At 63.9% G+C, this 55,791-nt stretch carries 51 protein-coding genes and 6 pseudogenes (1 of these 57 only partly in view); 22 read left to right on the forward strand and 35 right to left on the reverse strand.

Annotation, left to right across the window (positions count from 1 at the left end; all coding sequences use genetic code 11):
• Window positions 1–189 precede the first annotated feature (189 nt).
• Entirely contained in the window at window positions 190–1,230 is a 1,041-nt protein-coding gene (gtdA, locus tag IVB12_RS23870) for a gentisate 1,2-dioxygenase (RefSeq protein WP_247302645.1), read from the reverse strand.
• 193 nt (window positions 1,231–1,423) lie between these two features.
• On the opposite strand from gtdA, the gene maiA reads away from it, so the two are divergent.
• Both maiA and IVB12_RS23880 read left to right on the forward strand, forming a co-directional pair.
• Entirely contained in the window at window positions 1,424–2,056 is a 633-nt protein-coding gene (maiA, locus tag IVB12_RS23875) for a maleylacetoacetate isomerase (protein WP_247302647.1), read from the forward strand.
• Window positions 2,046–2,558 carry a MarR family transcriptional regulator gene (locus IVB12_RS23880; protein WP_247302649.1) on the forward strand — a complete coding sequence of 171 codons (513 nt, stop codon included), beginning with the start codon at window positions 2,046–2,048 and terminating at the stop codon, window positions 2,556–2,558. The genes maiA and IVB12_RS23880 overlap by 11 nt, the downstream gene beginning before the upstream one ends.
• A 63-nt stretch (window positions 2,559–2,621) precedes the next feature.
• On the opposite strand, the gene IVB12_RS23885 is transcribed toward IVB12_RS23880, so the two are convergent.
• From IVB12_RS23885 to IVB12_RS23905, 5 genes are all read right to left on the reverse strand, one after another.
• Window positions 2,622–4,235, reverse strand: coding sequence for a benzoate-CoA ligase family protein (locus IVB12_RS23885; protein ID WP_247302651.1), 1,614 nt, complete (start codon window positions 4,233–4,235; stop codon window positions 2,622–2,624).
• Window positions 4,232–5,371 (reverse strand): FAD-dependent monooxygenase, encoded by a 1,140-nt coding sequence (locus tag IVB12_RS23890; RefSeq protein ID WP_247302653.1) that lies wholly within the window; start codon window positions 5,369–5,371, stop codon window positions 4,232–4,234. The genes IVB12_RS23885 and IVB12_RS23890 overlap by 4 nt, the downstream gene beginning before the upstream one ends.
• A 190-nt stretch (window positions 5,372–5,561) precedes the next feature.
• On the reverse strand, window positions 5,562–5,777 hold the full coding sequence (locus IVB12_RS23895; RefSeq protein ID WP_247302655.1) for a hypothetical protein: 216 nt from the start codon (window positions 5,775–5,777) through the stop codon (window positions 5,562–5,564).
• Between the two features lie 132 nt (window positions 5,778–5,909).
• The gene (locus tag IVB12_RS23900; RefSeq protein WP_247302657.1) at window positions 5,910–6,725 is read right to left on the reverse strand and encodes a hypothetical protein; all 816 of its coding nucleotides are present in this window, start codon (window positions 6,723–6,725) and stop codon (window positions 5,910–5,912) included.
• A gap of 155 nt (window positions 6,726–6,880) precedes the next feature.
• Window positions 6,881–7,882 (reverse strand): NADP-dependent oxidoreductase, encoded by a 1,002-nt coding sequence (locus IVB12_RS23905; RefSeq protein WP_247302658.1) that lies wholly within the window; start codon window positions 7,880–7,882, stop codon window positions 6,881–6,883.
• A gap of 211 nt (window positions 7,883–8,093) precedes the next feature.
• On the opposite strand from IVB12_RS23905, the gene IVB12_RS23910 reads away from it, so the two are divergent.
• Both IVB12_RS23910 and IVB12_RS23915 read left to right on the forward strand, forming a co-directional pair.
• Window positions 8,094–9,392, forward strand: a complete 1,299-nt coding sequence (locus IVB12_RS23910; protein ID WP_247276360.1) for a dicarboxylate/amino acid:cation symporter — start codon at window positions 8,094–8,096, stop codon at window positions 9,390–9,392.
• A gap of 9 nt (window positions 9,393–9,401) precedes the next feature.
• Complete coding sequence (locus tag IVB12_RS23915; RefSeq protein WP_247302660.1) at window positions 9,402–10,343, forward strand: amino acid ABC transporter substrate-binding protein; 942 nt, start codon at window positions 9,402–9,404, stop codon at window positions 10,341–10,343.
• A gap of 156 nt (window positions 10,344–10,499) precedes the next feature.
• Here the strand turns inward: IVB12_RS23915 and IVB12_RS23920 are convergent, their stop codons facing one another.
• Window positions 10,500–11,306: a RimK-like protein gene (locus IVB12_RS23920; protein ID WP_247302662.1), complete on the reverse strand. Its 807-nt coding sequence runs from the start codon at window positions 11,304–11,306 to the stop codon at window positions 10,500–10,502.
• A 374-nt stretch (window positions 11,307–11,680) separates the two neighbouring features.
• On the opposite strand from IVB12_RS23920, the gene IVB12_RS23925 reads away from it, so the two are divergent.
• The 3 genes from IVB12_RS23925 (at window position 11,681) to IVB12_RS23935 (ending at window position 14,814) form a co-directional block, all read left to right on the forward strand.
• On the forward strand, window positions 11,681–12,454 hold the full coding sequence (locus tag IVB12_RS23925; RefSeq protein WP_247302664.1) for a ferredoxin--NADP reductase: 774 nt from the start codon (window positions 11,681–11,683) through the stop codon (window positions 12,452–12,454).
• Window positions 12,455–12,847: 393 nt separating this feature from the next.
• Window positions 12,848–14,473 carry an FMN-binding glutamate synthase family protein gene (locus IVB12_RS23930; RefSeq protein WP_247302870.1) on the forward strand — a complete coding sequence of 542 codons (1,626 nt, stop codon included), beginning with the start codon at window positions 12,848–12,850 and terminating at the stop codon, window positions 14,471–14,473.
• 101 nt (window positions 14,474–14,574) lie between these two features.
• Entirely contained in the window at window positions 14,575–14,814 is a 240-nt protein-coding gene (locus tag IVB12_RS23935; protein WP_247302871.1) for a PilZ domain-containing protein, read from the forward strand.
• A gap of 73 nt (window positions 14,815–14,887) precedes the next feature.
• Here IVB12_RS23935 and IVB12_RS23940 read toward each other — a convergent pair whose 3' ends face one another.
• The 3 genes from IVB12_RS23940 to IVB12_RS23950 form a co-directional block, all read right to left on the reverse strand.
• A complete protein-coding gene (locus IVB12_RS23940) occupies window positions 14,888–16,183 on the reverse strand; it encodes a hemolysin family protein (protein WP_247302666.1) in 1,296 nt (431 codons plus the stop codon).
• 247 nt (window positions 16,184–16,430) lie between these two features.
• Window positions 16,431–18,401 carry a carbohydrate porin gene (locus IVB12_RS23945; RefSeq protein ID WP_247302668.1) on the reverse strand — a complete coding sequence of 657 codons (1,971 nt, stop codon included), beginning with the start codon at window positions 18,399–18,401 and terminating at the stop codon, window positions 16,431–16,433.
• A 350-nt stretch (window positions 18,402–18,751) separates the two neighbouring features.
• Window positions 18,752–19,558, reverse strand: a complete 807-nt coding sequence (locus IVB12_RS23950) for a creatininase family protein (RefSeq protein ID WP_247302670.1) — start codon at window positions 19,556–19,558, stop codon at window positions 18,752–18,754.
• Between the two features lie 165 nt (window positions 19,559–19,723).
• Here IVB12_RS23950 and IVB12_RS23955 point away from each other — a divergent pair, with 165 nt between their 5' ends.
• The 6 genes from IVB12_RS23955 to IVB12_RS23980 all read left to right on the forward strand — a co-directional run bounded on the left by IVB12_RS23955 (window position 19,724) and on the right by IVB12_RS23980 (window position 24,631).
• The gene (locus tag IVB12_RS23955) at window positions 19,724–20,746 is read left to right on the forward strand and encodes an ABC transporter substrate-binding protein (RefSeq protein WP_247302672.1); all 1,023 of its coding nucleotides are present in this window, start codon (window positions 19,724–19,726) and stop codon (window positions 20,744–20,746) included.
• Between the two features lie 104 nt (window positions 20,747–20,850).
• Entirely contained in the window at window positions 20,851–21,666 is an 816-nt protein-coding gene (locus IVB12_RS23960; protein ID WP_247302674.1) for an ABC transporter ATP-binding protein, read from the forward strand.
• Window positions 21,663–22,481 carry an ABC transporter permease gene (locus tag IVB12_RS23965; RefSeq protein WP_247302676.1) on the forward strand — a complete coding sequence of 273 codons (819 nt, stop codon included), beginning with the start codon at window positions 21,663–21,665 and terminating at the stop codon, window positions 22,479–22,481. Before IVB12_RS23960 ends, IVB12_RS23965 begins: the two co-directional genes overlap by 4 nt.
• Window positions 22,481–23,470: a 2-hydroxyacid dehydrogenase gene (locus IVB12_RS23970; RefSeq protein WP_247302678.1), complete on the forward strand. Its 990-nt coding sequence runs from the start codon at window positions 22,481–22,483 to the stop codon at window positions 23,468–23,470. Before IVB12_RS23965 ends, IVB12_RS23970 begins: the two co-directional genes overlap by 1 nt.
• Entirely contained in the window at window positions 23,470–24,162 is a 693-nt protein-coding gene (locus IVB12_RS23975; protein WP_247302680.1) for an AprI/Inh family metalloprotease inhibitor, read from the forward strand. The genes IVB12_RS23970 and IVB12_RS23975 overlap by 1 nt, the downstream gene beginning before the upstream one ends.
• 94 nt (window positions 24,163–24,256) lie before the next feature.
• Entirely contained in the window at window positions 24,257–24,631 is a 375-nt protein-coding gene (locus tag IVB12_RS23980; protein WP_247276373.1) for a hypothetical protein, read from the forward strand.
• A 17-nt stretch (window positions 24,632–24,648) separates the two neighbouring features.
• Here the strand turns inward: IVB12_RS23980 and radC are convergent, their stop codons facing one another.
• The 3 genes from radC to IVB12_RS23995 form a co-directional block, all read right to left on the reverse strand.
• On the reverse strand, window positions 24,649–25,362 hold the full coding sequence (gene radC, locus IVB12_RS23985) for a DNA repair protein RadC (RefSeq protein ID WP_247302681.1): 714 nt from the start codon (window positions 25,360–25,362) through the stop codon (window positions 24,649–24,651).
• An 89-nt stretch (window positions 25,363–25,451) separates the two neighbouring features.
• Window positions 25,452–26,270, reverse strand: a complete 819-nt coding sequence (map, locus tag IVB12_RS23990) for a type I methionyl aminopeptidase (protein WP_247302683.1) — start codon at window positions 26,268–26,270, stop codon at window positions 25,452–25,454.
• A gap of 118 nt (window positions 26,271–26,388) precedes the next feature.
• Window positions 26,389–27,702, reverse strand: coding sequence for a mechanosensitive ion channel domain-containing protein (locus IVB12_RS23995; RefSeq protein WP_247302685.1), 1,314 nt, complete (start codon window positions 27,700–27,702; stop codon window positions 26,389–26,391).
• A 217-nt stretch (window positions 27,703–27,919) separates the two neighbouring features.
• Between IVB12_RS23995 and IVB12_RS24000 the strand changes: the two genes are divergently transcribed.
• Both IVB12_RS24000 and IVB12_RS24005 read left to right on the forward strand, forming a co-directional pair.
• Window positions 27,920–29,713 carry a potassium/proton antiporter gene (locus IVB12_RS24000; protein ID WP_247302687.1) on the forward strand — a complete coding sequence of 598 codons (1,794 nt, stop codon included), beginning with the start codon at window positions 27,920–27,922 and terminating at the stop codon, window positions 29,711–29,713.
• 166 nt (window positions 29,714–29,879) lie between these two features.
• Entirely contained in the window at window positions 29,880–30,140 is a 261-nt protein-coding gene (locus IVB12_RS24005) for a PepSY domain-containing protein (protein WP_247302689.1), read from the forward strand.
• A gap of 26 nt (window positions 30,141–30,166) precedes the next feature.
• Here the strand turns inward: IVB12_RS24005 and modC are convergent, their stop codons facing one another.
• The 7 genes and pseudogenes from modC to IVB12_RS24040 form a co-directional block, all read right to left on the reverse strand.
• Window positions 30,167–30,829 (reverse strand): molybdenum ABC transporter ATP-binding protein, encoded by a 663-nt coding sequence (modC, locus tag IVB12_RS24010; RefSeq protein WP_247302691.1) that lies wholly within the window; start codon window positions 30,827–30,829, stop codon window positions 30,167–30,169.
• Between the two features lie 2 nt (window positions 30,830–30,831).
• Window positions 30,832–31,527, reverse strand: coding sequence for a molybdate ABC transporter permease subunit (gene modB, locus IVB12_RS24015; protein ID WP_247302693.1), 696 nt, complete (start codon window positions 31,525–31,527; stop codon window positions 30,832–30,834).
• A gap of 13 nt (window positions 31,528–31,540) precedes the next feature.
• On the reverse strand, window positions 31,541–32,326 hold the full coding sequence (gene modA, locus IVB12_RS24020) for a molybdate ABC transporter substrate-binding protein (RefSeq protein ID WP_247302694.1): 786 nt from the start codon (window positions 32,324–32,326) through the stop codon (window positions 31,541–31,543).
• A gap of 191 nt (window positions 32,327–32,517) precedes the next feature.
• A pseudogene (locus IVB12_RS24025) lies at window positions 32,518–32,714 on the reverse strand (hypothetical protein); the annotation flags it as partial.
• A complete protein-coding gene (locus tag IVB12_RS24030) occupies window positions 32,711–32,920 on the reverse strand; it encodes a TOBE domain-containing protein (protein ID WP_247302696.1) in 210 nt (69 codons plus the stop codon). The pseudogene IVB12_RS24025 and the gene IVB12_RS24030, both read right to left, overlap by 4 nt.
• Before the next feature lie 174 nt (window positions 32,921–33,094).
• Entirely contained in the window at window positions 33,095–34,039 is a 945-nt protein-coding gene (gene mepA / locus IVB12_RS24035; protein ID WP_247302698.1) for a penicillin-insensitive murein endopeptidase, read from the reverse strand.
• A gap of 107 nt (window positions 34,040–34,146) precedes the next feature.
• Entirely contained in the window at window positions 34,147–34,851 is a 705-nt protein-coding gene (locus IVB12_RS24040) for a glutathione S-transferase family protein (protein WP_247302700.1), read from the reverse strand.
• A gap of 108 nt (window positions 34,852–34,959) precedes the next feature.
• Between IVB12_RS24040 and IVB12_RS24045 the strand changes: the two genes are divergently transcribed.
• Both IVB12_RS24045 and IVB12_RS24050 read left to right on the forward strand, forming a co-directional pair.
• Window positions 34,960–35,319, forward strand: coding sequence for a helix-turn-helix domain-containing protein (locus tag IVB12_RS24045; protein WP_247276386.1), 360 nt, complete (start codon window positions 34,960–34,962; stop codon window positions 35,317–35,319).
• Between the two features lie 52 nt (window positions 35,320–35,371).
• Window positions 35,372–35,637 (forward strand): annotated as a pseudogene (locus tag IVB12_RS24050) (hypothetical protein); the annotation flags it as partial.
• Here IVB12_RS24050 and IVB12_RS24055 read toward each other — a convergent pair.
• The gene (locus tag IVB12_RS24055; RefSeq protein WP_247302702.1) at window positions 35,564–36,715 is read right to left on the reverse strand and encodes an acyl-CoA dehydrogenase family protein; all 1,152 of its coding nucleotides are present in this window, start codon (window positions 36,713–36,715) and stop codon (window positions 35,564–35,566) included. The pseudogene IVB12_RS24050 and the gene IVB12_RS24055 overlap by 74 nt on opposite strands.
• Before the next feature lie 11 nt (window positions 36,716–36,726).
• Window positions 36,727–37,947 (reverse strand): MFS transporter, encoded by a 1,221-nt coding sequence (locus IVB12_RS24060; protein WP_247302703.1) that lies wholly within the window; start codon window positions 37,945–37,947, stop codon window positions 36,727–36,729.
• A gap of 436 nt (window positions 37,948–38,383) precedes the next feature.
• Between IVB12_RS24060 and IVB12_RS24065 the strand changes: the two are divergent.
• Window positions 38,384–38,628: pseudogene (locus IVB12_RS24065) on the forward strand (SRPBCC domain-containing protein); the annotation flags it as partial.
• Here the strand turns inward: IVB12_RS24065 and IVB12_RS24070 are convergent.
• The 6 genes and pseudogenes from IVB12_RS24070 to lepA all read right to left on the reverse strand — a co-directional run.
• Window positions 38,577–38,775: pseudogene (locus tag IVB12_RS24070) on the reverse strand (acyl-CoA dehydrogenase); the annotation flags it as partial. The pseudogenes IVB12_RS24065 and IVB12_RS24070 overlap by 52 nt on opposite strands.
• Before the next feature lie 15 nt (window positions 38,776–38,790).
• Entirely contained in the window at window positions 38,791–39,948 is a 1,158-nt protein-coding gene (locus IVB12_RS24075; protein ID WP_247302705.1) for an acyl-CoA dehydrogenase family protein, read from the reverse strand.
• 460 nt (window positions 39,949–40,408) lie between these two features.
• Window positions 40,409–41,350, reverse strand: coding sequence for a complex I NDUFA9 subunit family protein (locus tag IVB12_RS24080; protein WP_247302706.1), 942 nt, complete (start codon window positions 41,348–41,350; stop codon window positions 40,409–40,411).
• A gap of 71 nt (window positions 41,351–41,421) precedes the next feature.
• Window positions 41,422–41,655 carry a hypothetical protein gene (locus IVB12_RS24085; protein ID WP_247276393.1) on the reverse strand — a complete coding sequence of 78 codons (234 nt, stop codon included), beginning with the start codon at window positions 41,653–41,655 and terminating at the stop codon, window positions 41,422–41,424.
• 10 nt (window positions 41,656–41,665) lie between these two features.
• Window positions 41,666–41,910, reverse strand: a pseudogene (locus tag IVB12_RS24090) (plasmid stabilization protein).
• 640 nt (window positions 41,911–42,550) lie between these two features.
• A complete protein-coding gene (gene lepA, locus IVB12_RS24095; RefSeq protein WP_247276394.1) occupies window positions 42,551–44,362 on the reverse strand; it encodes a translation elongation factor 4 in 1,812 nt (603 codons plus the stop codon).
• 114 nt (window positions 44,363–44,476) lie between these two features.
• Here lepA and IVB12_RS24100 point away from each other — a divergent pair, with 114 nt between their 5' ends.
• Entirely contained in the window at window positions 44,477–46,102 is a 1,626-nt protein-coding gene (locus IVB12_RS24100; RefSeq protein WP_247302709.1) for a glycosyltransferase family 39 protein, read from the forward strand.
• A 114-nt stretch (window positions 46,103–46,216) separates the two neighbouring features.
• Here IVB12_RS24100 and IVB12_RS24105 read toward each other — a convergent pair whose 3' ends face one another.
• The 5 genes from IVB12_RS24105 to IVB12_RS24125 form a co-directional block, all read right to left on the reverse strand.
• The gene (locus IVB12_RS24105; RefSeq protein ID WP_247276396.1) at window positions 46,217–46,534 is read right to left on the reverse strand and encodes an HPr family phosphocarrier protein; all 318 of its coding nucleotides are present in this window, start codon (window positions 46,532–46,534) and stop codon (window positions 46,217–46,219) included.
• Window positions 46,531–46,932 (reverse strand): PTS sugar transporter subunit IIA, encoded by a 402-nt coding sequence (locus IVB12_RS24110; protein ID WP_007597752.1) that lies wholly within the window; start codon window positions 46,930–46,932, stop codon window positions 46,531–46,533. Before IVB12_RS24110 ends, IVB12_RS24105 begins: the two co-directional genes overlap by 4 nt.
• Window positions 46,933–47,065: 133 nt before the next feature.
• Entirely contained in the window at window positions 47,066–47,590 is a 525-nt protein-coding gene (locus tag IVB12_RS24115) for an HPr kinase/phosphatase C-terminal domain-containing protein (protein ID WP_247302711.1), read from the reverse strand.
• A complete protein-coding gene (locus tag IVB12_RS24120) occupies window positions 47,587–49,383 on the reverse strand; it encodes a sensor histidine kinase (RefSeq protein ID WP_247302713.1) in 1,797 nt (598 codons plus the stop codon). The genes IVB12_RS24115 and IVB12_RS24120 overlap by 4 nt, the downstream gene beginning before the upstream one ends.
• A 116-nt stretch (window positions 49,384–49,499) precedes the next feature.
• Complete coding sequence (locus IVB12_RS24125; protein ID WP_008542552.1) at window positions 49,500–50,201, reverse strand: response regulator transcription factor; 702 nt, start codon at window positions 50,199–50,201, stop codon at window positions 49,500–49,502.
• A gap of 242 nt (window positions 50,202–50,443) precedes the next feature.
• Here IVB12_RS24125 and IVB12_RS24130 point away from each other — a divergent pair, with 242 nt between their 5' ends.
• The 3 genes and pseudogenes from IVB12_RS24130 (at window position 50,444) to IVB12_RS24140 (ending at window position 53,861) form a co-directional block, all read left to right on the forward strand.
• Window positions 50,444–51,193 carry a DUF2470 domain-containing protein gene (locus tag IVB12_RS24130; RefSeq protein ID WP_247302715.1) on the forward strand — a complete coding sequence of 250 codons (750 nt, stop codon included), beginning with the start codon at window positions 50,444–50,446 and terminating at the stop codon, window positions 51,191–51,193.
• Window positions 51,194–51,390: 197 nt separating this feature from the next.
• Window positions 51,391–51,993: pseudogene (locus IVB12_RS24135) on the forward strand (CHAT domain-containing protein); the annotation flags it as partial.
• 251 nt (window positions 51,994–52,244) lie between these two features.
• Window positions 52,245–53,861, forward strand: a complete 1,617-nt coding sequence (locus IVB12_RS24140; protein WP_247302717.1) for a phosphoenolpyruvate carboxykinase — start codon at window positions 52,245–52,247, stop codon at window positions 53,859–53,861.
• Between the two features lie 164 nt (window positions 53,862–54,025).
• Here the strand turns inward: IVB12_RS24140 and IVB12_RS24145 are convergent, their stop codons facing one another.
• Together IVB12_RS24145 and IVB12_RS24150 are read right to left on the reverse strand one after the other, a co-directional pair.
• Entirely contained in the window at window positions 54,026–54,841 is an 816-nt protein-coding gene (locus IVB12_RS24145) for a thioesterase family protein (RefSeq protein WP_247302719.1), read from the reverse strand.
• Window positions 54,842–55,052: 211 nt separating this feature from the next.
• Window positions 55,053–55,791 carry the final stretch of a glycogen/starch/alpha-glucan phosphorylase gene (locus IVB12_RS24150; protein WP_247302720.1) on the reverse strand. The gene runs 1,778 nt beyond the window's last position, so 739 of the gene's 2,517 nt are visible here — the last part of the coding sequence; the start codon falls outside the window, past its right edge; the stop codon is at window positions 55,053–55,055.

Consider the following 55,791-nt stretch of genomic DNA (forward strand, 5'->3'; position numbering starts at 1 on the left):
TCATGACGTCGCGCGCAGCGTCCGTCAAGGATGGCCGTCGCTCGCTCGAACCTCACGTGGTCTGTTGCCAGGCCACGCCTTGACGGACGCGAGCACGGCATCATCATGGCAGGCGCAGACCATCCGGGCGGAGCAAAAAACTGCCGCCACTTAATGGCTGCTACGAAGCCAGCTACGAGACCTGCTCCGTCACGCGTTCCCGCGATCTTCCCGAAACAGATCCAGCTTCTGCTGCACCGGCCGGTCCGAGAAGCTGAACAGCACGGCGTCCTCATCCGCCTCGTGCGTGACCCAGTGCCAGCTCGGCACCACGAACAGATCGCGCGGGCCCCATTCGAAGGTCGCATCCCCAATCCGGCTGCGGCCGCGGCCTTCGATCGGGCAGAACACCGTGGCATCGGTCGAGCGATAGCGCGCGGTCTTGAAACCCTTCGGCAGCAGCTGGATGAAGGTGCCGATGGTCGGCATTGCGAAATCGCCGGTCTCGGGATTGCTGAATTTCAGCTTCAGGCCGTGGCAGGCGTCCCATTCCTGGCTTGCGCGGGCTTTCTCCAGCGCTTCGCGGGTGTAGGCATAGGGATAGCTGAAGATCGGCGAGGTCTTCGAGCTCCGCTTTACGTCGACCGGCAGCAGGTTGTGGCCGTAGCGCGCAAAGCTGTCGCCGGCTGGTCTTGTGATCTTCTGCTGGTCCTCCCTTGAGCCTTCCGCAAAGGAGCAATCGAAGAACTGCACCAGCGGGATATCGAGGCCGTCGAGCCAAAACATCGGCTCGCTGGTCTCGTTGGAATGATCGTGCCAGGTCATCGACGGCGTGATGATGAAGTCGCCGGGCTCCATCGCGGTGCGCTCGCCGTCGACCGCGGTGTGGGCGCCCTTGCCTTCGAGCACGAAGCGCAGCGCGGACTGGCTGTGGCGGTGCGCGGGCGCGACGTCGCCGGGCACCACCATCTGCACCCCGGCATAGAGCGAGGTCGTGATCTTGGACTGGCCGCGCAGGCCCGGATTCTCCAGCACCAGCACGCGCCGCTCGGCTTCCTTGGCGGTGATCAGCTTGCCGGCTTCCGTCATGTAGTCGCGGATGATTTCGAACTTCCATAAGTGAGGCCGGCAGGCGCTCTTCGGCTCCGGCGTGATCAAATCGCTCATCACCGTCCACAGCGCGGTGAGATTTTCGCCGTCGATCTTCCGGTAAAATGCCTCGCGTTCCGGCGTCTTGGTCACGGCTTCCATGGTGCGCCTCCGTTCGTTTTGTCGATTGACAGTATACTGAGGATATAGGAGCGTCAACGTGAGGGGTGTTGGTCGCCATTCCGGGGCGATGCGGCAGCATCGAACTATGGTGCGCACTTGCGCACCTGGAATCTCGAGGTTCCGGGTTCTCGCTCCGCGAGCCCCGGAACGACAAGAAACAAGGGAGGTCTCAATGAAGCTGCACGGCTATTTCCGCTCCAGCGCCGCCTATCGCGTGCGGATCGCGCTGAACCTCAAGGGCCTCGGTGCCGAGCATCTGCCGCATCATCTGCGCAAGGGCGAGCAATGCGCGCCCGCCTATCTCGCCATCAACCCGCAAGGCCTGGTGCCGGCGCTGGAGGACGATGCGGGCGAAGTGCTGACCCAATCGGTCGCGATCATCGAATGGCTCGACGAAACGCATCCCAATCCGCCGCTGCTGCCGAAGGACCCGCTGCGCCGTGCCAAGGTGCGCGCGTTCGCACTCGCGATCGCCTGCGACACACATCCGGTGCAGAACCTGAAGGTGCTGGCGCGGCTGCGCGAGCTCGGCCTTGCCGAGGAGAAGGTCCAGGACTGGGCGGCCTGGGTCAACCGCGAGGGATTGTCGGCCTGCGAGACGCTGATCAGGGGCGAGCCGGGCCCGTTCTGCTTCGGAGACGCGCCGACGCTGGCCGATCTCTGTCTGGTGCCGCAGCTCGCCAATGCGCGCCGTTTCGGCGTCGATGTGTCGGCCTATCCGCGCCTGCTTCAGGCAGAAGCCGCCGCCAAGGCAATGCCGGCCTTCGCCAATGCCGCGCCGGAGAAGCAGCCCGATGCCGAGTAAGCCTCTTCCTCCGATCACGATGGATGCGGTCTATGCCGCGCCAGGCTATCTGTTCCGGCGCATGCAGCAGATCGCGGTCTCGATCTTCATGGAGGAGTGCAAGGCGTTCGACCTGACGCCGGTGCAATATGCGGCGCTGATCGCGGTCCACACCCATCCCGGCATCGACGCGACGCGTCTGTCGGCGGTGATCGCCTTCGATCGCTCCACGCTCGGCAGCGTGATCGAGCGGCTTCAGGCCAAGGCCTATATCGAGCGCAAGCCGGCGCCCGAGGACAAGCGGATCAAGCTGCTCTATCTGACCAGATCAGGCGCCGCGATCCTGCGCGACATCATCCCCGCCGTAGAGCGAGCCCAGGCGCGCATGCTGGAGCCGTTGAAACCCGCCGACCGCAAGGCGCTGCTGGAGCTCTTGGTGCAGCTCGTCGATCTCAACAACGAAGCCTCACGCGTGCCGCTGCGGGCCGAGGATGCGCTGGAACATCTGGGGAAGGGCGGGTGAGGTCTTCGCGGGCGATGACAGCGTGGGTATGGTCACGTGAGCGTATCCCTCATATCCTCGGCCTCACATCCGCAGCAACGCCTGCCGGTCGATCTTCCCCGTGCCGGTCTTCGGCAGCTCGTCGATGAAGATTACCTCGCGCGGATATTTGTACGGCAATAGCTTGCCCTTCACATAATCCTGGAGCTTGCGCGTCGTCTCGCTCTGATCAGTGGCGCGGTTGTTCATCACCACCACGGCCTTCAGCGTCATGCGCCGATCCGGCAGTTCGGCGGCGAACACCGCGCATTCGCGAATATCAGGGTGGTCGGCGAGGCAGAGTTCGACCTCCAGCGGATAGACCCACTGGCCGGAGATCTTGATGAGATCGTCGGCGCGGCCGCGGAAGAAGTGGAAGCCGTCGGCATCGCGCACGAAGCGATCGCCGGTGTAGATCCAGCCGCCCTCGCGAATGGTCTCGGCGGATTTGTCCGGCCGGTTCCAGTACAGCGGCGTGTTGGAATCGCCGCGCACCCACAAGATGCCTTCCTCGTTATCGGCGACGTCGCGGCCGTCCTTGTCGCGTAGCGCAACCTCGTAGCCGGGCACGCGCAGGCCGGCGGCGCCGAGCTTCCTCTTGTCAGGACGGTTGGAGAGATAGATGTGCAGCACCTCGGTCGAGCCGAGACCCTCGACGATCTCGAGGCCTGTGAGCGCCTTCCAGCCGTTGAAGACTTCGGCCGAGAGCACCTCGGCCGCAGAGAGCGCCATGCGCAGCGACGAAAAGTCGGTCTTGTCGGCGCCCTCGGCCTTGGTCAGTGCCGTGTAGAGCGTCGGCAGGCCGAAGAACACCGTCGGCTTGTATTGCTCGATCGCCGAAAAGATCGATGCGGGCTTCGGCTGGCCCGGCAACAGCAACGTTGCCGCGCCCGCCGAGAATGGGAAGGTGACGGAATTGCCAAAGCCGTAAGCGAAGAAGATCTTTGGTACCGAGAAGCAGATGTCGCCAGACGTCAGCTTCAACACGCTCCGGGCAAAGGCGGCTTCGCTATAGGCCATATCGTGCTGAAGATGCACGATGCCCTTGGGCCGGCCGGTTGAGCCGGAGGAGTACATCCAGAACGCCATCTCGTCGCGATCGGTGTTGGCTTCCGCGAGTTCGGCCGGGGACTGCATGAGCCAGCTTGCCGCTGCGATCGCAACAGGCGCGGCGTGGTCGCGCACCTCGCCATTGACGACGATCAGCGTGTGCAGACCCGTGTCCCTGCAAGCTTCCGCATTGAAGCGCGCGCAGAATTCGGCATCCGCCACCGCAACGGCAGCGCCGGAATCGGCAAGATAAAACTGCAAGAGGTCCGGCGGCGTCAGCGTGTTGATCAGGAGCGGCACGAAGCCGGCGCGCACCGCGCCGAAGAAGGCGGCGGGATAGGCCGGCGTGTCGTCGAGAAACAAGAGCACGCGGTCGCCGCGCTTGAGGCCGAGCGAGGCAAGCCCGTTGCCCCAGCGGCAAGCCTCGGCGCAGAGCTCGGCATAGGTCCGCGTGCCCGCCGGGCCGATGAGCGCGAGCTTGTCGCCGCGCCCTTGATCGAGATTGTCGAATAGCACGCGGCCGGCATTATAGATTTGCGGAACGGCAAAGCCGATCTCGCGTGCGCCGGGGCTGTCCGCGGGCACCTGGTCGCGAATCTCGTTGCTCATGCCGCACCCCCGCCGTTCTTGGCCGCCTCGTAGCGCGCCATGAAGGCCGGGGACATCGCCCGCAGCCGGGAATCGTCGATGCGGCCGGACCGGGTGATGTAGCTATAGGCGAAATCCATCACGGGCAGCTTCATGTGGTCGGCGAAGTGCTCGTACCAGAACGCGCTGGTGCGCGCGGCATCGACGAGCTTCTGCACGATCGGCTTGCGCGTGGCCTGGTAGCGATGCAGAGCGGTCGACAGATGCGCATCCGATTCCAGCGCCTTGACCAGCGCGATGGCGTCTTCGATCGCGAGCCGCGTGCCTGATCCGATCGAGAAATGCGCCGAGTGCAGGGCATCTCCGAGCAGCACGATGTTCTTGAACGACCAGTGCTCGTTCCAGACCCAGGGAAAGTTGCGCCAGACCGATTTGTTGGAGACGAGGCAATGGCCACCAAGCGTGTCGGCAAACACCTCCTCGCAAACGCCCTTGGACTGCTCGACGTCCTTGTAGGCGAAGCCATAGGCCTGCCATGTCGCGTGATCGCATTCGACCAGAAAGGTGCTCATGTTCGGCGAGTAGCGGTAGTGATGGGCGTTGAAGGCGCCGCGGTCGGTCTTCACGAAAGTCTGCGACAGCGTATCGAAGCGTTTCGAGGTGCCGTACCAGACGAACTTGTTGGAGGAGTAGGACAGCGAGGTGCCGAAATCGCCCTCATAGGCCCGGCGCACCAGCGAGTTGAGGCCGTCGGCGGCGACGATGAGATCGTGGCCGTTGAGTTGGTCGATCGCATGGATCTGGGTGTCGAAGCACGGGGCGACGCCGGCATCGAGCGCGCGCTGCTGCAGGAACTTGAGCAGCTCGAGCCGTCCGATCGAGGAGAAGCCGACCCCGTCGATGGCGACGCTGTCCCCGTGCAGGTTCAGCGTGATGTTCTCCCAGCTCTCCATATGCGGCGCGATCGCGTCGACCGTTTCGGGGTCGTCGGCGCGCAGGAATTCCAAAGCCTGGTCCGAGAACACGACGCCAAAGCCCCAGGTCGCGTCGGCCGGGTTCTGTTCGAACAGGTCGACTTGATCCTCGGGGTGACGCTTCTTCCAGAGATAGGCGAAGTAGAGCCCACCGGGCCCCCCGCCAATCACGGCGATCCGCAACGTCTGCCTCCCTAATTGACAGTATACTCACTATCTAGGGGTAGACTAATGTGCTCCGGCGTCCGGCGCCAGCGGAATTATGAAAGGCGAGGCGCGCCGAAGCTCACTCCCGAACGCGCGTTTGGCGCGTGTCCGAAGCAGTTTCGCGCGCAAGCATAGCCAAACTACGCGGGCTTGGCCATGCGCACCGTCAGACGCAGCGCTTCACGTAGACCCCGTTCACCAGCACCCTGGTGCAGCGGACGGCCGGAACCGGCTTGCGGACCACGACCGCCGCGCTCGGCCCGGCGCAGCCGGCGCGATACACGCCGCGGGCGCAGACCACCGCATTGGCGTCGGTGGCCTCGAACGTCATGGTCGCTGCGAAGGCAAGGAGTGCAGAAGCGACGAGCAGCAATGAACGCATGTTGTCCTCCTGGTCTGGCCGTGATCGAAATCGGGTCCTTGCAAAAGACTTGTCGTTGCAGGCGTGCGGGAATTCATTCGCGCAGGCCGCCAAGCATTGCCCCTGTGCCTTGGCGCGCGATCGTGCGCTGCCTCATCGCACTGCGAACGGGGCGAGCACGTCCTTGCACGCCGGCGATAGCGAGGCGGCATTGCTGGAGATGCATTGAATGATGCGGCCGCCGCCGGGCGCGACGCCGGCGCAGAGCGTGCGGATGTCGGCGCCGCAGGCCGACCTTGCGATGAACAGCTCTTCGCGCGGCCGCAGCGGGCGCAAAACGATCGCCGCTGGCGCGGCCGCCGGTGCTGCTGCCGCGGGAGCCGCACCCGCGGGCGCTGCCGTTGCAGCCGCGCCACCGCCGGACGCCGCACTCAACGCGCTCTGGCAGGCCGGCGAGACCTTGGCCTTGCTCTTCTCCAGGCATTCGAGCGCGGGGGCGCCGTCCGGCGGCACACTGGCGCACACCTTGGGATAATCGGCGCGGCACGCGCTCTTGACCGCCGCAACCTGCGCGCTGCTCGGCTGCGTGGCGGCAGCAGCCTTCGGCGCCGGCGCGGCGGCCGGCTTTGCAGCGGGAGCGGAGTCAGCCTTCGGCGTGGCAGGCGCCGCTGCCGGCTTGGGCGCAGCCTCGGTCTTCGGCGCAGCTTCGGTCTTCGGCGCCGAAGCAGGCTCGACCGCGCGAACCGCGGTCTGGCATCCCGATGACAGGCTGGACATGTTCTTTGCCAGACATTGATACGCTTCCACCCCGCCGGGCGTCACGCTCGAGCAATGCGCCATGAAGTCCGAGCGGATGGCGCCCTTCTGCGCCTCGGTCGGCGCCTGCGCGAACGCGCCTGTTGCAATTGCGAAGAACGCTGCCGCCAGCAACACCTTGCGCGTTGATGCATGTCTCAACGTGTTGAGCATCTGACTGATTTCCTGCCCTGCCGGTCACGCCGACGACTCTTAAAATATAATGCAATCGCAATCGTCGCGAATGATGCCTCGCGCGTGGCATCATTCGCCGCTTTGATCTCTCCTGCAAGCCAATTATGCAGGTGCAATTGCGCCGTGGCGGCGTCTCAGAGCCTTATCATGCGCTTGCCGCGGTTCTCGCCCGCCAGCAATCCAATCAGCGCGTTCGGTGTGTTCTCGAGGCCATCGATAATGTCCTCCTGCACCTTCAGCTTGCCCGAATTGACCCACGCTTGGAGGTCTGCCAGTGCGCGCTGGCTGTCCTTCATGTAGTCCATCACGATGAAGCCCTGCATGACGAGCCGCTTCACCACGATCAAGCCGGGCACGCCGCGCGGGCCGTGTGCGGCGGGCGCGCCGTCATATTGCGAGATTGCACCGCAGCAGGCGATGCGGCCGTAATTGTTCATCTGCGGCAGGCAGGCTTCCAGAATGTCGCCGCCGACATTGTCGAAATAGACGTCGATCCCCTTGGCTGCAGCTGCGCGTAGCGCCTTGAACACCGCGCCGTCCTTGTAGTCCACGGCCGCATCGAAGCCGAGCTCGGAAGTCAGCCAATTGCATTTGTCGGCGCCGCCGGCGATGCCGATCACGCGGCATCCTTTGATCTTGGCGATCTGTCCGACGAGTGAGCCGACCGAGCCCGCGGCCGCGGAGACCACGACCGTCTCGCCCTCCTTGGGCTTTCCGATCTCCAGCAGGCCGAAATAGGCGGTCAGGCCGGCGATGCCGAACACGCTGAGCAGATGCGTCATCGGCTCGAGCTTCGGCATCTTGGTGAGATGCTTCGCCGGCACCGCGGCATATTCCTGCCAGCCGGTGTCGCCGAACACGATGTCGCCCGCCGCCAGCTCCGGCGCCTTCGAGCTGACAACCTCGGCAATGGCGCCGCCGGCCATCACGCTGTTGGCTTCGACGGCGGAGCGATAGGTCGCGCCATGCATCCAGGCGCGGTTGGCGGCGTCGAGCGAGATGTATCGCACGCGCAGCAGGGCCTCGCCGTCCTTCGGCTCCGGCACTGCGTGCTCCACCATCTTGAAATGCTCGGGCCCGAGCTTGCTGCTGGGTTTTTCCACCAGGAGAATCTGGCGATTGATGTTGCCGCTCATGGCGTTCCCCTCTCCGATCGTTTGGCGATTATTGATGCAGCGGCAGCCAAGAAAACGTGCAAGCCGCATGCGTTGTGCGCTGCATGAAAGCTAGATCGCGGCGTTCCATTTCACAACGAGAACATCCGGCCAACACGAGCACACGCAAAGCGTGTTGCGTCGCTGTGATATCTGCGACATCATGAAGCGCCGGTGTACGTGGGGGTAAGCGATGTCCAACAGGTTCACGCAATACATTCTGGCCGCGATGGTGCTGGGCATTGTCATGGGCTCGGCGATCTACAATTTCCTGCCCGACACGCGCGCCGACTGGGCCTCGTCCATCAACCTGATCGCTATGATGTTCCTGCGCCTGATCAAGATGATCATCGCGCCGCTGGTGTTCGCGACCCTGGTCGGCGGCATCGCCCATATGGGCTCCGGCTCCAAGCTCGGCCGCATCTTCGCCAAGACCATGGGCTGGTTCGTCAGCGCCTCGTTCGTGTCGCTGTTGCTCGGCCTCATCATGGTGAATTTGCTTCAGCCTGGCGCGAACTTCCCGGGCACGCTGCCCGCGGCGGGCCAATCGACAGGCCTGCCGGTTTCCGCCTTCTCGATCGAGAAATTCTTGACCCATCTGATCCCGACCTCGATCGCGGACGCGATGGCGCAGAACGAAATCCTCCAGATCGTGATCTTCGCCGTGTTCTTCTCGGTGGCGATGGGCGCGATGCCCGAGCGCTCCAAGCCGATCCTGGCGCTGATCGACGACATCGGCCACATCATGCTGAAGGTGACGAGCTACGTGATGTTGTTCGCGCCACTCGCGGTATGGGCCGCCATCACCGCGACGGTCGCCAAGAATGGACTCTTGGTGCTCTGGAAGCTCGTCGTCTTCATGGGCGGCTTCTATCTCTCGCTGGCGATCCTGTGGACCATCCTGGTTATCGTCGGGTTCATCGTGATCGGGCCACGCTACGGTCATCTGCTGAAGCTGATCCGCGAGCCCCTGATGATCGCATTCTCGACCGCGAGCTCGGAAGCGGCCTATCCGAAGACGTTGGAGGGCCTCAACCGTTTCGGCGCCTCGTCGCGGATCTCGAGTTTCGTGTTGCCGCTCGGCTATTCCTTCAACCTCGACGGCACGATGATGTACTGCACCTTCGCCAGCGTCTTCATCGCGCAGAGCTACCACATCGACATGCCGCTCGGCACCCAGCTCGCCATGCTGGCGACGCTGATGATCACCTCCAAGGGCGTCGCCGGCGTGCCGCGCGCCTCGCTCGTCGTGATCGCCTCGACGCTGGCGCAGTTCAACATCCCCGAGGCGGGCCTCTTGATGATCATGGGCATCGACACCTTCCTGGACATGGGCCGCAGTGCCACCAACGTGATCGGCAACACGCTGGCGACCTCGGTCGTGGCCAAATGGGAAGGTGAGCTCGGGCCCGAGCACGAGCTTGGACCTAGTGATGCGGTGCCCGAGGATATGGTGCCCGGTGAAGTGCCCGCCATGGCCGGCCATGGGTAGGAGCGAACCATGGGCCAGTTCCTGGCGAGGTCACTGACCTCATTCTGCTTATGGCTCGCGGCATGTTTGCTGATGACTTCGTTGTTCGTGAGCTCGGCGTTCGCCCAGACCGGCAGCGAAGGGCTCAGCCCGACGCTGTCGGCCATCAAGCAGGCGCACACCGTGCGGCTCGGATATCGCGAGAGCTCGCCGCCATTCTCCTTCCTCGACCAGGCGGGGCGCCCGATCGGCTACAGCCTCGAGCTGTGCGAGGCCATCGTCGAGGAGATCGGCATCGAGGTCGACGATCCCAATCTCAGGATAGATTACGTCAAGGTCACCTCGGACGACCGCATCGACGCCGTGCTCCAGAACAAGATCGACTTTGAATGCGGCTCGACTACCGCCAATGCCGAACGTGGCAAGCGCGTCGCCTTCTCGCCGCTGATATTCGTCGCCGGCACCAAGCTGATGGTGCCGAAGGCGTCGAACGTCCGGTCGCTGACCGATCTGAAGGGCAAGACCATCGTGGTGACGAAGGGCACCACGAACGAGCAGGCGATCCAGGCAGCCGACAAGAAGCTCTCGCTCGGTCTTAACATCGTGACCGCGCCGGATCACGAGCAGTCGTTTCAGATGGTGAACGACGGCAAGGCGGATGCGTTCGCGACCGACGACATCCTGCTCTACGGCCTGATTGCGCGTCACAAGGCCCAGGAATATTTTCGCGTGGTCGGGGACTATCTGTCCTACGATCCCTACGGCATCATGTTCAGGAAGGGCGAGCCGCAACTCGCCGCCGTGGTCGAACGCGCCTTCCGCAAGCTCGGCTCGAACCGCGACCTTATCCCGCTCTACAACAAATGGTTCACCGCCAGGTTTCCCACCGGCGAACGGCTGAACGTACCGATCTCGCTGCAGCTGGAAGAAGCCTTCAAGGCGATGGACGATTCGCCGGGCGCGAATAATTGAGCCGCGAGCTCAGTGCACCAGAGGCTGGCTCGCCGCGCAGCGGCGAGACGGTGAGGGGTCTCTATCCGCACGAGCAGCCTCGCGAGTGGAGAGAACCCCTCATCCGGCGCTTCGCGCCACCTTCTCCCGCAAGGGTAGAAGGGTTCCACCCTGCGCTTAGCAGTCAGCTCGCCTCCCAAACACCCGGTCCAGCGCCGCGTCGTACGTCGCCTGCACCAACTCCGGATGCAGCTTCGCCAGCGACTCCATCATCACGCCGGAATTGATCTCGAGCACGCGCCAATCGCCATCGACGCGCACCACGTCGATCGACGCAAAGGCGATGCCGATCGCGCGCGCAGCATCGATCGCGAGCTTGACGCAAGCCGTTCGAACCTCGCCGCTCCCCAGCAATACCGGCTTTGCGCCGGCATCAAGATTGTGTCGCCAATCTGTGCCACGCTGCTTACCGTAGACGACGAGGGGGACATCATCGAGCAGCACCACGCGGACCTCGTCCTCGATCGCGACATAGGGCGAGATCACGAGCCCGGCATTCATCGAGAAAACTTCGCCAACCGCGTGATCCAGCTCCGCCTCCGTCGTCACCTTGAACACCGAGCGCCCCGATGTCCCCTCATTCGGCTTCACCACCACGCCTTGCGGATGGCCGTGAAGCAGCTCAAGCATTGCATCTCGCCAGGTGGGGCCAACGACATTCTTGCCGAGCTTCGGGTTGAGGAACAGATGATGCGGAATGCACGGCACGCCCTCCAGCGCCAGCGCCTCGGCGGTGGCCGATTTATCGCTGGCGAGACGATGCGCGATGGCGCTGTTGAGGCCGATGTCGTAGCCGAAGGCGAAGCGGCGCGTCTTGCCCCGGCGCATCGCAACCAGCCAGCCACTGGCGTGGACATCGACCGCAATGCCATGGTCCGCGCAATAGCGCCTGATCGCCTGGATGAAGATCCGCTCGCTCGTCATGGTTTCGGTCGTTCCTGTCGCCAAAAGCCGCAAAAATGCGGGAAACGGCGCCAAACCGGGGTGAAAATCAGAGCTATTCTTAATGAAATTCTCGTTAGCGCGACGGAAATTAACTGCTGCCATCGAGCCCCGGAGGGAAAAGAAATTGCCCGCCGCGCGCGCGGGGCAGCAAATTCATTAATGATGCGCCCAATTCCGCCCAAATGCCGGTTTGGCGGGCACTAATTGCTTCCGAAACGAGGTTGATTATTGGTCTCAATGGCGTAGATCACACACGCGAAATCCTCCGCCATGGCAAATGGTGCTCGCCCCGCCGTCAGGGGCCTGGCAATCCTTTTGTCCGAAAACCGCAAATATTCGGAATATCGAAAATCATGAGCGCGTTTTACCGAGAGAAGGTTCTTTCCGTCCACCATTGGACCGACACGCTGTTCAGCTTCCGCGCCACGCGCGATACCGGCTTCCGGTTCCAGAACGGCCAGTTCGCCATGATCGGCCTCGAGGTCGACGGCCGCCCGCTGCTGCGCGCCTACAGCATGGCGAGCGCCAATCACGAGGAACAGCTCGAGTTTTTCTCGATCAAGGTTCAGGACGGTCCGCTGACCTCGCGCCTTCAGAAGATCAAGGAAGGCGACACCATTCTGGTCGGTCGCAAGGCGACCGGCACGCTGATCACCGACAATCTGCTTCCCGGCAAGCGGCTGCTGCTGCTGTCGACCGGAACCGGCCTTGCGCCGTTTGCGAGCCTGATCAAGGATCCCGAGGTTTATGATCAGTTCGAGTCGATCGTGCTGGTGCACGGCTGCCGCCAGGTCTCCGAGCTCGCCTATGGCGAGAAGCTGGTCGCGAATTTGCGTGAGGACGAGGTGTTCGGCGAGCTGCTCGCGGACAAGCTCGTCTACTATCCGACTGTGACCCGCGAGCCGTTCCGCAACCGCGGCCGCATCACCGATCTCATCAGCTCCGAGCAGATCTTCAACGACATCGGTCAAGGCCCGCTCGACATCGCAACCGACCGCATCATGATGTGCGGCAGCCCCGCGATGCTCGAAGAGCTGAAGCTGATGTTCGAAGGCCGCGACTTCGTCGAAGGCTCCGGCAACAAGCCCGGCCATTTCGTGATCGAAAAGGCGTTCGTCGAGCGCTAAGCCCCCCTCTTCGTCGTCGGTGTGGTCCTGGCGAAGGCCAGGACCAGTACCGACCGGGTGAAGTTTGGCGAAGGCTTGGTCGTTGCCAGTCTTCGCAACAACGCCCGCTTAGGGGTGGTCCTTGCTTTCGCCAGGAGGACAGCGGCGGGTGAGGCGCCTTTGCCCGCTTAGCCGCGTCCCTTTCCCCTTCTGCTGCACTGCAAAAGCCCGCCCATCGGGCTGATTGATTTGTCTCAGCCGAATTCGCTAGCCTGAAACAAGGGCCGCGTCATATCCGTATGACAGGCACAGGCGTATCGTATCGCCTCATGCTGGCGAGAGGATCGGATCGTGGCCGAGGACAACAAGACGCACGAAGCTCCCAAACGCCTGCCCCTGGCGGAAGAGGGGGTCATGGAAACCCTGCTGCTTCCGTTCTCGCCGCGCTTTATCGTGCTGACGATCTGCGCGGTTGTCACTGCGCTGCTGATCGCCATCGGTATCGTCGACCGCAAGATCTTCGACATCCTGCTGGTCCCGATCCTGATCTTCGGCGCGCTGACGCTGCTCGGCGTCCGCGATCTCCTGCAGAAGAGTCACGCGGTGCTGCGCAACTATCCGATCTCCGCGCACATCCGCTTCCTCCTGGAAGAAATCCGCCCCGAGATGCGGCAATATTTCTTCGAGAGCGAGAAGGACGGTATGCCGTTCTCGCGCGATACCCGCGCGGTGGTCTATCAGCGCGCCAAGATGGAGCTCGACAAGCGTCCGTTCGGCACCCAGGAGGACGTCTATCGCGAGGGTTACGAGTGGATGCATCACTCGGTCTCGCCGAAGGCGCATGCCGAGGAAAAATTCCGCGTCGTCATCGGCGGGCCGGATTGCGCAAAACCCTATTCGGCCTCTGTGTTCAATATCTCGGCGATGAGCTTCGGCGCGCTCAGCCCCAACGCGGTGCGTGCGCTCAATGCCGGCGCGAAGAAGGGCGGTTTCGCGCATGACACCGGCGAGGGCGGCGTCAGCCCCTATCACCGGGAGATGGGCGGCGACATCATCTGGGAGATCGGCTCCGGCTATTTCGGCTGCCGTCATCTCGACGGCAGCTTCGATTCCGAGGCGTTCGCGCGCGTCGCCGGCGAGGACCAGATCAAGATGGTTGAGCTCAAGATCAGCCAGGGCGCCAAGCCCGGCCATGGTGGCGTGCTGCCGGCCGCAAAGGTCTCGGAAGAGATTTCCAAGATCCGCGGTGTCGCGATGGGCGAGGATTGCATTTCGCCGGCCTCGCACCGCGCCTTCTCCACGCCGGTTGGCATGATGCAGTTCATCGCCGAGATGCGCCGCCTGTCCGGCGGCAAACCGGCCGGCTTCAAGCTGTGCATCGGCCATCCCTGGGAGTTCCTGGCGATCTGCAAGGCGATGATAGAGACCGGCATCTATCCTGATTTTATCGTCGTCGACGGCAATGAGGGCGGCACCGGCGCGGCGCCTCTGGAATTCATGGATCATTTGGGCATGCCGATGCGCGAGGGCGTCAATTTCGTCCACAACGCGCTGGTCGGCATCAATGCGCGCGACCGTATCAAGATCGGGGCGTCCGGCAAGATCGCCACCGCCTTCGACATGGCGCGCGCCATGGCGATTGGCGCCGACTGGTGCAATTCGGCGCGCGGCTTCATGTTCTCGCTGGGCTGCATCCAGTCGCTGAGCTGCCACACCGACCGCTGCCCCACGGGCGTCGCGACGCAGGACCCGACGCGGGCGCGCGCGCTCTACGTGCCGCTCAAGATCGACCGCGTGCACAATTACCACCATGCGACGCTGCACTCGCTGACCGAGCTGATCGCCGCTGCCGGCCTCGAACATCCGCAGCAGCTGCGTCCGATCCACTTCAGCCAGCGGACGTCGACCACCCAGGTGCAATCCTTCGCACAGCTCTATCCGGCGCTGCGCCCGGGCGAGCTGCTCGAAGGCACGGAAGATCCGCGGTTTCGCGACGCCTGGCGGATGGCACGCTCCGAGACGTTCCAGCCCGCGCAGTGAGTGTCGCGCCGCCCCGCAAGGACGCCGGTCCCGGCGCGTAAAAACATCGCGAGCTCGGCTGCGGTTAACTCTTGGTTCAACTTTGGGTGTAAATTGTGCCCATGGACGAACGGCGCGACAAGGCGAGACATCGCGTGCTGAAGGCCGGGACGATCGAGTTCGGCGGCGGCGCGATCGACTGCACCATCCGCAATCTGTCCGACACCGGCGCAGCCCTCGACGTCACCAGCCCAGTCGGCATCCCCGAACATTTCACCCTGTTCGTCCAGGCCGACGGGACGCATCGATCGTGCACCGTGGTCTGGCGCAAGGAAAAGCGGATCGGGGTGAGGTTCGGGTGAAGGTTTTGCGTTTGGCCTGCGCCGGGACGAGTGGGTGCGGCGTCCCGCGCTCGGTGCATACAATTGCGCGCCCTCACGCCGCCGCCTGTTCGCCCCGCCGGCTCGCCAAAATCTTGTCGATCCGTCGTCCGTCGAGATCGACCACCTCCATGTGCCAGCCGGCGAAATCGAAGGCGTCGCCGACGTTGGGCAGCATGCTGAACTGTTGCAGCACGAGGCCTGCCACCGTGTTGTAGCGATGTGGCGGCAGCTCGATGCCGAGCAGTTCGCCGAACTCGTCAACCGGCATCCAGCCGGAGATCAGGAGCGAGTCGTCGTCGCGCCTGATAAAGGCCGGCTCGGGCGGTCCTTCCTCGGAATGGAAGGCGCCGACGATCGACTCGAGGATATCGGCGGCCGTCACCATGCCTTCGAAGGCGCCGTATTCGTCGTAGACGAAACCGACGTGAACCGGCGCAGCTTTCAGGATGGCCAGCACGTCGCGGGCATCGGCCGAGGCCGGAATGCCCGGCGCCTCGCGCACCAGCGCGCGCAGATCCGGCGTGCGCTCGTTCATATAAGCGATCAGCAGGTCCTTGGCCTGGAGCACGCCGATCGGCTTGTCGCGATCGCCGTCCGAAACGGGGAAACGCGAATGCGGGCTCTTCGCGATGATCTCGTGAATGGTCTTCACATCGTCGTTCAGGTCGATCTCGTCCACCTCGGTGCGCGGCGTCATGACCGCGCCGACTGGCCGATCGCCGAGCCGCATCACGCCCGCGATCATCTCCTTCTCGCCGGGCTCGAGCACGCCGGCGCTTTCGGCCTCGCTGACGAGGTGATGGATTTCGTCCTCCGAGACCTTTTCCTCGGCTCTGCCGCCGCGACCGAGCAGCGCGAGGATCACCTTGCCCGAGACATCGAGCAGGACGACGAGCGGCAGCGAGATCCGCGCCAGCAGGTGCATCGCGGGCGCGACCCTGACGGCGATGCTCTCGGGGTCGCGCAGTGCCACCTGCTTCGGCACCAGTTCGCCGACGATCAGGGTGGCGTAGGTGATGAGCGTGACGACCATGCCGACGCCGACGATGTCGGCAATGCCTGGGGACATACCGAGCTCGAGCAGCCATTGCGTCAGCCGCTGCCCGAGCGTCGCGCCGGAGAATGCGCCGGAAAGCACGCCGACCAGCGTGATGCCGATCTGCACCGTCGAGAGGAATTTGCCTGGATCGGCCGCCAGCGTCAGCGCCCGCTCGGCGCCGCGCACGCCCTTGGCGGCGAGCAGCGACAGCCGCGCCGGGCGGGACGACACGACGGCGAGTTCGGACATGGACAGCAGGCCGTTGATGACGATCAGGACGACGACGATGACGAGTTCGAGCGAGAGCATTGATGTTCCGCGGTAAGCGACTGTGGCTGGGCGCCCAGGCCTTGATATAGGTATTCAGCGAGACACAATCCCGCCGCATCTGGCGCCTCGGGAACCGCATGATCGATGGTTCCTGCGCGCCGGCGAGGCCGGCCGCGGCTTCGCCGTCGCCTCCGAACAACTCTTCCCGCTCGGAAATCGTATTTGAAAAGCGAATCCCTGCGCGTCTCGAAGGACTACGCGCGCATTCATCCCGCCCGAGCTGCGTTCAGAACTCGCCGTGCAGCCGTCCCGAAAACACCGACACCGGTCCGCGGTCGGCGTTGTAGGCGGGATTGACGATGAGCTGGTAGTCGGCTGTGAGGGTGAGGTTTTTGTTCAGCGCGTAGGCGTAATACGTCTCGAGGATGCGCTCTTTGCGATAGTTCAGCGCCCCGTCGCCGATCAGCACGCCGAGGCCGCCGGCGGCCAGGAAGTCACGATAATCCTGCGAGATCGCGTTGAGCGCGCCGCCGATGCCGATCACGTCGTCAGGCCGGCCCCATTTCGTGCCCTTGATCGACAGTCCGGCGGACAGGCTGCGATGAATGTCGGTGAAGGCCAGCGTTTCGAAACGGCCGTCGTTCCAGCTCCAGCGGCCGAACAGCCCGACATCGTCCGTGATCGCCTGCTCGAGATTGAGCACATAGCCGTACTTTAAACGGCCGCGCCGGGTCTGCGTGATATCGAGATTGAGCGCGGCATTGTCCAGCGTCTCGCGGAAGCTGCCCATGTTCGCGCTGTCGAGCCAGCCCATGGTCCTGAGCTTGCCGGGCTGGCCGAACAGCGAGAAGCGCGTCTCGAGCTCGAGCACGTACTGGCCGCGCTCCCCGACCCTGGTGTCGAAATGATTCGAATTGGACTCGGAGACCATCAGGAAATAGCCGCCACGCAGGGCCCAGTGCTTCTGGTTGAGCTCGGCGGTGACGCCGTAGGTGAGGCCGACCTTGTCGGCGGAATAGTCGAAGGCGCCCGGCGCCCATAGCGACCAGTTCATGAAGTCCTTGCGGGTGTCCTTGGCGTAGGCATTGCCGTCGAACACGTCGATCACCGCGAACTTGCCGGCCTGCAAGGTGAGGCGGGACACGTCGACCTTCTGCCCGAGCTGCAACTGGCCGCTCGCGAGCTCCTCTTGCTCGCCACCGAAGCCGAAGGTCTGGCGCACGAATAGGCGCGAAGTGTTGTAATGCGGATAGGGGAAGTTCGACTTCTGCGCTTCGCCGTTGGGGAAGCCGGCGGCGCCAACGGTGTCGTTCAGTCCAAACCCCTGGAGCAGCTCGGGATTGTAATAGACCTCGCCACCGTCCCAGAGCCGTGCGTTCAGGAACAGGCTGTTGCTCCAGGTCGCCTTGGCCTGCGCCGACGGTGAGAGCGAATTCGGCCCTGTGTAGAGGGCGGGGAACAACGGATAGCCTTGCGGCAGATAGGTGCTCTGGCCGTGAATCTCCCAGCGGTCCGAGTCCGTGTCGGTCAGGGAGCTCTTCGGGACGTAGCTTGGCAGGCCCTCCCAATCGACCTTGCGGTTGAGGCCGAGCCTGATCTGCTGGAAGTCGAGCGACGAGGAGCTGTATTGGGCCCCCGTCGAGAAGGCGACGTTGGCGCCGTCGAAGCGGCTGTAGAGATATTCGAGCCGCGCACTCCAATGGGGCGCAAAGCCGTATTCGATGCCGGCGCCTGCGACCCAGCCGGGCCGCGTGTTCAGGATTTTTGGGATTTCGGCACCGGAAGCCGGCGCGTCGAAATAGCGCTCGCCCATCCAGGCAAAGCCGCCGGTGACGTAGAGCAGCCACGGACCGCTGGTGTAGCCGACGCGGCCGCGCAGGCTCGCAGTGTAGTCCCATTGCTGCGTGACGGTGTTGGCGGTCGTCGCCAGGAAGGAGACGATCGAGTTCGAGGTGATGTAGTTGGGAAACGAGAAATCGCCTTCGACGCCCACCAGCCAGCCGGAATTCAGCCGGTAATTGTAGCCGGCCTGGACGCCGCCGATCATGCCGCTGAAGACGCCGCTGTCGTTGAGTGCAGCGCCGTCGTTCAGCGCAAAGTGCGACGAGCCGCGGCCATAGCCGGCATGCGCGCCGATATAGAGCCCCGTCCAGTCATAGACCGCTCTCAGCGCCGAGGCCTTCAGCGGCAGATCGGCCGCGGTGCCAGTGGCGGGAAAAGCCAGCACGCCCGTCGCAATCGCCGCGGCCGTCCGCAAGTACCTGTAACGGTGACCTCTCAACGTCAAAACGCACGCCCCCAAAGGCCAATGTATTCCATTCGCCGCAGCCGACATCCCTGCCGATTCGCAGCGGCCCTGTCATCAGTTCTAATACCCGCGCAATCGCCCGGGATGATCTCGGCTCGACGCCGATTCTTCCCAGGTTTCGCGACCTTCTTTGAACGCTATTGCGATTAATTCGCAATAGCAACTGGTGCGGATTGCCGCAGGTGATGGTTCGCACCTCTGTGTGACGGGGCTGCAACGATTCCAGCGGGCCCAAAAACCAATGACCCTCCTGGCGGGACAGCCCGGCGCGAGGCGCGAGACGGGATGAGGCGCCGCAGCTAACCAAGCGGCCCCTTGGCGAGCCTGTTCACGTCGAAATCATCGACCTCGCCCAGCAATTCGCAAAAGGCGCGGGCGCCCTGGTCAAGGAGCTGTTCGCCTTTGGCCGGATCAGCCAGCGTCGCGTTGCCGACGGCGCCGCTGGGATTGAGATCCTGCGCCTGCCAGGCGAACGGCGCGGGCCGCTGCGTCGACAGAAAGCGATATTGCCGCTCCATTGCGATGCTGCTCGCGGGAAAATCCGCGATCGCATCCGTGCGCACCTGGTGAGGATAGCGCGCCAGCATGATCGAGGTCTCGATCGCGCCGCCGTGGATGCCGTGGCGCACTTCGTCGGCCGGGAACAGTCTGTCGGCGCCCGACAGCCGCGACCACGACGTCGTCACCACGAACATCTTTTGATGCGCGCGAAGATCCTGTGCGACCAGCATCATCGCCGCGCTGTTGCCGCCATGGCTGGTGATGATGACAAGCTTCGTCACGCCGCGCCGCGCGACGTCTTCGCCGATAGCTGTCCATCGCTTCAGCGCAACGTCGGTCGGCAGCGTCTGCGTGCCTGGATAGTCGATATGCTCGGTGGAAATGCCGACCGGTTCAACGGGCAGGAAACTGGCCGGAACGGTTTCGGGCAGCAGCTTGCGCACGCGCGCGAGATAGGCATCCGCAATCAGCACGTCGGTTTCGAGCGGCAGATGCGGGCCGTGCTGCTCGGTCGCCGCCAGCGGCAGCACGGCGATCCAACCCGAGGCCTCGGCCGGGGCAACATCGGCCCAGAGGATCTCGGTCCAGTCGCGGGACGGCATCATTGAGCTTTCCTTGGAGGTTTCTTTGCCCGCATTTGTCACGTAATTTGGGGTATGAGGGGACGCGGGCCCGAACGGCTCGCGTCCCCGAACTTCATGCAGTTTTATCGCGTTGCGTTCACATGAGCCAGACGCGATTGGGCCAGCAACGATCGACGGAGTCCCTTCATGAGCCCCTCTCATCTGCGGCGAGCGTTAACGGCGGGCCTGATGGCCGCTTTGATCGGAAGCGTCCCGGTGGAGGCCGAAACGCTCGACAAGGTCACCTTCGGCACCAATTGGGTCGCCGAGGCCGAGCATGGCGGCTTCTTCCAGGCGGTCGCCGACGGCACCTACAAGCGTTACGGGCTCGACGTCACCATCGTCCCGGGCGGGCCCAACGAGAACAACCGGATGCTGCTGATCGCCGGCAAGATCGATTTCTTCATGGCCGCGAACACGCTGATGTCGTTCGATGCGGTGGCCAACAACGTCCCCGTCGTGACCATCGCCGCGGTCTTCCAGAAGGACCCGCAAGTGATGCTGACGCAGCCCGATGCCAAGATCAGCAAGATCGAGGACCTCAAGCCCCTGACGCTGTTCGTCTCCAAGGAGGGCATGACCAGCTACTTCCAGTGGCTGAAGTCCGAATATGGATTCAGCGAGAAAAATGTCCGCCCCTATAATTTCAATCCTCAGCCCTTCATCGCCAACCCCAAGAGCGCCATGCAGGGCTACGTGACATCCGAGCCCTTCGCGGTCGAGAAGGCGGCCGGCTTCAAGCCCAACGTACTGCTGCTCGCCGATTACGGCTTCAATACCTATTCGACCCTGATCGAAACCCGCCGCGACGTGGTCGAGAAGAAGCCCGATCTGGTGCAGCGCTTCGTCGATGCCTCCATCATCGGCTGGTACAATTACATCTACCGCGACAATTCCGCTGGCAATGCCATGATCAAGAAGCTCAACCCCGAGATGACCGATGATCTGCTCGCCTACTCCGTCGCCAAGATGAAAGAGCACGGCATCGTCGATTCCGGCGACAGCCTGAAGAACGGCATCGGCGCCATGAGCGACGAGCGCTACGCTTCCTTCTTCAACAAGATGGTGAAGGCGGGCGTGGTGAAGCCCGATCTCGACTTCCGCAAGTCCTATACGCTGCGCTTCGTCAACAAGGGCGTCGGCGTCGAGCTGCGCCCGAGCAAGCCGTAACGCATGTTGAGATCTGGCGCAGGCGGCTCGGTGTCCCACACCTCTCCCCGATGGGGAGAGGTGAAAGACGCGGCCCGACCGCGTCTCACAACAGCCTGCGACCAATGCTAGAGAGCTCAACCTCGCCCGCCGTCGAGGCCAGCCTGACGGCGCTCGCCATCAGCCTGCGCGGCGTGACGAAAGCGTATGACAACGGCGTCATGGCGCTCGGCCCGCTCGACCTCGCCGTGCGCAAGGGCGAGTTCATCTCGCTGCTGGGTCCGTCCGGTTGCGGCAAATCGACGGCGCTGCGGCTGATCGCGGGGCTCAGCACGCCCTCTTCTGGAATCGTGCGGGTGGCGCGCCGCGAGGGCGCGCCGCAGCCGGGCCGCGGCATCGGCTTCGTGTTCCAGGAGCCGACCCTGATGCCCTGGACCAGCGTGCGCGAGAACGTGCGGCTACCGCTGAGGCTTGGTCGCGTTCCGAAGGCCGAGGCGTGCGCGCGTGCCGAGGCGGCGCTCGCCAGCGTCGGGCTTGCCGATTTTGCCGATGCCTTTCCGCGCGAGCTCTCCGGCGGCATGAAGATGCGGGTGTCGCTGGCGCGCGCGCTCGTCACCGATCCCGATATCCTGCTAATGGACGAGCCGTTCGCGGCGCTCGACGAGATCACGCGCTTCCGCCTCAACAATGATTTGCTCGCGCTGTGGCGCAGCCTCGGCAAGACCGTCATCTTCGTCACCCATTCGGTGTTCGAATCAGTTTACCTGTCGCAGCGCGTGGTGGTGATGACGGCGCGGCCCGGCCGCATCCAGGCCGACCTCCGCATCGAGACGGTCGAGCCGCGGGGCGAGGAGTTTCGTACTTCAGTCGCCTATTCCGATTATTGCCGCAGGGTGTCGGCGACGCTGGCGCCGTCCTATGCGGGGCAATCGACGCTATGAACGTGCAAGCTGCCGTCACCGCAAAGCCGTCCGGCGCGCAACGTGCAATGCGCCTCGTGCCGCCCGTCCTCGTGTTCGCGGCCGGCCTTCTCGCCTGGGAACTGGTGGTCCGTATCAAGGAGATTCCGCCCTACGTGCTGCCGGCGCCCTCCGTCATCTTTCTGACGCTGATCAAGGACTGGGCGGTGCTGTCGCAGTCGCTCGCCACCACGCTTCTGACCACGCTCGAAGGTTTTGTGGCGGCGAGCATCGGCGGCATCGGGCTGGCGCTCTTGTTCAACCAGTCGAAATGGGTGGAATATTCGCTGTTCCCCTATGCCATCGTGCTCCAGGTGACGCCGGTCATCGCGATTGCACCGCTCTTGCTGATCTATCTGGAGCAGCAGACCGCGGTGGTGGTCTGCGCCTTCATCGTCGCCTTTTTCCCGGTGCTGTCCAACACCACGCTCGGGCTCAATTCGGTCGACCGCAATCTCGCCGGCCTGTTCCAGCTCTATGGCGCATCAAAGCCGCAGGCGCTGCGCTTTCTCAAGCTGCCCGCGGCGCTGCCCTACATCCTCGGCGGCTTGCGCATCGCCGGCGGCCTGTCGCTGATCGGCGCGGTCGTGGCCGAGATTGCAGCGGGAACGGCCGGTGCTGGCTCCGGGCTCGCCTACAGGATCGCCGAGTCAGGCTATCGATTGAACATACCCCGCATGTTCGCTGCGCTGCTTTTGTTGTCGCTCGCCGGGATTGTCATCTATGGGGTGCTGGCGCTAGTTTCGCACCTCGTTTTACGCCGCTGGCATGAGAGCGCGCTTGGAAAGGAAAACTGATGACCGCCGGTTCAATTTCGTCCGAAAAGATCGATCTTTTGATTTATGGACCAGTGCGGCCGATCCTCGAGAACGGGTTTTCCGACCATTTCGTCGTGCACAAGGCCGAGACGCGCGGTGACCTCGAGCGGCTGACGCCGGCGGTCCGCGACAGGATCCGCGGCGTCGCCGTGACTTATCACACCGTGCGCGCCGACAAGGATTCACTGTCGCAGCTGCCGAAGCTGGAAATGGTGGCGAGCTTCGGCGTCGGCTACGATCACATCGACGCCAAATACGCGGCCGAGCACAATATCATCGTCACCAACACGCCCGATGTCCTCACCGAGGAGGTCGCCGACGTTGCGATGGGCCTTCTCATCTCCACACTGCGCGAGTTCATCAAGGCCGATCGCTACGTCCGCTCCGGACTGTGGCAGACGCAGAACTATCCGCTCAGCGTCGGCTCGCTGCGTGACCGCAAGGTCGGCATCGTCGGCATGGGCCGGATCGGCCAGGCCATCGCGCGCCGGCTCGATGCTTCGCTGGTGCCTGTGGTTTACCATTCCCGCAACCCATCCAAGAATGTCTCCTACAAGCACTATCCTGATTTGATCGAGATGGCGAAGGCGGTGGACACGCTGATGGTGATCGTGCCCGGCGGCGCCAGCACCGACAAGATGATCAACGCCGAGGTGCTCAAGGCGCTCGGCCCGCGCGGCGTGCTCATCAACGTCGCGCGCGGCTCGGTGGTCGACGAGCCGGCGCTGGTTCAGGCGCTGAAATCAGGCAGCATCCTCGCCGCCGGCCTCGACGTGTTCGCGGCGGAGCCGAACGTGCCGGACGAGCTCAAGACCATGCAAAACGTGGTGCTGCTGCCGCATATCGGCTCGGCCTCGGTGGTGACGCGCAACGCGATGGATCAGCTCGTGGTCGACAATCTCAAGGCCTGGTTCGCCGGCAAGGCGCCGCTGACGCCGGTTGCGGAAACGCCGTTTAGGGGGCGCTGATGAGAGCTCTTCGAGGCGTTGCATTGATGATCGCGGCATGTGCTGCCGCGATCGATCCTGCGCACGCGCAGGATGCGGCGACCCTGAAGAAGCAGATGCCCGGGCAGTGGGAGCTCTCGACCACCGAGCGCAACAAGACCTGCGTAATCACCCTCAAGGGCGACGCCAAGGGCCAGGGTTTTAAGCTGGAGCTGGAGCCGGCCTGCAAGACCGCGCTGCCCTTCACCAAGGACATCGTTGCCTGGAACGTCCGGGGTCTCGACATCGTCCGCTTGCAGGACGCCACCGGTGAAGCCGTGATCGACTTTACCGAGGTCGAGGCCGGCATCTTCGAGGGCCTGCGCCAGGGCGAGGGTGTCTACATCCTGCAGGATCTCGCCGCGGCGCGATCGATGGCCAAATCGATGGACCAGATGATTGGTGACTGGTCGATGGTGCGCGGCAACGGCCAGCCGGTGTGTGGGCTGACGCTGACCAACACCGAGGCGGGCGCGGACAATTTCCAGGTCTTCCTCAAGCCGAAATGCGACGCGGCGATCGCGCAATTCAACCCGACGCAATGGCGGCTCGAGCGCGGTCAGATCCTCCTCATGTCGAAATCAGGCGAGGCCTGGCAGTTCGAGGCCGACGACAACGCGCAGTGGCGGCGCGTCCCCGATACCGCCGATCCCTTGCTCATGCTGCGTCAATAGGCAAGCCTTCAGCGCTGCCGAACAACGGGCGTGAACGCGGAACCGGCCGCCAGGGCAGCCGTTGACGAAAGAGCGATTTCGTTGGGAGATCCGCATGGCCAAGCGCATCCTCGCGATCGGCATTGAGCCCGGCAATGCGGATTATAGCGCATTCCCGCAGCTCACGCCCGAACATGTCCGCAGCTACATCGAGGCCCAGCTCCTGCGGCTGCGCGGTCTCGGCTTCGAGGTCACGAGCTGTCTGATCGATCTCGATGCGACTGCGGAGGCTGCCGTAACGGCGGCGCTGCGCGACGAGCGCTTCGACTGCATCGTGATCGGCGCCGGCCTGCGCGAGCCGAAGGAACGGCTGCTGCTGTTCGAGAAGGTGCTCAACCTCGTCCACCGCCTGGCGCCGGAAGCCGCGATCTGCTTCAACACGACGCCGGCCGACACAGTCGAAGCGGTGCAGCGCTGGGTCGAGCCATGAATTGACGTCCCGGCCTGCTAGATCAACCGCATCCCGCGCAGGCTGGCATGCCCGTTCCTGCCGACGATGATGTGGTCGTGCACGGAAATCCCGAGCGGCTTTGCGATATCGATGATCGCTTTCGTCATCTGGATGTCGGCTTGCGAGGGCGAGGGATCGCCTGAGGGATGGTTGTGCACCAGGATCAGCGCGGTTGCCGACAGCTCAAGCGCGCGCTTGATCACCTCGCGGGGATAGACCGGGGTGTGGTCGACGGTCCCGGTCTGCTGCACCTCGTCGGCGATGAGCTGGTTGCGCTTGTCGAGGAAGAGCAGGCGGAATTGCTCCTTGTCGGCGAAGGCCATGCTGGTGCGGCAATAGTCGATCACCTCGTTCCAGGACGACAGCGCGTTGCGGCTGTTGACGTCGCCTTTGGCGACGCGGTGCGCCGCTGCTGCGATCAGCTTGAGCTGGTTGATCGCGGATTCGCCGATGCCCTCGACCTCGCGCAGGCGCGCCACCGGCGCATGCACGACCTCGGCGAACGAACCAAAAGTCTTGATTAAGGTCTTTGCGAGTGGCTTGGTGTCGCGCCGCGGCAGCGCGGCAAACAGCGCCATCTCCAATAGCTCGTAGTCGCTGAGCGCATCCGCGCCCGCGCTGTAGAAGCGCTCGCGCAGCCGCTCGCGATGGCCGTGATAGTGCGGCGTATCCTCAGATTTGCTCTTGTCGTGGTCCGGCTTGGTGGGCATCGGCCGCCAGCATTGCCGCGGAACCGCAGTTTTGCAACCGTCAATTGCGATGGCAAACGCCGTTCATTGTAGGCCGGCGGCCCAAAGCCTCACCCGATCTGCTTCTCGCCGTGCCGCTCCGATAGCGTAAAGATCTCGACACCCGTCGCCGTGACGCCGACCGAATGCTCGAACTGCGCCGACAGCGAGCGGTCGCGGGTGACCGCGGTCCAGCCGTCCGAGAGGATTTTCACATGCGGCTTGCCGAGATTGATCATCGGCTCGATGGTGAAGAACATGCCGGGCTTGAGCTGCACGCCCTCGCCGGGCCGGCCGATATGGATGATGTTCGGCTCGTCGTGGAACATGCGCCCGAGGCCGTGGCCGCAGAAATCGCGCACCACGCTCATGCCCTGCGGCTCGACGAAACTCTGGATGGCGTGGCCGATGTCGCCGGTGGTGGCGCCGGGCTTCACCGCGGCGATGCCGCGCATCATCGCTTCATAGGTGACTTCGATCAGCCGCTCGGCTTTGCGCGCGATCGGGCCGACCGCATACATCCGGCTGGAATCGCCGTACCAGCCGTCGACGATGAAGGTGACGTCGATGTTGACGATGTCGCCTTCCTTCAGCGGGCGGTCGCCGGGCATGCCGTGGCAGACCACGTGGTTGAGGGAGGTGCAGGTCGAGTACCGGTAGCCGCGGTACATCAGCGTCGCCGGATAGGCGTTGTGGCTGAAGGCGAAGTCGCGGACGAATTCGTCGATGCGCGAGGTCGGCACGCCGGGCCCGACGATATCGGTGAGCTCGTCGAGGCACTTGGCCACCAGCGCCCCCGCCTTGCGCATGCCGGCAAAGGCGCTCGGCCCATGCAGCTTGATCTGTCCGGTCTTGCGCAGGGAGGTCTCGGTGGCTTCGACGTAACTCATGCGGGCGCGATCTTCCAAAGGGGCTCGATGTCGGCGGAAAGGCCTGATTTCAGGCTCCAATCTAGTGATTGCGGGCCTTCATGCAAGCCAAGCGTGATGTTTGCGCGCGAAAGCGGGCCTAATTCGGGACTTCTACGGCCGTTTCGACCGGCAGGGCGCCGCGCACGCGGATTTCGCGGACGGGATAGGGAACCCGGATGCCCTCGCGCTTGAAGGCGTCCCACAGCGCCAGCATCACGTCGCTCTTGACGTTGTCCATGCCGTCGGGGTCCGCGATCCAGAATGTCAGCGAGAACTTCATGCCGGCCTCGGCGAACTCGGTCAAAATGCTGTTCGGCGGCTTGCCCTTCTGCGCGCGCGGGTGGGCGGCGGCGGTCTCGGCGGCGAGCTTGCAGACGAGGCGCGGGTCGGCGTCGTAATTGGTGCCGAAGGCGATCTTCACCAGCGTGTTCTTGTCGGTGTAGGTCCAGTTCACGACTTTCTGCGTCACCAGATCCTCGTTCGGCACCAGGAATTCGCGCCCGTCGCCGGCCGCGACGGAAATATAGCGCGTCTTCATCGCGCTGATCCGCCCGGTATTGTCGCCGATGGTGACGAGGTCGCCGGGCTTCACCGACTTGTCGGCGAGCAGGATGATGCCGGAAATGAAATTGGCCACGATCTTCTGCAGGCCGATACCGATGCCGACACCGACCGCGCCGGAGAATACCGCGAGCGCCGACAGATCGATCCCGACCGCCCCGAGCGCGATCACGATCGCGACCGCAAGCAGCCCAATGCGGATGATCTTGACCAGCAGCACCTGCACCGACGGCGTCAAATCGGTGGTCGCATTGATCCGGCTCTCGGCGAAATTGCTCGCGATGTTGGTCAGCCAGAGCGCGATCAGCAGCAGCGCGCCGGCCTTGAGCGCCAAGAGCGGGGTCAGGCGCAGGCCGCCGAGCACGATCGCGAAGGAATCGAGCAGCTCGACGGTCGCATCGAGCTGGCCGAGGATGGAGAGGGCGGCGATGAACCACGCCGTGATCGACACCAGCTTGACGATGAAGGCGTTGCGCAGCACCGAAGTGAGGAGCCGGATCACCAGCCACGCCAGTCCGAGCTTGGCCGCGACCATCAACAGGTAGCTGCGGCTCGGCCAGGTCGCGTGGTACATCACCACGCGCGAAATGATCACGAGCAGGGTGAAAACCGCGGTCGAGGCGCTCGCGACCATCACCCGGACGAAGTGCCGGAGCGGCAGCGGCCAGCGCATCGCCAGCGACGTCATGTCGAGGCGGCTGCGAATGGCGGCCTCCGCGGCATAGGCGATGCCGGCGGCGGCCAGGATGAGACCGAATTGCAGGTAGAACCAGGGTGAGGAGATTTCCGCCCCGACGCTGCGCCCGGTCGTCTGCACGAACTCCATGAAGTCCTTGAGGTCCATGTCCATCGGGTCGGTCTCGTCGGGAAAGCGGGCGGGAGGATTCTGATTCGAGGGCGCCGCAGAATCCCACAAAGGGCACGGCCGGACCATCGATACACCGCGAAGTGATGCGCGTTAAGGCCGCAAAATGCGGGCAGATTGCCGCGAGCGGGAGAAAATAGGTTGGCGCGCGAGTCCGCCGACGATAAGGATGCAAATCCAGCGATTTTTACCCGGAAGGTGGATGGCCTCCCTCGACTCCGTCAGCCTCGCCATATTGCTCGGCGCTGTTCTCGTCATGGCCGGCATCCTCTCGAGCCTGCTCGCGCTGCGCTTTGGCGCGCCATTGCTGCTTGTCTTCCTTGCGATCGGCATGCTCGCCGGCGATTCCGGGCCCGGGCAGCTCCAGTTCGACGACGTCCGCACCACCTATCTGGTCGGCTCGGTCGCGCTCGCCCTGATCCTGTTCGACGGCGGCTTGCGGACGCGCTTTGCCAGCATCCGCACCGTGCTCGCGCCCTCAGTGGTGCTGGCGACCATCGGCGTGCTGCTGACGGCGCTGATCACGGCGCCATTCGCGAAATACGCGCTCGATCTCAACTGGTCGGAATCGCTGCTGGTCGGCGCTGTGGTCGCCTCGACCGACGCCGCCGCGGTTTTTCTGCTGGTGCACACCCAGGGCCTGCGCCTGCGCCCGCGCGTCGGCGCGACGCTGGAGGCGGAATCCGGCACCAACGATCCGTTTGCGATCTTCCTCACGCTCATGCTGGTCGAGTACATCTCGCTCGGCTCGAGCTCGCCCGGCCATGTGCTGATGGAGTTCGTCCAGGAGGCGGTGCTGGGTGCCGTCGTCGGCGTGATCGGTGGACGCCTGGTCGTCATCGCGCTCAACCAGGTGGCGCTGCCGCAGGGCCTCCATGCGCCGTTCGTGACGACCGGCGCGCTCGTCATCTTCGGCGGCTCGCAGATCATGCACGCTTCCGGTTTTCTTGCGGTCTATCTCGCCGGAATAATTATCGGCAACCGGCCGACGCGCGCGCATAATTCGGTGGTGGCCTTCCTGGACGCCGCGACCTGGCTGGCGCAGATCGTGATGTTCGTGCTGCTCGGCCTCTTGGTCTCGCCGAGCCGGCTTGGCGCCAGCGTGCTGCCGGCCGTCGGCGTCGCGCTCGTCTTGATGCTGGTCGCGCGGCCGCTCGCCGTGTTCCTGTGCTTGGCGCCGTTCCGCTTCAACTGGCGCGAGAAGGTCTTCATCGCCTGGACCGGCCTGCGCGGCGCGGTCGCGATCTTCCTGGCCTCGATCCCGATGCTGGTCGGCCTGTCCAAGGCGTATCTCTATTTCGACGTCGCTTTCGTCGTCGTCATCATCTCGCTGCTGCTGCAAGGCTGGACGCTGGCGCCCGCCGCGCGCAAGCTGCACGTGGCGCTGCCGCGCGCCGAGCGCGGGCCGCGCCGCGTCGAACTCGATCTGCCGGGCCAGCTCGAGCAGCAGCTGGTCGGCTATCCGGTGCGGCCGAAGAGCCTGTATTTCCGCCGCGGCCTGATTCCATCCTGGTCCAAGCCGACGCTCGTCATCCGCAACGAGAATATCCTGACGCCGGTGGAGGCCGATCCAATCGCGCCCGGCGATTACATTTACCTGCTGGCGCCGCCGGAAAAGGCGGAGGCACTCGACCGCTTCTTCGTCGACATGCAGCCGAGCTCGGCGCCCGATCCGCATCTGCTCGGCGACTTCATGGTCTCGGGCGAGCACACGCTCGCCGAGCTCGCCGAGATCTACGGCGTGAAGGTCGACAAGGAGGAAAGCAAGCTGACGCTGGCCGATTATTTCGACGTTCATCTCGATCACGCGCCAAAAGAGGGCGCCGAGCTTGCGCTGGATACGATTGTGCTGGTCGCGCGCTCGATCTCCGGCGGCCGCGTCAACGTCGTCGGCCTGCGCCTGCCGGAAGAGGACGAGACCCCGGCGCCGCCGACCCGTGCGCAGGCGCTACGGCGCAAGCTCGCCGACGTCTGGGCGTCGGTGGCGGGGGTTTGACTTGGCTGTCGTCCCGGCTTTTGCCAGGACAATCACGATGAGGAACCGCCACCAAATCGCCGCAACGGCCGAAGATTTGCGCGATTTCGTGACGTCGAAACCCGGAACACTCTGCCATGCCGCTCGTTCTAAGCCGCGTAACAGCTTGGACCGACAGGAGTATGCCATGCGAAAGTTCATCCTTCCGATCGCAACAGCCCTCGCGCTCGGCGCTGCCGCACCGGCGATGGCCTACGATACCGGCGATCAGATCTCGATGCAGGTCGCGCTCGATGTCGCGACAGATCTCGGCGTCGTGACGGTCTCGCACACCAACTTCCTCGGCGACGAATGGGAGATTGATGGGCGGGATCGTGCAGGCCGCTGGATGGAAGTCTATGTTGACGCGAGGACCGGTGAGGTGCGCAACGTCGAGCGAGGCTGGTAGCTCTGAATGATATGGCCGCTGCGTCTTTATGTCAGCACCTTCACCCCGCCGAACGAGGTCACGCGACCCTGCTTCAGCATCACGATCTGCGTGGCGAGCTGGCGCAGCTCGGCGGCGTCGTGGCTGACATAGACCATCGGCACGTTGGCTTCATCGCGGAGCCGCATCAGATAAGGCAGGATCTCGAGCTTGCGGCCTTCGTCGAGCGCGCCGAGCGGCTCGTCGAGCAGCAGGAGGCGTGGCTTCGACAGCAGCGCGCGGCCGAGCGCGACGCGCTGGCGCTCGCCGCCGGAGAGCTTTCCGGGGCGGCGGCCGAGCAGGGCGCCGATGTCGAGCAGGTCGACGATGCGCTTGTGCTGGGCCGGATCGGGTGCGAGGCGGTTCATCTGCCGTCCATAGTCGAGATTCTGCGCGACATTGAGATGCGGAAACAGCCGCGCATCCTGGAAGACGTAGCCGACGCGGCGGCGCCAGGTCGGCACATGGATGCGGGCCGCGGTGTCCTCGACGGTTTCGCCATCGATCACGATGCTGCCGCGGTCGGGCCGCAACAGGCCTGCAATCATGTTGACCAGCGATGTCTTGCCGGCGCCCGAGGCGCCGAACAGCCCGATGACGCGGCCTTCGCTGGTGAATGACGCGTGCAGCGAGAATTCGCCGAGCTGTTTTTCGACATCGACATGCAGCATGGTCAATTCCCGTGCAGCCGCGCGGTGGCGCGGCGGGCGAACCACTCGGCCGCGATCAGAGCGCCGAGCGCGAGCACGATCGAGACGATGACGAGGCGTCCCGCCGCGGCGTCGCCGTCGGGCGTCTGGATCAGCGAATAGATCGCGGACGAGATCGTCTGGGTCTCACCAGGAATGTTGGAGACGAAGGTGATGGTGGCACCGAACTCGCCGATCGCCTTGGCAAAGCCGAGCACCATGCCGGCGAGCACGCCGGGCAGCGCGAGCGGCAGCGTCACCGTGAAGAACACCTTCCACGGCGCCGCGCCCAGCGTCTCGGCGGCCTGCTCGAGCCGGCGGTCGATCGCCTCGATCGACAGCCGCATCGGCCGCACGAGAAGCGGAAACGACATCACGCCGCAGGCGAGCGCAGCGCCGGTCCAGCGGAAAGAGAAGACGATGCCGAGATTGTCGGCGAGGAAACCGCCGACGAGACCGCGGCGGCCGAAGCTAAGCAGCAGCAGATAGCCGGTGACCACAGGCGGCAGCACCAGCGGCAGATGCACGAGTGCGTCGAGCAGCGACTTGCCCCAGAAATCGCGCCGCGCGAGCAGCCATGCCAGCGCGATGCCGAACGGCGTCGCCACCAGCGTTGCGATGACGGCGACCTTGAGCGAAAGCAGGATCGCCGTCCATTCCGCGGGTGAAATCTCGGACATCAAGCCGGAGATATCATGTGGTGGGGCTGATAAGGAACTTGAAGCCGTATTTCTCCAGAATGGTCTTGGCGGCCGTCGAGCGCAGGAAGGCGAGATAGTCGCTGGTCTCGCTTTTCGCGGTCGTGGTCGCGGCGACGGGATAGATGATCGCGGGATGAGAATCGGCCGGGAGGGTGCCGACGATCTTCACGTCCGGCTCGACCTTGGCGTCGGTCGCATAGACGATGCCGAGCACGGCCTCGCCGCGCGCCACCAGCGTCAGCGCGGCGCGCACGCTCTCGGCCATGGCGAATTTCGGCTCGGCGGCCCGCCAGGCGCCCAGCTTTTCGAGCGCAGCCTTGGCGTATTTGCCGACCGGCACGGATTTCACGTCACCGGTCGCGATCCTGCCGTCGCCGGCGAGCTTGGCGAGGTCGAGGCCTTGCGCGATCGTGACGTTGTCGACCTTGGAGTCCTTCGGCGCGATCAGCACGATGCTGTTGCCGAGCAGGTTGACCCGGGTGGATTCGTTGACGGCTTTCTTGGCGATGGCGTAGTCCATCCAGTCGGTGTCAGCGGAGACGAACACGTCGGCCGGCGCGCCCTGCTCGATCTGCCTCGCAAGCACCGAGCTCGCAGCATAGCTGACACTGAACTTAACGCCGGTCTTGGCGGTGTAGGCGGCGTCGATCTCGTCGAGTGCGTTCTTCATCGAGGCGGCGGCGAACACGGTGATGGTCTTGTCCTCGGCACTAGCGGGCGACAGGCTCGCGCCCGCGAGGATGCCGAAGGCGGTGACAAGTGCGGCAATACGAAACATGGATAGCGCTCCGTGCGAACTCGCGCGCGGTGACGCGCGCAAATTTGGCGTTGGGTGGGTCTGATGCGACGGGCGGACGCGCTGTTCCACGGAGCCCCACGGCGGCTTACGGCCAGGCAGGGATATCGCTGCCCAAAGATAGCAGGCACATGTCTTAGGTCAAAGGCGAGCGTTTGTCTAACCAGGCGCGCCTATTGCGCCGGCAGGATCGCGATCGAGACCGAATTGTCCTTGGCGCCGCTGACCTGGAGCACGAAGAGCTGTGCCGACAGCTGATATTTCATGATCTTGCGGATGCCGTCGCAATCGGTCGCGCGCTAAAGGCCACGGGCTTGAGGACATGCCCGTCCTGGACCACGTCAACCCAAGCCCCGGCCGAGAGGGTCAATCCACGGCAATCATGACGTCGGAGGCCTTGATCACAACGGTGACCTTGCCGCCTGCCCTTATGCCGAGGTCGTCGACGGCTTCGTTGGTGATCGAGGACGTCACGATCGTGCCGTTGCCGATGTCGACGCGGATGTGCGAGGTCGTGACGCCCTTTGTGACCTCGACGACATTGCCCTTGATCTGATTGCGTGCACTGATGCGCATGGAGTTCTCGCGGTGGCTGGCGCACGGCGATAGCGCCGCGCGTGCGGACGGGATGGGCTGGAGCGGGATGCGCGTCCCGGCGGGTGTCGCACGCTTACGGCAGCGCGACGCTGCACCATAGCGCATTCGTGAGGTCATGGACCAGCCGCTGACAGAGTTTTTACCGCGCGCCTGTCACGGCTTCGCATCCGGCGCGTGCAGCACCGCCTTGCATGCGGTCGGCATGTCGGCGAGCGTCATCGGCGGCTTCGGTTTCGGCGGCTCCGGCGGCGGTTTTGGGTGCAGCACTGCATCCGAGAACCAATAAGCAAGATCGGAAGGCTTGCAGCCTTCGTCCTCGGCTTGCGACGGCTGACCCTCGCAGTCCCCAGCGCCCGCCGGGCAGTGCATGCGGATATGGAAGTGATAGTCGTGGCCCCACCAGGGGCGGATCTTCGATAGCCAGGCGCGGTCGCCCTTGGCCTCGCGGCACAACGCCTTCTTGATCGCGGCGTTGACGAAGATGCGCTGCACCGCCGGCTCCCGCGCCGCGTCGCGCAGCACCAGCACATGGCCAGATGTGAACACGTTCGGATCGATATCGAGTCGATCGGGACGCACCATCATCACCGCCGACATCTCCTCGCGTTCCTCGCGCGAGAGCCGGCGGTCCGGCATCGGCGTCAGCCAGATGTCGGCATCGAGACCGATCTGGTGGCTGGCATGGCCCGACAGCGCCGGCCCGCCACGCGGCTGGGCAATGTCGCCGACCAAAATGCCAGGCCAGCCGGCGTCCTTGTGCGCCTTGGCCGCGAGCCGCTTGATCAGGGCGATCATGTCGGGATGGCCGTAGTTGCGGTTGCGCGACAGCCGCATCACCTGCCAATTGTCGCCGTTGAGCGGCATCTGCATGGCGCCGCCGATGCAGCCCTTGGTGTAGGAGCCGAAGACATGCGCCGATCCTTTCGACGGCAGCAGCTTGCGCGCGAACAGCTCCTTGGCAGCGAGCGTGGGATCGTTCGGATTGGCGAGCGGCGGCAGCGGCTTCGGGGTGACGCTGCCCTTGTCCTGGGCCAGCGCGGTGCCGGCAATCAGAAGCGCAGCCAGAAGCAGGAGGAGGGTGAGACGGCGGGGACTCATGCCGGGACTTTATAGCCCAACGCCGTCTCAAGGGCCAAGAATTAGACTTTCAGCCCGCCGTAACCTGTGTCTTCGGATGCCGCCGCGACGACCTTCGGCGCGGCATTCTATGTTCCGAACCGCTCGATGACCTCCGCGAGTTCAACGTCGCCCGCGCGCGCCCCGTTTCCACGGTTGGTCGCCCCTTTCTCCAGATCGGCCGCATAAATGACGGCGGAATCGGCTTCCAGCCGCTGGCGCAGAGTCGCCATCTTCGGCCACCGTTCCTTGTCGGCAACTTTATGAAATTCGAGCCAGCGCGCTACGCCGATGAACACGGCATCGGCCAAGGTCGGGCGGTCGCCGACCAGGAAGGTGCTTCCCTCAATCATCTGCTCGAGCTTGTCGTGGCGCTCAATCACGCGCTCGCGCCCCCAGGTCCGCAACGCCGATTGCATCGCCGGGTCGGGCGACTTCATTTCCATCGCAAACCACAACGGGCTGAATGCGGCCGTGAAGCCGGTATTTAGGAATGCCAACAACTGGTGCATCCGGTCGGCCTCACGCGAGAGCGGGTCGAAGCTGATGCGCCGCTCCGGATCTCGGGCCTCGAGCCAGGCGGCAATCGCCATAGTCTCCGTCAGCACGTGTCCCTCCGCGGTGATCAATACCGGCGTCTCGTGTCGGGCGTTTATGCGGGCGTAGGAAGGCTCGCGCATCTCGCCAAGCATATCGACGCGACACAGCCGGTAGGGCTTGCCCAGCCATTCGAGCGCGGCGACGAGCCCCATAGAGCTTCCCAACGGGAAGCCGTACAATAAGATCGGTTCCATGGCCTTGTTCTCCGTGACTTCTGATGATCACGCTGCGCAGCGAAGTCAGAACCTACTCGGCCGTGCCGCCGAGTAAATTACGCACTTTTTGGTAACCACGAGCCCTCAATGAAAGATCTCGTTTCCCGCTGTCCCATCGAGGAAGTGATGCAGGTGCTCAGCGGCCGCTGGCCCACGCTTCTGATTTACTATCTGAAGGAGGGCACCAAGCGATTCAGCGACCTGCGCCGGGACAACCCTACCATCTCGCACAAGATGCTGGCCCTGGAGCTTCGCAAGCTCGAGGACGCCGGCATTGTCCAGCGCGCGGAGTTCGAGGGATATCCGTTGCGCGTCGAATATGATCTGACCCCGTCCGGCCACGCGCTCGTGCCGCTGATAGATGCGCTGGGTGAGTGGTGGGCAGCGACCGACAGCGCTCGCGCGGAATTGGCGGATCGCAGCGAGATGGCGGATCGTCACGATTAGAGGAAGCCAGCTTCGGGATTGGACGGCGCGAACCGCCAGCGATCATCCGCCCATCATCAGCCTGGGCAAGGGCCTCGAGGTCACCATCACCGCCGAAAGTGTAGAGACCGAACTCGAGCTCTGCTGTCTCCGCACCGAGGGCTGCCATGAGGGTCACGGCTTCTGTTCAGCAAGGCAAGGCCGAATGCGGAGATCATCCTCCTCGCCGCACAGCGCGGCATTGATGCGGACGACGAGGACGCTATCAATGCCCCGCGAGAATCGCCTTCCCGACATCCTCATAATGCGTGTCGCGCGCCTGGATCTGCTGCGCGATAGCATGCATGTCGCGAAACCGTCGCTCAAACGGATTGCTGCGGAACACGGCCGTCGCACCGGCCATGTGATAGGCGGCGTCGACCACCTTCGCCGATTGGTGGATGGTCCAGGTCGCGGCGAGACGAACCGCGCTGCGATGCGTCGGGCTGAATTCGCCGGTCGCGCTGAGATCGCGCCACATCGCGTGCGCGGTGGCATAGAGATAGGCGCGGGCGGCGCGAAGATCGCCCTCGGTGCGGCCGATCAGTCCCTGGACCGCCCCGTTATCGCGCATGGCGCTGACCGCGAGTGACTGGTGTTTTCCACGCGCCAACGCGATGGCCGCATCCAGCGTGGCGCGCGCCACGCCGAGGGAGACTGCCGCAAAGCCGAGGCTGAAGGTCGAGCCGGTGCCGATTCTATAGAGAGGACGCTTTTCGCGCAGCGCGGACGGCACGTCGCGGAACGCCGTGAAACGCTCGGGGATAAAGAGATCGGTGACCTCGTAGGAATCGGTGCCGGTGCCGGCGAGCCCGATCGCCTGCCAGACGTCGTGCAGCACGGCGCTCGCGACCGGAAACAGAATGGTGCGCACCTCCGGCGAGCTATCGGCATTTTTCCGCGGGGTGCCGTCGGCATTAACGATACGGACATGCGCGCCCAGCCAGCTCGCCTGCCGCGAGCCGGAGGCAAAATCCCAGCGCGCCGTGACGCGATAGCCGCCGTCCACGATACGCGCCGCATGCCCGATCGCGCCCCAGGCAAGGATGCCCGGCGGCGTATTGAAGATCTCCTGCGCGGTGTCGTGATCGAGCCAGGCGGCGATCATCGCGCAGACGCCGCACTGGCCGAGACACCAGGCGGTCGAGGCGTCCGCCGTCGCGATCTCCTCCAGCATTTGCATGAAGATATCGATCGGGGCTTCGCTGCCGCCGAGGCTTTGCGGCAGCAGCGCGCGGTAGAGCCCGTTCTCGATCAGTGCGGCGACCACAGCAGGCGTCAGCCGCCGCGTCCGCTCGATCTCGTCGGCTTCACGCGCGATGAGCGGCGCGATCGCCCGGGCACGTTCGACGAGATCGAAGGCCCGCGATCTGTTCATGCGCCACCTCGTCAGGCCGCAGCGCGGCCAAAGTCGAGCGATGGCCGGCGTCTGGTCGGAAAGCTCAGTGCCACCGCGACCGCTGCGAGCCCGATCGTGAACGAGCCGGCGTGCAGCCACGTGTAGCGCTGGAAATTGTCTAACACGAGCCCGCCGGCCCATGGCCCCAGTGCCATGCCGAGGCTGGCAAAGGCCGACACCGCGCCGAACACCGTGCCCATGATGCGCGCGCCAAAGAATTCGCGGACCAGCACCGCATAGAGCGGCATCACGCCGCCATAGGCGAGGCCGAACACGACCGAGAGCGCGTAGAACTCGCCGAGTTGCGCCACCGCAAGATAGGTCGCGATGCACATGGCTTGCACGAGCAGCCCGCCGACCAGCACGGGCTTTGCGCCGCTGCGATCGGCCAGCGCGCCCAGCAGCAGGCGGCCGCCGAGGCCTGAGACGCCGGCCACGCTGTACACCGTCACCGCCGTCAACGGCGCGATGCCGCAGACCATCGCATAGGACACCATGTGGAAGATCGGACCGGAATGCGCGGCGCAACAGGCGAAATGGGCAGCGGCGAGCGCGACGAACTGCGGTGTGCGCAGCGCCTGCGCCGCGGTCAGCTCGACCTCCGGCGCTGCGTCCGCCGCTGCAGGGCCTGCCACTGCGGGCGCCGGACGCACCAGGAAGCAGGCGGGGATCAGCAGCGCCCAGGCGGCGATGCCGATCACCAGCATCGCGGTGCGCCAGTCATAGGCCGTGATCACCCAGCTCGCGGTCGGCGCGATCGTCACTGGCGAGACGCCCATGCCGGCAGAGACCAGCGCCACCGCGAGGCTGCGGTTCTGCTCGATCCAGGCACTCGCGAGCGCCATCATCGGCGCGTAGAAGCTGCCGGCGGCAATGCCGATCAGTACGCCGAAGCAAAGCTGGAACTGCCACAGGCTTGCTGCCTGACTCGCGGTCACGAGACCGAGCCCCAGCAGCAGGCTTCCGGCAAGCACTACGATGCGGGTGCCGAACCGGCCCGACAGCGTGCCCCAGAGGAACGCGGCCACCCCCATGCAGAGAAAATCCAGCGTCGCCGCCGCCGACACGCCGGCGCGCGACCAGCCCATCGCTTCCGAGATCGGCTGCAAAAACACCGCCAGCGACAGCATCGTGCCGAATCCGACACAGGTCATCAGCGCACCCGCGGCGACAACGACCCAGCCATAGTCGAAGCTTGACGGCTTGCTCATGCGTTTCCCTAGCGCTTTTGATTTTGTTGATGGTGCGCGCAGGGGATGGTGGCCTATCTGCCGGGCGAGAGCAAGGCGGGTTGCCACCGCGGGCTGACACGGCCCGTCCGCAATGATATCATACCTCACATCACCGGCCTGCGATGTTGTTCTCACAAGCGCACACACATCAACGTGCGAGGAGGCAAATCCAATGAAATGGGGAGCGCTGTGCAGGCCGCGTGGGCGCCGCAGGCTTGCCTTGCCCGTCATTTTCGCCGCCGCAGTCTGGGCACCTTCAGTATGCGCAGAGGACATTCGAACCGGCGAGCCGGGGCCGGTCTTTTCAGACAGCGGTCCCGATGCCGATCTTTACGGCGCGGCTGACGGCTATCCGGTCGGCACGCGGGGCGGTGCCCCTCAGCTCGACAAGCTCGTCGGGGTCTACAGCCATTTCGGCGACTTCGCCGGCACCTACACTGAGATCGTCGAGCACAAGCGGATCGAATACGCATTCGGCGATCGAAAAGCCGAGGTCGAGTTCGTGCCGGGCCCAAATGGCATTGTCGTCCGCGTCGTCTTCGATAGCGAAGCGAATCACTAGGCGGCTGGCAGGCGATCCTCGATAATTTTGCGCGCTACCTCGAGGTGCTCGCCTGCCGCGAGCCCGAGGCAAGATCCCAGCGTGCCGTGACGCGATAACTGCCCTCGACCGCGCGCCTCATGCGCGATCGCGCCCCAGGCTAGGATGCCGGGCGGCGTATTGAAGATCTCCTGCGCAATGTCGTGATCGAGCGAGGCCGCGATTATCGCGCAGACGCTGCACTGGCCGAGACACCAGGCGCTCGTCCCGCTGTAGGGACGTCAGTAAATTTGGTCGACTGGGAGCCCAAGAGCCATTGCACCCGTATATCTTGCTTGGGCGCCGGGCTGCAGGGGATGATAGCGTGCGGCCTGTATGTCGCGGAAGCGCCGTTCTAGACCGGCCGCGCGATAGAACCCCGCGCCGCCAGCGAGCTCCATTGCTAACTCCACCGCTGCGATTGCATGCCGCGCTACGAGATGGCGGCCGATCACCACCTGGTTCACTGTTTCGGCCGACGGCTTATTCAGGCGCACAGCTGCAAGCATGGTTTGCCGTGCCATCCGTGCGCCAGCAAGCTCGGTATCCATGCGGCCAGCCAGCTGTACAACGTTATGATCGAGCTCTTTGCGCCGCGCGAGCAAGAGAGCAATATCCCGTGCGCTCTCGGCAACGCCCACATAGACCGAGTAAATCAGTGGCAGTGCGATGGTTGCGATCGTCTGGAATAAGGGATCCCACTCACCAGCCTTGCGACGCGCCGATACGGCACTTTCAGGCACTACGTAGCCATCAATCATCACGTCATTCGAACCGGTCGAGCGCATACCCAAAACTCGCCAAGTGTCCAAGATCTTCACCTGGGGTGAGCTCATCGGCACACCAAAGTGAAGCACCATTGGCGGCTCACACTCCTGTTGCAGCACCGCGCCCGTCATCATGAGAGTCCCGGCTGGCGAGCCCGAGGAGAAAACCTTTCGAGCGGTGATCTTATAGCCGCCGTCCACCTTCTCGGCTTTGCCGGAGCCGCCGACCCAATCCGAACCGCCGCTTGAGAGCAGGAAAATGCGTTCCTGGGCGATACGTGTCAGCAGGTTCTCCACCGCCGTCACTTTCTGATGCCGCCAGCGCCAAGCGGTGATGGCGACCTGGTGGGTGTGCATGGAGAATGCAAGCGCTGTGGATCCGCAGTGATACGCCAGGACACGGAGCATCTCGGCCAGCTCATCGACCTCCGCTCCACGGCCCCCGAGCTCGGTGGGGACGCCGGCTTCGACCAATCCCGACGATTTCAAGTCCTCATAGTTCTCGGCTACAAAGCAATCTTCGTCCGTCGCCTGCTCGGCCCGTCGTTGGAACACGGGCCCGAGTTCCCGCGCAATGTCGATCGAACTGCGCGGGCTCGCTGATTGGATATCGTGACCTTGATTGAGGCTCATGGCGGTACTCCTCCGAGAAGATAGGAGAACCGTAATCCTCTAGGGCCGGACCTTTCCAGTTCAAAATCCCGTGCAAGCGGTAGCCCAGCTGGGACGGGCTCGATGCCTTCACCTCGGCCTGAGCCCCTTCGCAAAAATCGAACGACACGTGCGGTGACGCGGCGGAGGGAGCTGTTCTTATGCCGCTAATTGACTCGTGGCGGATGGTTATGCGTCAACACAGCTTTCCTGATGCATGAGCCGATACCCGCTATTCAGCAGGCGTCGCCATTTTGCGCGAATGCGAGTTCGCTACACCGGCAAGGAGAGCAATCTTCCTGACCGGGCTGCTCGGGGCCGTCGTGCTCGCGGTGCTAATCCTGGTTATTGCGCACTGATCGCGCTGGGTTTTGAGGCTGTTTGTGAAGAGCCATCAGTGGACCGCGATCCATACTCCTGGCCATCATCAAAGGCACCAGCCTCAAGAGCTGGTTCGCCCGATACTTTCCCGTAACATTGTTGGTACAACTTGTTCGACTGACTGCGGCGGGATTCCAAGCTCGGAAAATCCTGGCATTCCCACTGACGCTATGTTGTCGAGCTGCATCAACTCCACCTGATTCCGGGTGATGGGTGGCCTTGGAAGCAGCTCCGAAATCCATCCCGCTACATGCCAAGCAGCAAACGGCACTGGAACGAGCATAGGGCTGCGGCCGGCTGCGTGCGCAACCTTTTTGAGAAGCTCTTCGTATGTGTAGATGCGAGGACCAGCGCATTCATATGTGATTGCGCTTGTTTCGGCTCTCAGAAGCGCTCTTGTGATCGCGTCGGCCACATCGTCAACATAGGCCGGCTGCAATCTCGTCAATCCGCGGCCGAACATCGGATAGATCGGATATCGGCGGACAAGCTTGAGGATGATGGTGAGAAACGCATCATCCGGGCCGAACATTACCGCCGGGCGAACCAGCGTAGCCTCAGAAAATACTGCGCGGACCGCGAGTTCGCCTTCGCCACGCTTGCGAATATAGAGGGACGGCGAAGTGGCGTCAGAGCCGATTCCGGAAACGTGGATAAGCCGCTTGACGCCAGCTTGATGTGCTTGGGCCGCCAGTCGCCGGGCTGATTCCACATGCACGGAATGAAAAGTCTCCTGTCCGTGTTCGACATAGAGGCTGACTGTATTGATGGCGCCGTATGCGCCATCAACAGCAGCGGCTATCGAACCCTCGTCGCGTAAATCGACGTTCACAGATTGGAGGCGTGGGTCGTCATGACCAAAAAGCTGTCTGCCTCGCTCGGGATGTCTTGATGCAATCCGAACGAAAAACTCAGGTGCCCGGAGCAGGTGTTGAACAACGCGGCGGCCGAGAAACCCCGTTCCACCGAACACCGTAACAAGGCGATTATGTGCGGGCGCCATGGCGCAACTCGTCCTGAGATCGTCTCAAGCAAGGCATGGCTAGCGGAGACCGCAGGCTCGTCGGTCGTCCATTACACACGATCGCGGAGGTCGGTCACGCCTTCCTTCTGGGCGCAGTGGTCGCAGCAATAGTAGGTGCCGCTCTTTTCCAGGCCGTGCCCCACGATGCGCGTTCCGCAATGCTTGCACGTTGGCGCCAAGGCATGAATTGCGCACTCGAAGCTGTCGAACGTGTGCGCCTGGCCGTTCATCACCACCTGAAAAGCCTTGTCATAATCATTGCCGCAGGTTTCGCATGTCGACATTGTGCCTCCTTCACGCCGCGCGGCGTTTGCGAGTTGAGCAGCCTTCTTGGCTGACCTGGTACGTTCATCGGCCGGTCGGCTGGCTGGCGCTTTTCCACCAAGTCTGCCGCCCTTGCGTGACGGCGAGGTGTCTGCTTCGGTGCCTCTGCGGGACCCGCTCTTCTTCCCGCCATGGGTTTCTTTGTTGACGGTCGCCCAGGCCCGCCGTTCGGCTTCCGTGTCGGGTACACCTCGGGATTCGTGGCCTTCCTCGATGTGTTCGGCCTATCGCTTCTGCTTATGGATGTAGCTGCGTTTGTCTCCGCGTGGCATCACGGCTTCCCTCTTCAGGTACGTCTCCTCGCGCGACGAACGGCGGAGTTCACCAATTGTTCCTATGCGACCTAACTTACCGCAGACCGTGTAGGAGCCAGTGTGCACCGCCCGCTGAGACACTCAGTTAGCATCCAGGGCAACCGAAGAGAGGCGGGATCAAGTTGATTGGTCGAACCGTCAACTTGCGCCATGCCTTTCGGAGTCCGAGGATGTTCGCGGGCCTTTGCCAATGCAGTTTGCCGACCGCGGCGAATTGTTTCGCCGGCATTCCCGCAGGGGGCCCGGAAGCCGACGCAAAGCCATCACCGATGTGGCGTTCGGATCCCGAGATCGAAGGCTAGTCGGTCGGCGGTCGAGATGTTGCGTGCTGATCGGCGCCGGCCTCACGCCCGTTGCGATGATGCCATCATGCCCCTGTTTTGCCCGACGGGTCAAATGGATTTCGTAAAATCGAAAAAACGCAATACAAACAAGACCCCGGCTACTGTGCATGGGGTTGTTTTTCGATATTATCTTTTTCGGGTCCCAAACGTCCCGGACCAACCAATCTCGTCACGCTTGAAACAGGCCTAAGCCCGCCTCAGCTATCCACCTTCAGCGCGGCAATGAAAGCTTCCTGCGGGATGTCGACCTTGCCGAACTGCCGCATCTTCTTCTTGCCTTCCTTCTGCTTCTCAAGAAGCTTGCGCTTACGCGTGATGTCGCCGCCGTAGCATTTTGCGGTGACGTCCTTGCGGAGCGCGCGCACCGTCTCGCGCGCGATCACCTTGCCGCCGATCGCCGCCTGGATCGGGATTTGGAACATGTGCGGCGGGATCAGCTCCTTCATCTTCTCGACCATGGCGCGGCCGCGCCCTTCCGCGCGGGTGCGATGCACCAGCATCGAGAGCGCGTCGACCGGCTCGGCATTGACCAGGATCTGCATCTTGACGAGGTCGGCCGGCTTGTAGTCGGTGAGATGATAGTCGAACGAGGCGTAGCCCTTGGAGACCGACTTCAGGCGGTCGTAGAAATCGAACACGACCTCGTTGAGCGGCAGGTCGTACTTCACCATCGCGCGGGAGCCGACATAGGTGAGCTCCTTCTGCGCGCCGCGGCGGTCCTGGCACAGCTTCAGCACGCTGCCGAGATATTCGTCGGGCGTGAGGATCGTCGCCTCGATCCAGGGCTCGTCGATCTCGGCGATCTTGACCACGTCGGGCATGTCGACGGGATTGTGGATCTCGATCTCCTGGCCATCGGTGAGCTTCATCTTGTAGATGACGCTCGGCGCGGTCGCGATCAAATTGAGATCGAACTCGCGCGACAGCCGCTCCTGGATGATCTCGAGGTGCAGCAGCCCGAGGAAGCCGCAGCGGAAGCCGAAGCCGAGTGCAGCCGAGGTCTCCATCTCGAAGGAGAAGCTGGCATCGTTCAGCCGCAGCTTGCCCATGGCGCCGCGCAGCGTTTCGAAGTCGTCGGCATCGACAGGGAACAGTCCGCAGAACACCACCGGGATCGCCGGCTTGAAGCCGGGCAGCATCTCCGTCACCGGCTTCCGGTCATCGGTAATGGTATCGCCGACGCGGGTGTCGGCCACTTCCTTGATCGCGGCGGTGATGAAGCCGATCTCGCCGGGACCGAGCTCGTCGACCTGCTGCATCTTCGGCGTGAAGAAGCCGACGCGCTCGACGTCGTAGGCAGCGCCGGTGCCCATCATGCGCACGCGGCTGCCCTTCTTCATGACGCCGTCGACGACGCGGATCAGCACGACGACGCCGAGATAGACGTCATACCAGCTGTCGACCAGCAGCGCCTTCAAGGTCGCCTCGCGATCGCCCTTCGGCGGCGGCAGGCGGGTGACGATCGCTTCCAGCACATCGGGGACCCCTAAGCCGGTCTTGGCCGAGATCATCACCGCGTCGGAGGCGTCGATGCCGATGACGTCCTCGATCTGCTGCTTGATCTTCTCGGGCTCGGCGGCGGGAAGGTCGACCTTGTTCAGGACCGGGACGATCTCGTGGTTGTTGTCGAGCGCTTGGTACACGTTGGCGAGCGTCTGCGCTTCGACGCCCTGGCTGGCGTCGACCACCAGCAGGGAACCCTCGCAGGCCGCCAGCGACCGCGAGACCTCGTAGGCGAAGTCGACATGGCCGGGCGTGTCCATCAGGTTGAAGATGTAATCCTTGCCGTCCTTGGCGCGGTATTGGAGCCGCACCGTCTGCGCCTTGATCGTGATGCCGCGCTCGCGCTCGATGTCCATGGAATCGAGCACCTGCTCCTTGCCCGCCATCTCGCGGTCGGACAGGCCGCCGGTCATCTGGATCAGGCGGTCGGCCAGCGTCGATTTGCCATGGTCGATATGGGCGACGATGGAGAAATTGCGGATGTTGGAAATGGGGACGGTCGTCATGGGCGCGGGATACCACTCACATCCCCGTGCGGCAACCATATTGCTGTATTTTCAGGGCCTTTGTTCACGCCAAGCTCATTCCACGATCGGCCAAAACACGCTAGGCAACCGCTCATGTCGACGACTTCGATCCCCTCTGCCAAAGCGCGCGCGAAGACCCGGGTGAGCTATGCCCGCTTCCGGGCTTGGTTGGTTGCCTGCGCGATCCGGCCCGAGGCCCGCCTCTGGTTGGTGATCCAGCTCGCCATCCTGCATGCAGTGCTCTGGACCTTCATCCTGATCAATCTCAAGGCGGCGCAGGACGTTCACATGGACGTCGCAGAAGCTTATGCTTGGGGCCAGAAATTCCTGTGGGGTTACGGCAAGCATCCGCCACTGTCGGGCTGGGTCGCCGGCCTCTGGTTCAAGCTGTTTCCGGCGGCGGATTGGGCGACCTATGCGCTTGCGATGGCGACCGTCAGTATCGGCATGGTGGTCTGCTGGATGGTTGCCTTGCGCGTGGTCGACGCGCGGCGCGCGTTCCTGGTCATGGTGATGATCGCTCTCTATCCGATCTTCAATTTCAAGGGTTTCAAGTACAATCCGGATCTGCTCCAGCTCGTCACGCTGCCGCTGCTCGTGCTCGCTTACCTCAACGCCTTCGCGAAGCGGAGCTGGCAATCCGGAATCCTTCTCGGGCTTGCCGGTGCGCTGGCGCTGATGACCAAATATTGGGTGCTGACCATGATCGGCGCCATCGGCCTTGCCGCGCTGATCCATCCCGAGCGGCTGCGCTTCCTGTCGTCGCCGGCGCCATGGGTCGCGGTCGCGGCGATGGCGGTGGCGATGATCCCGCACTTCGTTTGGCTGGCGGATGCGCATTTCGTGCCGCTGACCTATGCCGGCGACACCTACAGCCTCCAGGACTCGAGCCAGGTGCATCAGCTCGTCGCGGGCTACGTCTTGCATAATTTGGCACTGCTGGCCCTGCCGGTCGCGCTGGCCGCGCTCGCCATGGCGCTGGCGCCGCCGTGGCTCACGCTGCTGGTGCGGGCGCCGTCGCGCATCGTCACGCGGGCCTGGGCGCGCGGGGTCAACCCGGGCGTCAACCTCTCGCAGGCGCTGAACATCTGGATCATCCAGATCATCGTGGCGTTCGGTCCGCCGCTCGGCGCGCTGGCCTTCAGCATCTACATGAAGACCGATTGGGGCATCTCGCTGTTCTTCCTGGTGCCCTTGGCGCTGGTCGCGATCCCCGCATTGCGGGTGCAGAGCTCTGTGCTGTTCAACATCGCCGCGATCTGGCTCGTGCTCAGCGCAGCCACGCTCGCGGCCTCGCCGTGGATCGCCGCGCGCGAGATGGCGGCCAATGCCGGCAATACCGCAACCTATGGCGCGCGTTCGGAGCTCGCGCGCGAGCTGACGCAGGCCTGGCACGCGCGCTTTGCCTCACGCTGGGCGGTCGTTGCCGGTACGATGGAGACCATTCAGCCGATGGTGTTCTACAGCCCCGATCACCCCAGCCCGTTCACGCCGAACGAAGCCTGGGCGTCGGGATTGACCTCGCTCGACGATGTCAAGACCTACGGCTTCATCGGCGTGTTCGATCCGACCGACGAACGCCTGCCCGCGTTCGAGAAATGGGTGTCGGCGATCGCGCCGAATGCCGAGCGCATGGTGATGACGACGCGCCGCTTCACCCACGGCAAGGCCGGCCCGGCGATGAGTTGGAACGTCTACATCGTGCCGCCGGGAAAGTGATCGGGATATCGTAGGGTGGCAACGCGAAGCGTGCCCATCAATTTCAGCACACGATGAGAGAGATGGTGGCCACGGCGCATTGCGCCTTTGCCCACCCGGCGTCGAGCGCTTGGCTCAAATCCCTTCCTCGTTGAACTTGCTCTCGACGAGTTCGGTGATCGCCGCGAGCGCCGCTTCGGCTTCCTCGCCGGCCGCGGCGACCGTGATGGTCGTGCCAGGACCCGCGGCAAGCATCATCAGGCCCATGATCGAAGTGCCGCCGACGGTCTCACCGCCGCGCGTCACCCACACTTGCGCGTTGAAGCGCTCGACGGCCTGGACGAATTTCGCCGAGGCGCGGGCGTGCAGGCCGCGCTTGTTGATGATCAGGAGCTCCTTGGAGATCGCGCCTGCGGGCACGCCCGCTGCGGCTTGCGGCGCGTCGTCGCTCATTTGCCGGCGAGCACGCGGCTGGCGATGGTGACGTATTTGCGGCCCGCTTCCTGGGCCATCGCGATCGCGTCGGGCAGCGGACGTTCCTCGCGCACCTTGGCGAGCTTCACCAGCATGGGTAAGTTGATGCCGGCGAGCACTTCGACCTTCGGCCGGCTCATGCAGGATATTGCGAGGTTCGACGGCGTGCCGCCGAACATGTCGGTGAGGATCGCAACGCCGTCGCCGGAATCGACGCGGTTAACCGCCTCGATAATGTCGCTTCGGCAGAGATCGGAATCATCTTCGGCACCGATCGTGATCGCTTCGATTTGCTTTTGTGGGCCCATGACATGCTCAAGCGCTGCCTTGAATTCGTCGGCAAGGCGCCCGTGGGTCACAAGTACTAGACCAATCATCGGAAAACTCCTCGCGGGCGCTTTTGGTGCACCGCACGAACGCGCCACTTTGACCATCCAGAGCCCCCGCGCAAGAGGGGATGTTGCGTATCTCCCTGAACCTAGACGGATGGATGAGGGAAGCTGCGCCGGTCTACTCGGTCGCGATAGTGGGGTTCATATGGTTACCATTTCCCTTCAAACAATCGCCTGAGGGGTTAACGGAAGATGAACTCTTGGTAGTGGTCAAGGCCGCGACAACCAGCGGGAGGGGCGAATAGCCGCGCTCGACCGGGATGCGCGGTATTTCGACACCAGAAATGCTGGCTTTCAGCGATTCTGTCGCAGGCAGACGCTCGGCATCCGGTGCGTCCAGATCGACCACGAGGCCGACGATCGCGTGCTCCACGAAGTCGCAGCGGCGAATTCCCAAGCCCCGGATCTCGATCAGGCCAGCCAAGACCGGAGCGGGGCGGACTTCAATTTCATGGCCGACTGTCGCCAGATGGACACGGTCATCTCCGACCAGAACGGCCCTTTCGATCAGGCCTGACCGGCCCGCCATGATCAAATCGAAGGCAAGGCGCGACTTGCCGGAGCCGGAGGGACCGCGGATCAGCACGGCAAAAGTCCCGACCTTGACGGCGGAGGCGTGCACGCTGGGGCCGCCGTCGCTCATAGCGCCGGCAGCCTCACCACGAAGCGCGCGCCGGCGACCGTCGGCGCGCCTTCGGCATCCAGCGGGCCTGCGCGGTTCTCGGCCCAGATCCGCCCGCCATGGGCATCGACGATCTGCTTGGAAATCGACAGCCCGAGGCCGGAGTTCTGGCCGAAGCCCTGGTGCGGACGATCGGTATAGAAGCGCTCGAAGATGCGCTCCAGCGCGTCCTCGCGGATGCCGGGCCCGTCGTCGTCGACCACGATCTCGATCTCTCCGCGCACGCGGCGGCAGGTGAGGCGCACCTTGCTGCCGGCTTCCGAGAAGGATTGCGCGTTGGACAGCAGGTTGGAGACCACTTGTCCGAGCCGCGAATCGTGACCGGTCACGGAGAACGTGTCGGTCGGGCCGCGGCCCTCGAAGCGGGGCTCGACCGCGACGTCGTGGCCGAGCTTGGTCTCGTTGGCGACCGACACCAGTGTCGTCAGCAGGCGGCGCACGTCGACCGGGATCGCATCCTGACGCTGCAATTCGGCATCGAGGCGGCTGGCGTCGGAGATGTCCGAGATCAGACGGTCGAGCCGCTTGACGTCGTGCTCGATCACCTCGAGCAGGCGTGCGCGGCTGGTCTCGTTGCGCGCCAGCGGCAGCGTCTCGACCGCCGAGCGCAGCGAGGTCAGCGGGTTCTTCAGTTCATGGGCGACGTCGGCGGCGAACATCTCGATCGCCTCGATACGGCTGTAGAGCGCGCTGGTCATGTCCCGCAGCGCGCCCGAGAGGTGGCCGATCTCGTCGCGGCGGCGGGTGAAATCGGGAATCTCGATGCGGGCCTTGATACGGCGGCGGACGCGCTCGGCGCTGTCGGCGAGCCGGCGCACCGGACCTGCGATCGTGCTGGCAAGCAGCAGCGACAGCATGATCATGACCGCTGCGGCAACGCCGCCGACCTTCAGGATGGCGAGGCGCTCGGCAGTGACCATCTGGTCGATGTCGTCGCCCTGGGTCGAAAGCATCAAGGCGCCGTGGATTGCGCGCGAGCGCAGCACGGGGACCGCGACCGAGACGATCACCTCGCCGCGTGCGTTGACCCGCACCATCGAGCGCTTCTGGCCGTGGAGCGCATCGCCCACCTCCGCGTAGCCATTGCCATTCTCGGGCCCGAGCTCACGGTAGAGCGGCAGGTCGCCGCGGTTCAGCCAGGTTCGCACCGCGACCATGCCGCGCTCGACGATGCCGGGCTTCTCGGCCGGTGGCGGCAGATTGTAGCGCAGCACGTTTTCGAGGTTGCGGCTGTCGACCAGCAGGCTGCCGTTCGGATCGTAGATGCGCGCGCGCGTCTTGGTCGGCGAGATCAGCGTGCGCAGCACCGGCGCCACCCGCTCCGGATTGATCGGGAAATCCAGCGGCGAATATTCGTCCGAGCCGCCATAGGTCTCGCCTGGCTTGAGATCGAGCAACCGGTCGGGGTCGATGGTGATGGCGTTGGTCTGCACGGTCGCAGAGGCCGCGATCGCGCCGGCGATGATCTCGGCCTGCACCAGCAGGCTCTGCGCCCGCGCGTCGATCAGGCCGGCGCGGAATTGCGACAGATACAGGATGCTGGCGACCAGCGCGACCAGGCCGGCGAGGTTGAGCGAGACGATGCGGCGGGTCAGGCTCGAGAAGGACAGCGCGAAGAAGAACTGACCGGCGCGCTTCAGCCAGTTCAGCGGCCGCCAGCCCTGCGGCTTGTCTTCGGCAACGTGCTCCGGAACGCCGTCGGATGCGATATCCTCGGCGCTCTGGTTTGGATCAGGCTGCGTTCGGTCAAGCAATGCTTACGCCCGCGTTAGGACAGCTCGTTGAGAAGGTCCCCGCATCCTAGAGCCATCCCGGTTCCGATGGAATCAGAACCAGCGATGCTCTCCTCTTTCGTGAAACTGCGCGAGTCTCAGGCTTCCTTGAAGCGGTAGCCGACGCCGTAGAGCGTTTCGATCATCTCGAACTCGTTGTCGACCACCTTGAATTTCTTGCGCAGCCGCTTGATGTGGCTGTCGATGGTGCGGTCGTCGACATAGACCTGGTCGTCATAGGCGGCGTCCATCAGCGCATTGCGGCTCTTCACCACGCCGGGCCGGGTCGCCAATGCCTGGAGGATCAGGAATTCGGTGACGGTCAGCGTCACCGGCTCGTTTTTCCAGGTGCAGGTATGCCGTTCCGGATCCATGCGCAAAAGGCCGCGATCGAGCGCCTTGGCGTCGTTCTCCTTCGGCGCGACGGTCGGGTCCTTCGGCGCCGAGCGGCGCAGCACCGCCTTGACGCGCTCGACCAAAAGGCGCTGCGAGAACGGTTTGCGGATGAAGTCGTCGGCGCCCATCTTGAGGCCGAACAGCTCGTCGATCTCCTCGTCCTTGGACGTCAGGAAGATCACCGGCAGGTCGGACTTCTGCCTGAGACGGCGCAACGTCTCCATGCCGTCCATGCGCGGCATCTTGATATCGAGGATGGCGAGATCGGGCTGGGTGGTGCGGAAACCGTCAAGTGCGGAAGCGCCGTCGGTGTAGGTCATGATGCGGTAGCCTTCGGCTTCCAGCGCGATCGAGACGGATGTGAGAATGTTGCGGTCGTCGTCGACCAAAGCGATTGTGGGCATGAGCCTCTGCTTTCTGCTTTCCGTTTTGGGTCGTGGCTTGAAACGGCGAGCAATCCAGTGATGCGCCGCATACATGGGTGCCGAAATCGGCATTCGAACTTTGTCACCGAGCAATGCAAGCTGGGCTGAAGTGTGACCAAGTTCCACGAAACGCGGCAGATTCGCCGCATCTCGACCCATAACCTGACCCCCGTTTACCCGAGAAAAGGCCTCTCTTGCAACCACCCGACCCGAGAAAGCCGATGCAACCGACCCCGGATTTCGACCCCGCGAAACTCGCCAAATCGCTGCTGCGACGGCCGCGGCAGGGGGCGCTGGCGACCCTGATGGCCGGCAGCGGCGATCCCTATTGTTCCCTGGTCAATCTGGCGAGCCACCCCGATGGCTCACCGATCCTGCTGATCTCGCGCCTCGCCGTGCACACCAGGAACATCCTGGCGGACAGCAGGGTCTCGCTGATGCTGGACGAGCGCGCGGCCGGCGATCCCCTGGAAGGGGCCCGGATCATGCTGTCCGGCCGGGCCGAGCAGGCTGACGCCGACAAGGACTTGCTTCAGCGGCGCTATCTCAATGCCCATCCGTCGGCGGAAGGCTTTGTTTCGTTTAAGGATTTCTCCTTCTTTCGGATCCGGCCCACGGGAGCCCATCTGGTCGCCGGCTTCGGCCGGATCGTTGACCTCAAGCCTGAGCAGTTCCTCACGGACCTCACCGGCGCCGAGGATCTCCTGGCGGCGGAACAGGGCGCCGTGGAGCACATGAATGCCGACCATCGCGACGCCATGAACCTCTATGCGACGAGGCTCCTCGGCGCGCCCGAGGGTGACTGGCGCTGCACCGGCTGCGATCCGGAGGGTCTCGACATGCAAATGGATCAGACCGCGCTCCGGCTGGAGTTCCCGGAGCGGGTGACGGATGGCACGGCACTGCGCAAGATGCTGGTCCGCCTCGCCGGTGACGCGCGCAAGAAGCTGGACCAAGGCGCAACACGTTGAACGTCGCGGCTCATCGCTGCGATCCAAGACCGTAATCGGTCCGACGGCGCAGCGAGAATGGTGCTCGCAAGATGGAATCGGCCGGCGCTGATCGCAGACCTCGCGCCCGCGGCGAGCGCATTGATCACCACGCCAGCCCTTGCCCAGAAAGGAAGTCTTGCCGCGGCGGGCGCGTGGATCAACCCGCTCATGGGTGCTTGCCGAATACCGCCGAGTTGAACGCGGTGGCGAGCGATGTCGGCGACGGATGCCGACATCCACCTCGGCTGCGACGCCAGTGAAACGACGCTCGAGCGTGCAGCGCTTGCTCAAGATGGCATCATCAACTTTGCTACCCACGGCCTTTTCGCTGCGACATCAAAAGGACTCGGTGAGCCCTCGCTTGCACTCTTGATCCCGATCAGCCATCGGAGCTCGACGACGGCCTGCTCACTGCGAGCGAAGTCACCCAGCTCAAGCTCAATGCGGACCGGATTGTGCTGTCGACCTGCAACACATCGCGGGCGACAAGCCGGGCCGAGGCCCGGTCGGGATTGGCGCGCTCGTTCTTCTATGCCGGTGCCTGCGCGCTTCTTGTGTCGCATTGAGCGGTGAATTCGGAAGCGGCCACGCGTTTGACCACGTCAACAAGAACTACCGAAGATCGGTCGCGGCAAAGCCTTGCGCGTGTGATGCTGACTTATCTCGATGCCGCCTCGTCACCGCAATGCCTACCCGCGATGTGGGAGCGGTTCGCACGCATCGGCAAAGCCGAGGTAAGATGGGAAGCCAACTCGGCATTGTGCGTCGCAATAACCTGACGTAACCCGCGAACGCGCGTTTGGTTGCGCGATCATTCGGACTTTTTGATGCGCTTGCTCAGAGCTGACATGCGCGACGTTTGGCGCGGTCTTTGAATAAACCAAATCCTACGGGATCAGCTTGGCAACGCCAGCGTTCATCAGTATTAGGTCGTTCCAGCCGAGGCCAAACGGGCCTATTATTCACGGTGACCGCGATGGTGCCAAAGCTTGGTCGCGCTGAGTGTCGCGGGTTCTAGGAGGACTTTTTCGTGCAAGAGACGGGCGTGCGCAACGGTGCCTTCGGCGCCGATAAATTCGGTTTAAAGAATCTCAAGCAGGTTCACTGGAACCTCGGTGCGCCGCAACTCTATCAGTACTCGCTCTCCGCGGGTGAGGCGGTGCTGTCAGCGGACGGTGCACTCTGCGCCGATACTGGCGAGTTCACCGGCCGCAGCCCGAAGGACAAGTTTACGGTGCGTGACGCCACCACCGACAAGAAGATGTGGTGGGCCGGCAACCAGTCGATCACCGCAGAGCAGTTCGAGACGCTCTACCAGGATTTCCTCAAGCACGCCGAAGGCAAGAGGCTGTTCGCGCAGGATCTCTACGGCGGCGCCGATCCGGCCTATCGGATCAAGACGCGCGTCTTCACTGAGCTCGCCTGGCACTCGCTGTTCATCCGCACGCTTCTGATCCGCCCCGAGGCGATCGAGCTGTCGACCTTCGTGCCGGAGCTCACCATCATCGACATGCCGAGCTTCCGCGCCGATCCTAAACGTCACGGCTGCCGCTCGGAGAACGTCGTCGCAATCGATTTCGCCCGCAAGATTGTCCTGATCGGCGGGTCTTATTATGCCGGCGAGATGAAGAAGTCGGTCTTCACCACGCTGAACTACTATCTGCCCGAGCGCGGCGTGATGCCGATGCACTGCTCGGCCAATGTCGGCGCCAAGGGCGATACCGCGATCTTCTTCGGCCTGTCCGGCACCGGCAAGACGACGCTATCGGCCGATCCGAACCGCACCCTGATCGGCGACGACGAGCACGGCTGGGGCCCGAACGGTGTGTTCAATTTCGAAGGCGGCTGCTATGCCAAGTGCATCAAGCTGTCGAAGGAAGCCGAGCCCGAGATCTACGCGGCGTCGACGCGTTTCGGCGCAGTGCTCGAGAACTGCGTGCTCGACGAGGACACCCGCATCGTCGATTTCGACGACGGCTCCAAGACCGAGAACACGCGTTCTGCATACCCGCTCGATTTCATCCCGAACGCCTCGCACACCGGCCGCGCGCCGCAGCCGAAGAACGTGGTGATGCTCGCCGCCGACGCGTTCGGCGTGCTGCCGCCGATCGCCAAGCTCTCGCCGGCGCAGGCGATGTACCACTTCCTGTCCGGCTACACTGCCAAGGTTGCCGGCACCGAGCGCGGTCTCGGCAACGAGCCGCAGCCGGAATTCTCGACCTGCTTCGGCTCGCCCTTCCTGCCGCTCGATCCATCCGTCTACGGCAACATGCTGCGCGAGCTGATTGCCCAGCACAATGTCGATTGCTGGCTGGTCAACACCGGCTGGACCGGCGGCAAATATGGTGTCGGCTCGCGCATGCCGATCAAGGTGACGCGCGCGCTGCTGACCGCCGCACTCGACGGATCGCTTCGCAACGTCGAATTCCGCACCGACAAATATTTCGGCTTTGCGGTCCCGACCGCGCTGCCGGGCGTACCGGCCGAGATCCTCAACCCGGTCAACACCTGGAAGGACAAGGACGAGTTCGACAAGACCGCTCGCGCGCTGGTCGGCATGTTCCAGGAGAACTTCGCCAAGTTCGAAGCCCAGGTCGACGCCGAAGTGCGCGCAGCCGCGCCCGACCTGAAGCTCGCGGCGGAGTAGGCCTCGCGCCTTGGAATGCAAAGGGCGGCCGCGAGGCCGCCCTTTTTGCTTACGCGATATCTCTCCAGCGTCATTGCGAGCGCAGCAAAGCAATCCAGGAATCTCTCCGCGGAGACAGTCTGGATTGCTCGCTGCGCTCGCAATGACGAGTTTTGCGGAAGCAGCTACGCCTTGAAATAAGCGATCTGCGTCGTAGTCGCGAGCAGCCGTCCGTTCGGGGACCACAGTTCGCCGTTCTGGTCGCCATAGCTCTTGTGGAAGATCTTCGCATCGGCCGTCGCCAGCACGCGGGTGATGTCCTCAGCCTCAAGCTCTTCGGCATCGGTGTGGAAATAGGTCGTCAGCGATACCGTGCCGAACGGCACCAGCTCGCGCCGTGCGTGGAAGATGCGGCCGAAGAAGGCGTCCGACATCGACATCAGCGACAGCATGTCGAGCTTGCGCGGCGTGCGGTCGCTGATCCAGATTTTCGAATAGGTGCTGGCGGGCTCGGTCTGCGGCGGGCCGATCCGCATCTCGCCCTCGACGAAGCGGAATTCATACTGGTTGGCCCAGGACGCCGAGATCTTCGGAAACGGCAGCGTCTGTTCGAACGGTTTGGCATCCGGGCACTTCGCCACCCTCTGCTCCCAGGACGGTCGCCGCTCGGCGAACACCGCGGTGGCGAGCGTTGCCACGCCGCCGCCGCCTTGGCTCAGCTCGACGCTCCAATGCTGGCTGGAGCGATTGGCCTTCACCAGGCGCACGTCGAGATCGAACGGACCCTTGGCGATCGGCGCGCAGTAATTGACGGTGAGCGCGAGCGGATCGCCGGCGCGGTCCGGATGGTCGATCAGCGCGCGCAAAATCGTCGCGGCAGTGACGCCGCCGAACGGGCCGACAAAGGCCCAATAATCGTCGCTGGTATGCCCCTGCCAACTGGAGTCGCCGGCGCTGACGCGGGTGGCGTCATCGAAGGGGTGCGGGAGCTTGGCGTGCATTGTTGGTCCTCGGTGTCTCACCAACGTCATTGCGGGCGCAGCGAAGCAAATCGAGACTAGGGATTCTGGATTGCTTCGCTGCGTTCGCAATGACGGCGCTTGAGGTAGCGGCCTCGATATCGACGCCTTGGAGATGATGACGACCATATCATCATCCGCAGCGCCCGATGCAATAACCTCGCAGGTAACGCCGATTTCACGTCGCGGAAAATCAGCCTGCGACGTCGCGCAGATTTGGCAGCAGCGGCGTGGTCGGATTGACCGGCACGTTCCAGATCTCCTCGGCATATTCGCGGATGGTACGGTCCGACGAGAACCACGCCATGCGCGCGACGTTGAGGATCGAGGCGCGCGTCCAGGCCGGCGCCACCTGCCAGCGCGCATCGACCGCGCGCTGCGCCTCATAATAGGAATCGAAATCGGCGCTGACCATGTAATGGTCGAGATAGCGCAGCGCGTGCGCGATGGATTCGAAACGGCCGGGATCGCCGGGCGAGAATTCGCCGGTCGCGATCGCATTGATGGCGCGCTGGAGCTTCGGCGAGTTGCGGATAATGTCGGACGCATCCAGGCCCTGCTTGCGGCGGATCATCACGTCGCCGGCCTCCAAGCCGAAGATTGCGATGTTCTCAGCTCCGACATGGTCGCGGATCTCGATATTGGCGCCGTCGAGCGTGCCGATGGTGATAGCGCCGTTCAGCGCCAGCTTCATGTTGCCGGTGCCGGAGGCCTCCATGCCGGCGGTCGAGATCTGCTCGGACAGATCGGCCGCGGGAATGATCACTTCCGCGAGGCTGACATTGTAGTCGGGCAGGAAGGCGACCTTGAGCTTGCCGCTGATAGCGGGATCGTTGTTGACGGCCTCTGCGACGTCGTTGATCAGCTTGATGATCAGCTTGGCATAGCGGTAACTCGCCGCCGCCTTGCCGGCAAAGATCTTCACCCGCGGC

This window comes from Bradyrhizobium sp. 179, assembly GCF_023073535.1.
In the GTDB taxonomy this organism is placed as follows: domain Bacteria; phylum Pseudomonadota; class Alphaproteobacteria; order Rhizobiales; family Xanthobacteraceae; genus Bradyrhizobium.

Bases quoted from the DNA above. Each gene is read 5' to 3' on its own strand.
- gtdA (WP_247302645.1), bottom strand. From the start codon at position 1,230: ATGGAAGCCGTGACCAAGACGCCGGAACGCGAGGCATTTTACCGGAAG.
- maiA (WP_247302647.1), top strand. From the start codon at position 1,424: ATGAAGCTGCACGGCTATTTCCGCTCCAGCGCCGCCTATCGCGTGCGG.
- IVB12_RS23880 (WP_247302649.1), top strand. From the start codon at position 2,046: ATGCCGAGTAAGCCTCTTCCTCCGATCACGATGGATGCGGTCTATGCC.
- IVB12_RS23885 (WP_247302651.1), bottom strand. From the start codon at position 4,235: ATGAGCAACGAGATTCGCGACCAGGTGCCCGCGGACAGCCCCGGCGCA.
- IVB12_RS23895 (WP_247302655.1), bottom strand. From the start codon at position 5,777: ATGCGTTCATTGCTGCTCGTCGCTTCTGCACTCCTTGCCTTCGCAGCG.
- IVB12_RS23900 (WP_247302657.1), bottom strand. From the start codon at position 6,725: ATGCTCAACACGTTGAGACATGCATCAACGCGCAAGGTGTTGCTGGCG.
- IVB12_RS23905 (WP_247302658.1), bottom strand. From the start codon at position 7,882: ATGAGCGGCAACATCAATCGCCAGATTCTCCTGGTGGAAAAACCCAGC.
- IVB12_RS23910 (WP_247276360.1), top strand. From the start codon at position 8,094: ATGTCCAACAGGTTCACGCAATACATTCTGGCCGCGATGGTGCTGGGC.
- IVB12_RS23915 (WP_247302660.1), top strand. From the start codon at position 9,402: ATGGGCCAGTTCCTGGCGAGGTCACTGACCTCATTCTGCTTATGGCTC.
- IVB12_RS23920 (WP_247302662.1), bottom strand. From the start codon at position 11,306: ATGACGAGCGAGCGGATCTTCATCCAGGCGATCAGGCGCTATTGCGCG.
- IVB12_RS23925 (WP_247302664.1), top strand. From the start codon at position 11,681: ATGAGCGCGTTTTACCGAGAGAAGGTTCTTTCCGTCCACCATTGGACC.
- IVB12_RS23930 (WP_247302870.1), top strand. From the start codon at position 12,848: ATGGAAACCCTGCTGCTTCCGTTCTCGCCGCGCTTTATCGTGCTGACG.
- IVB12_RS23935 (WP_247302871.1), top strand. From the start codon at position 14,575: ATGGACGAACGGCGCGACAAGGCGAGACATCGCGTGCTGAAGGCCGGG.
- IVB12_RS23940 (WP_247302666.1), bottom strand. From the start codon at position 16,183: ATGCTCTCGCTCGAACTCGTCATCGTCGTCGTCCTGATCGTCATCAAC.
- IVB12_RS23950 (WP_247302670.1), bottom strand. From the start codon at position 19,558: ATGATGCCGTCCCGCGACTGGACCGAGATCCTCTGGGCCGATGTTGCC.
- IVB12_RS23955 (WP_247302672.1), top strand. From the start codon at position 19,724: ATGAGCCCCTCTCATCTGCGGCGAGCGTTAACGGCGGGCCTGATGGCC.
- IVB12_RS23960 (WP_247302674.1), top strand. From the start codon at position 20,851: ATGCTAGAGAGCTCAACCTCGCCCGCCGTCGAGGCCAGCCTGACGGCG.
- IVB12_RS23965 (WP_247302676.1), top strand. From the start codon at position 21,663: ATGAACGTGCAAGCTGCCGTCACCGCAAAGCCGTCCGGCGCGCAACGT.
- IVB12_RS23970 (WP_247302678.1), top strand. From the start codon at position 22,481: ATGACCGCCGGTTCAATTTCGTCCGAAAAGATCGATCTTTTGATTTAT.
- IVB12_RS23975 (WP_247302680.1), top strand. From the start codon at position 23,470: ATGAGAGCTCTTCGAGGCGTTGCATTGATGATCGCGGCATGTGCTGCC.
- IVB12_RS23980 (WP_247276373.1), top strand. From the start codon at position 24,257: ATGGCCAAGCGCATCCTCGCGATCGGCATTGAGCCCGGCAATGCGGAT.
- radC (WP_247302681.1), bottom strand. From the start codon at position 25,362: ATGCCCACCAAGCCGGACCACGACAAGAGCAAATCTGAGGATACGCCG.
- map (WP_247302683.1), bottom strand. From the start codon at position 26,270: ATGAGTTACGTCGAAGCCACCGAGACCTCCCTGCGCAAGACCGGACAG.
- IVB12_RS23995 (WP_247302685.1), bottom strand. From the start codon at position 27,702: ATGGACATGGACCTCAAGGACTTCATGGAGTTCGTGCAGACGACCGGG.
- IVB12_RS24000 (WP_247302687.1), top strand. From the start codon at position 27,920: ATGGCCTCCCTCGACTCCGTCAGCCTCGCCATATTGCTCGGCGCTGTT.
- IVB12_RS24005 (WP_247302689.1), top strand. From the start codon at position 29,880: ATGCGAAAGTTCATCCTTCCGATCGCAACAGCCCTCGCGCTCGGCGCT.
- modC (WP_247302691.1), bottom strand. From the start codon at position 30,829: ATGCTGCATGTCGATGTCGAAAAACAGCTCGGCGAATTCTCGCTGCAC.
- modB (WP_247302693.1), bottom strand. From the start codon at position 31,527: ATGTCCGAGATTTCACCCGCGGAATGGACGGCGATCCTGCTTTCGCTC.
- modA (WP_247302694.1), bottom strand. From the start codon at position 32,326: ATGTTTCGTATTGCCGCACTTGTCACCGCCTTCGGCATCCTCGCGGGC.
- IVB12_RS24030 (WP_247302696.1), bottom strand. From the start codon at position 32,920: ATGCGCATCAGTGCACGCAATCAGATCAAGGGCAATGTCGTCGAGGTC.
- mepA (WP_247302698.1), bottom strand. From the start codon at position 34,039: ATGAGTCCCCGCCGTCTCACCCTCCTCCTGCTTCTGGCTGCGCTTCTG.
- IVB12_RS24040 (WP_247302700.1), bottom strand. From the start codon at position 34,851: ATGGAACCGATCTTATTGTACGGCTTCCCGTTGGGAAGCTCTATGGGG.
- IVB12_RS24045 (WP_247276386.1), top strand. From the start codon at position 34,960: ATGAAAGATCTCGTTTCCCGCTGTCCCATCGAGGAAGTGATGCAGGTG.
- IVB12_RS24055 (WP_247302702.1), bottom strand. From the start codon at position 36,715: ATGAACAGATCGCGGGCCTTCGATCTCGTCGAACGTGCCCGGGCGATC.
- IVB12_RS24060 (WP_247302703.1), bottom strand. From the start codon at position 37,947: ATGAGCAAGCCGTCAAGCTTCGACTATGGCTGGGTCGTTGTCGCCGCG.
- IVB12_RS24075 (WP_247302705.1), bottom strand. From the start codon at position 39,948: ATGAGCCTCAATCAAGGTCACGATATCCAATCAGCGAGCCCGCGCAGT.
- IVB12_RS24080 (WP_247302706.1), bottom strand. From the start codon at position 41,350: ATGGCGCCCGCACATAATCGCCTTGTTACGGTGTTCGGTGGAACGGGG.
- IVB12_RS24085 (WP_247276393.1), bottom strand. From the start codon at position 41,655: ATGTCGACATGCGAAACCTGCGGCAATGATTATGACAAGGCTTTTCAG.
- lepA (WP_247276394.1), bottom strand. From the start codon at position 44,362: ATGACGACCGTCCCCATTTCCAACATCCGCAATTTCTCCATCGTCGCC.
- IVB12_RS24100 (WP_247302709.1), top strand. From the start codon at position 44,477: ATGTCGACGACTTCGATCCCCTCTGCCAAAGCGCGCGCGAAGACCCGG.
- IVB12_RS24105 (WP_247276396.1), bottom strand. From the start codon at position 46,534: ATGAGCGACGACGCGCCGCAAGCCGCAGCGGGCGTGCCCGCAGGCGCG.
- IVB12_RS24110 (WP_007597752.1), bottom strand. From the start codon at position 46,932: ATGATTGGTCTAGTACTTGTGACCCACGGGCGCCTTGCCGACGAATTC.
- IVB12_RS24115 (WP_247302711.1), bottom strand. From the start codon at position 47,590: ATGAGCGACGGCGGCCCCAGCGTGCACGCCTCCGCCGTCAAGGTCGGG.
- IVB12_RS24125 (WP_008542552.1), bottom strand. From the start codon at position 50,201: ATGCCCACAATCGCTTTGGTCGACGACGACCGCAACATTCTCACATCC.
- IVB12_RS24130 (WP_247302715.1), top strand. From the start codon at position 50,444: ATGCAACCGACCCCGGATTTCGACCCCGCGAAACTCGCCAAATCGCTG.
- IVB12_RS24145 (WP_247302719.1), bottom strand. From the start codon at position 54,841: ATGCACGCCAAGCTCCCGCACCCCTTCGATGACGCCACCCGCGTCAGC.